Here is a 56306-nt window from a genome sequence, read left to right as displayed (position 1 = left end):
GAGTTCTTGGACATTTCCTTCAAATGGATACAGCTGCAAGGCTTCCCAAACACTTGGATCAATATCAGGTGCCATGTTCAGCTTTTGAAAGAAAGCATTTGTTAACACAGGAATATCTGTTTTTCGTTCGGCTAAAGCTGGAAGGGCCAAATGAAGAACATTCAGACGATAAAACAGCTCGGGTAAAAAGGTAGAAGAAACCCTGAGTGCCTCTATTGATAAAGACGAAGAAGCGATTACTTTTGTTGCAGGTGACGTTTCTAGAAAGTGAATGACCTGGTGCTGCATAGAAATACTTAATGCACCGATTTCATCTAAATAAAGAATTTGATTGTTTTTTTCTGTGAAGGCTTTCTGTAAGGTTTCTTCATTCAAGATGGGACAATACATGTGTGTCAGTGATGCGTGTGGAACAGATACGTTCGCCATTTCTTGGGCGAATAGCGTTTTGCCTGTGCCGATGTCTCCTGTTATCAAGACCGGCTGTTCGTTTTTCGAAAATTGTTTTGCCAGATGAATTGCATGCTTGATATCTTGATGATCTCCATAGATAGACGCGAATGATTGAGTGGCCATTGGGTGATTCCTTTCTTTATGGTTCTAATTGGTTCAATTGTAACACCCAATTAAAACAAATGTACAGGAAAACGAAAAAGTTTATAAAATTTATGATGGATCGATGATCTATTGGTTTATTTTTTGAATATTCATGTTATAATGACAAATTAAATAAGGTTAAAGAGAAAGGATCTTGTACATGAAACCGTTGCTCAAAGAAAATACGCTAATTCAAGTGAAAGACATCTTAAAAGCCCATCAAAATTTGAAGGATGTAGTCATTCATACACCACTTCAAAAAAATGAGCGACTTTCTGAACGATATGAATGCAATGTCTACTTAAAAAGAGAGGATCTTCAAGTAGTTCGTTCCTTTAAATTAAGAGGCGCTTTTAATAAAATGAGCCAGCTTCCAAAAGATAAACTAGAAAATGGCATTGTCTGTGCAAGTGCTGGAAATCACGCGCAGGGTGTTGCCTATTCTTGTAAATATTTAGGCATCCATGGGAAAATCTTTATGCCTGCTACGACGCCAAGGCAAAAAGTATCACAAGTGGAGCTGTTCGGAAAAGAATATGTTGAAATTATCTTAACCGGAGATACGTTTGATGATTCGTATCATGAAGCCGTAAAATGCGGAGATGAAGAGAAGCGCGAATTTATCCATCCGTTTGATGATCTGGATGTGATGGCAGGACAAGGAACGACTGCTGTCGAAATCTTAAATGATATCGAAGTGGAGCCTCACTTTTTATTTGCAAGTGTCGGAGGTGGAGGTCTGTTATCTGGTGTTGGTACATATATCAAAAATATCTCACCAGAAACCGAAATCATTGCAGTCGAACCGCTTGGCGCAGCTTCACTGCATGCCTCACATGAGAAGGGCGAGGTTGTGACACTTGATTCGATTGATAAGTTTGTAGACGGAGCAGCGGTTCAGCGGATTGGCGAAAAGACGTTTACATCGCTTCAGTCTGTTGTCGATAAAATCAGTCTTGTACCAGAAGGGAAAGTATGTACAACGATTTTAGAGCTGTATAATCAATGTGCGATTGTAGCAGAACCGGCTGGCGCATTGCCGATCGCAGCATTAGATGCCCATCGCGAGGAGATCAAAGGGAAAAATGTTGTCTGTATTGTCAGTGGAGGAAATAATGACATCGGCAGAATGCAGGAAATCAAAGAACGCTCGATGATCTATGAAGGGCTTCAACATTACTTTATTGTCAATTTTCCGCAAAGAGCAGGAGCGCTTCGGGAATTTTTAGATGAAGTATTAGGGCCAAATGACGATATCTCACGCTTTGAATATACGAAAAAGAATAACCGAAGCAAAGGTCCTGCGCTAGTCGGCATCGAATTGAAAGAAAGAGATGACTATGCAGCGCTGATTGAGCGGATGGATAAAAAAGGCTTCCACTATGTTGAAGTGAATAAAGATCAAGATTTATTCCACCTATTTATTTAGGCTTAACAGATAATTGGAAAAGAGGATTGATCGTTTGTGCTGCTCAAAACAATATGTTTTAGACGGATGGATGGAGCTCAGATCAAGGTAACAGAAGTCCCTGTTCTAAAGGGAGATGAGACGTATTGTTTCATGCTCACCTTTAGACTTGAAGCTTTCTTGAAAAAAGTCTATGTATCTAAAGGAAAGAGAGCTGTGTACTCTTTCAGAGAGGATGTGAAACGTAACGTCAAGTGGAGCACATATGAACAGATCTATCAGGAGCCTACACTGAAACACAATGCGTAAGCAGGAATCTTTGTCAAAAGGGGTAAGCAGCCATTTTGAAATGGCCGCTGCTCAGTTTGGCAAGGATTTTTTTCGTGACATGAAGAAAATGTGACAATTTCAAAAACGTTAGGTCAGTTGTTTTCAAGTGTGCAGGAAATAAGGTAATATCATAAGTAAAGACTAAGACAGCAAGGATGAGACGATAGTGAAACAAATTAAAATTGTAACAGATTCAACTGTGGACCTTCCGCAAGAAAAAATCAATGATCTTTCCATTCACGTGATTCCGCTCAATATCTCCATTTCTGGAGTTGATTATATTGACCGAGTGAATATACAGCCAGATGAATTTATTGAAAAAATGGAGGCCGCTGAGGAACTGCCGAAAACGTCTCAACCTGCGATCGGTCAATTTGTCGAATTATATGAAAAGCTGACGGCAGATGGAAGCGAAGTGATCAGTATCCATTTAACTGGTGGAATGAGTGGTACTGTTCAAACTGCTGAAAGCGCTTCGAAAATGGTAGATGGAAATATCACGGTGATTGATTCGAATTTTATTTCCTATGGATTAGGATTTCAAGTCATCAAAGCAGCAGAACTAGCCAAAAAGGGTGCAAGCCGTGAAGATATTATCACAGAATTAGATAAAATCCGTCATCAAACAAAGCTATATGTCACGATCGATACATTAGAAAATCTCGTCAAAGGCGGCAGAATTGGAAGAGGAAAGGCGCTGATCGGCTCACTTCTTCACATCAAACCAATTGCCAGCTTAACAGACGGGGTATATACGCCAGAAGCAAATGTGAGAAGCTACTCTGCGCTTGTCCGCCATCTGACAAAACAGTATGTACAGGCGGTGAAGGGAAAAACAGTTCAAGCCATTGGGATAGCACATGCTGATGCATTAGAACTCGCTGAAAAGCTAAAAAAAGCGCTGCTTGATCACACACCTGAAGCACTGATTGACATCGCCTACACAACACCGATTATTTCGTGTCATACTGGAAAGGGCGCAATAGGCTTTACTTTTTATACCGATTGATAGAAAAAGGGGATGGACATATCATGTATAGAAAAAGGGGAGCCTTACTTAGTGCGCTTATGATGATAAGCGTGCTTCTTTTAGTCTCATGTTCAAATGGGCAAATCAAGGATGCTTTAAATTATCAAATAGAGCCGTTTGAGTTTGAAAATCAAGATGGCCAAAAGGTGTCATTGGATGATTTGAAGGGGAAAGTATGGGTAGCTGATTTTATTTTCACAAGCTGTGAAACGATTTGTCCGCCGATGACTGCTCATATGACAGAGCTGCAAAAACGGTTAAAAGAAGAAAAATTGGATGCGCATATTATTTCCTTTAGCGTGGACCCAGAGGTCGATTCACCTAAAAAGCTAAAGGAATTTGCAAAAGCCTATCCATTGTCCTTTAAAAATTGGGATTTTCTCACTGGGTATTCACAGTCAGAAATTGAAAAATTCGCAATGAAAAGTTTTAAAACCATTGTAAAAAAACCTGAAGATGAAGACCAAGTGATTCATCAGTCCCTGTTTTTTCTTGTCAATCAAGATGGGAAAGTGATGAAAAACTATGATGGGGTGCAAAACACACCTTATGATGACATCATCAAGGACATCAAAACGCTGAACCGAAGCTAGCATAAGGATGTTCAAATGGGCGAAAACATGATACACTTTTTTAATCAGAAAAAGGAGGGACATCATCGTTTGAAGGCTCGTTTGATTTTGATTGTGATGTCTCTAGCTTTTGTTCTTTCTGCATGTTCCGCGCAAGAGGCTGGCATAAAGGATAAACTAGAAGACACACCAAAAGTAAAAGAACATATTACCATCGTAGCGGTTGGAGATTCTTTAACAGAAGGAATCGGAGATCAAGATAAAAAAGGCTATGCAGGCATGACCCGTGACAAGATAGAAGCAGTGGAAGGCGTGCAGTCTGTCACATTAAAAAACTATGCCATTAAAGGCAGTAGAACAGTAGATTTATTAAAAAGATTAAAAGAAAAAAAGGTGCAGGACGGACTGAAAGACGCTGACTATATTTTCTTTACGATCGGCGGGAATGATCTCATGCATGTTGTCCGTCAAAATGTGCTTAATTTGACGTTTGCTCCTTTTCAAAAAGAGCAGGGTCCTTTTGAAGAGCGCTTTAAAACCATTCTTGCTCAACTGAGAGAACAGAATGATCATGCGAAAATCATGTATGTCAGCATGTACAATCCTTTTAAATTCAGTTTGTCTGAGCTGCGAGATATTGATGAAGTCGTTCAAGACTGGAATGCCGCTGCCAAAAAGGAACTCAAAAAAGACGGCAATGCGGATATGGTCAATGTAGCAGATTTATTTGAAGAAGGTTCTGATGAAAAATTACTGGCAGAAGATGATTTCCACCCAAACCAAAAGGGGTACTCTCTTATGGCAAATCGTTTATTCTCCGAAGTGAAAAAAGAAGGACTGCCGAAGGAATAGGGTGAAACAGATGAAAAAATGGAAAAGCTTATTTTTTATTTTACTTGCAATCAATCTATTGATTGTGATTGGCTGCGGTATTTTGATGCTGCTGCCAGGCGGTCAATCCGCTTCAACCAAAGAAGTGAAAAGCGAATATGCTTTTAATATATCCAGCTCAAAGGAATCACTCACCAGCTTTGTGAATGATTATTTGAAAAATCAAGGATCAAATGATATGCCAGACTTTCATGTAGCAATCGATCAAGATGTGAAAGTAACAGGCGCAATTAAAGCTTTCTCTTCAACGATTGATGCAAACGTCTCATTTACGCCAACTGTTGAAGATAATGGTGATGTGCTTTTGAAAGTGGATGACTTTTCAATTGGACAATTGAGCATTCCGATTAGTTTTGTTTTAAGCTACATGGGTCAGTTCTATGAGCTGCCAGAGTTCGTTCATGTAAAACCGGATCAAAAAACGGTTGAAGTGCGTCTTTCAGAAATGCCGCTGACGAATGATATGTATGTGAAAGCAAACAAAATTGATCTACAGAACGATGAAATTGAATTTTCATATTATCATCCAAAGCAATAGAACGTGTGAGTCAGGAGTGAAATCATGAAGCGAGTCTATCAATATTTTAGTTTACTGTCGTTTTTATTTGCTGCGTACTTCGGCATAACAGCTGCCAATGCTTTAAAAGCAGAAAATATCGATCAGTTTTACTTAAATATTGCCTACTGTGCATTATTTCTTGGCACGATGATTCTTGCTTTTGATTTTCAAAAGCAAGAAAAAGCTGAAGATGTCTCGTAAGGAGCCTTTTCCATTTTAGGAAAGGCTCTTTTTTATAGTTGGCGAGACAAGACCACCTTTGCCATAAGTTCAGGTTCTCCGTTCGCAAAACCATGAAGCAGAATCAGGTATGCACACTTTGTTTGCAGATGAACTTTTGGGATATCAAGCAGTACACTTTGAGTGCCGGCGGCTTTCAATTCAAAATGATATTTATTTGGGGAGAAATGATGAATGTGGGTGCTGTTTACATAATCAAGCTCCTTCGATATAACCCCTTGGTCTCGTTCATATATATCTATAGAAGGAAGGTCCGGAGACAGCTGTACAAATGTAAGTGCTGAGAGGTCTTCTTGTTTGATCAAAGCAGCCTGCTGCTCAGTCAAGAGTGCAAAGCCTGCACGGGCACCTGTGATACATAATGTGTAGACCTCGCCGCTCTTAAAGCGAATGCGGGAATGAAGAATTCTCTCATTTGTAGCCAGTTTGAACACTTCTATTTCATACATTCCCTCATCCCACTCCATATAAGCGGTCAAATGGCTGTAAGGCATTGGTTTCATTACCTGCTTCCGGTTCACATAAACAGCGAGCTCACTGAGATCTGGTGCAGCGTGAAATAATCGAATAAAGGCTTTTGATGAAGGGCTGCTTTGAAGATGCTCGTAGGTGTCAGCGAATGTCCGATATGGAAAGTCATGATAAAAGAGCTGCTGCATGTCATCAATCCCTTCTTTCTCATGCAATGGTGTTTTTTGTAGCGTATGCATGAAAAAGACGATCTGTATAGGCAAAAGAAGCATAGAAAAAAGCCTGACGTATTCCGTCAGGCCGGCATGTTAAGAAGGAGAAGAATATTGATGATATTCAGCTAGTTTAATGAACGTTTTTTCATCCTCAATTAAACCACAAACGCCGCACTGGACTTTCATTTGAGGACCTTGATAGCTCAAGTGAAAGGGAGACAGCTGTTCTCCTTCGTATCTTTCGACAACTGCTCCTGTTGCTGGATCTAGCTTGACAGGTTCTGAAAGCTGCTCAATGAGATTAAAGCGCGTTCTGTTTGTTTTACAGTTTGGACAAAGGTAAGGGCTTGTCATGGTTCATTCCACCTCTTTTTATCCGTAGCATGTCCTGAGCGCTAAAATCTATGCTTAATCCTTTTGACTTTTATCCAGCTTTTTAAATAATTTGATCATGGTTTTTAGTTCTTCGTCATCAAATGATTCAAATCGCTCCATAAAGTATTCCGTTTTCTTTTTCTCAAAATGCTCAGTAATTTCCTTACCCTTATCGGTTAAGTGGATTTTGATGATGCGGCGGTCCTCTTTTGAGCGGATACGGGTAATCCAGCCTTTTTCTACGAGTGTGTCAGTCACAGCGGTAATATGACTTGCTGACACTCCAAGAATGGAAGCGAATTCCGTTACTTTTTTTGCACCTTGCTCACGGAGCAGATTTAAAATAAGAAATTCATTCCGAGATAATTCGTTTTCGAGCAGGCTGTTAATTTCATAACGGATCTGCTTAAATACGGTTCTCAGTAAAGTGTCCATTTCGTACATCATTTGTTTTCTTTGTTCCAATCATTAAACCCCCATTATATTTTAAAGATACGACGTAATGCTTTCTTTTATTTTGGTATACAAGTCGTATCATTTTCATTATTTTTTATCATGTTATAATATGATGATACCATTTTTTAAATGAAGGGGGCACTAATATGTCTGAAAAACAAGAATTAGCCACATTTGCAGGAGGCTGCTTCTGGTGTATGGTTAAACCTTTTGATGAACAGCCGGGCATTATCAAAGTTGAATCAGGGTATACTGGCGGACATACAGTGAATCCGACCTATGAGGAAGTATGTACAAATACAACGGGACATAGAGAAGCGGTTCAAATCACGTTTGATCCTGACGTGTTTCCATATGAGAAGCTGCTAGAGCTGTATTGGCAGCAAATAGACCCAACAGACGATGGCGGGCAATTTGGTGATAGAGGGGAATCTTACCGTACAGGTATTTATGTTCATCATGACCAGCAGCGAAAGCTTGCAGAAGCATCGAAAGAGCAGCTGAGCCACAGCGGGATTTTCAAAAAGCCAATCGTTACAGAAATTTTAGACGCAGGTCCTTTTTATCCAGCAGAGGAATATCATCAGCATTATTATAAGAAAAACAAAATGCACTACGAACGATATCATGTCGGGTCGGGCAGAGCCGGTTTTATTGAGTCCCATTGGAGTGATAAATAATGGCAAATGAAAAAGAAAAGCGTATAAAAGAATTAAACCGCATGCAGTACGAAGTCACGCAAAATAATGGCACAGAGCCGCCATTTCAAAATGAATTTTGGGATCATAAAGAAGAAGGTATCTATGTGGATATCGTTTCAGGAAAGCCGCTTTTTTCTTCTTTAGATAAGTTTGATGCCCACTGCGGATGGCCAAGTTTTACAAAACCGCTTGAAGAGGAAGAAGTAGCAGAGAAGGTTGATACGAGTCATGGAATGGTGCGGACAGAGGTTCGCAGTAAAACAGCTGATTCTCATCTAGGTCATGTTTTTCCTGATGGACCAGGGCCAAACGGTCTTCGGTATTGTATTAACTCAGCCGCTTTAAAGTTTATCCCAAAGGATGATCTTGAAAAAGAAGGCTACGGAGATTTGAAACATCTATTTGATTGATCCATTTAAAAATCGTCACATGGAAAGCAGCTGCTTCCGTGTGACGATTTTTTATTTTTTATGATGTGTATGATGTAATTGTTCGATGATGTGGAACAGCTTTTCTTTTGTAATGAGCGGTGCTTCTTTTGAGGTGTAATTCGTTAAGTCGACTTTTTGAAAGGCAGGGTGCAAATGTGGTCTCGGTAAAATGGCATAAAATTGTTCGTGTTCAAACAGTGCATCTGCTTCGTGCGGAAATGTGAGCTCCTCGTGAAGCTTTTCGCCAGGTCTTTTTCCCACTACAAGAATATCCGGAGATTTAGCATTGATTTGAGCGGCATATTCATGAAACGCTTTTAGGAGATCGGCAAGCTGTAAGGATTCCATCTTGAGAATGAAGGTTTCGCCGCCTTTCATCATGATTGCTGCTTGAAGTGTGAGGGAAACAGCCTCTTCAATGGACATAAAAAAACGTGTCATATGAGGATCTGTCACGGTCAAAGGTTTTTCATTTAATAGCTGCTGGAGCATGATCGGAATAACGGAACCTCTAGATCCAAGCACATTACCAAAGCGTACAGAGCAAAACCTCGTTTTTTGATTCGGAATACTTTCGTTTGCTTGGAAAAATAGTTTTTCTGAAATCAATTTTGTTGCACCCATGGCATTCGTTGGAGAAACCGCTTTGTCAGTTGAAATGTTGACGACATGACTCACTTCATGTTCGAGAGCGGCTTCAATGACGTGCTGCCCGCCGATGATATTCGTTTGAACGGCTTCGAACGGATTATCTTCACAAGTGGGTACTTGTTTTAAGGCCGCTGCATGGAAAATGATATCCACACCCTTGACGAGCTGTCTCACGCGGCTTGCATCCCGGACATCTCCTAAAGCGAATACGACCTCTGGATGATCTGCGTACTCATTTTTCATCATGTATTGTTTGCTGTCATCTTTACTGAAGACGATTATCTTCTTTGGAGAGCAACTTGTTAATTTATTCACGATTTGCCGGCCGATTGACCCCGTACCGCCTGTAACCAATATCGTTTTGTCACGAAAAAAGGTCTTCAAAGTCGTTTCTATCTGTTTGGACATATCTAATCCCCCAACTCTCATTTCTCTACTTTGCATCATATGTGAAAGAGCGGCATTCGTTTGAGGAAAAGAACCACTTCATGTATAAATTAGGTGAACAAATTATAACCATCTGCTTGTCGTCTTAATAGAATATGGAGAGATAAGAGATCAACTAGAAAAACGAGAGACCTGAATACTTCAGTACTGCGGTCAGCTCGGGCAGAGAAGAAAATTGTAGGGAGCTGTGCGCGAGGGGAGAAGAGAAGACATGTATAGGGGAAATCGTATTTTAGCCATGATACCTGCATTTAGAAGTCACGACGGCCAGCACGATGAACACATACGCATATTGGCAGAGAGGCCGCTTATCTATTGGACCATTCAGTCGTTATTGCAAATGATTGAATTAGATGAAGTCATCGTCTCCTCAGAGGATGTCAATACGCAAATCATTTCATCTCACTACGGAGCAAATGTGATTGAACTGCCAAGCACACATGTAACAGAACAAACGCCGTCACTGTTAGCTGTGAAGCATGCGCTTGCTTATTTAGAGCGGGAGGGGAAAACCTTTGATATTGTGCTGTATCTGCATCCATCGTCTCCTCTAAGACAGCCGGCAGATATCGAGAAGTGCTTGCAGCTTTTAGTGGAAGGGGGATATGACTGCACCGCATCTTTTACAGAGGCGTTAGAAAACCCAAATGAAACTTGGACACTGCATGAAAACAATGAAGCTACTTTATATAAGGACAATCATTACTTTTTCATGCCAAAGCATGAGCAGCCATATACGTATGGCCGGCTAAATGGTGCGATATATGCTTTTCATGCTGATTATGCCAAAGAATGCATTCATTCCTTTTTAGAAGGATCTCTCGGAGCATATATGATGGATCACACGCGGTCGCTTGTGGTGAAACAGGAGGCAAATCGGAAAGAGGCAGAGAAAATCTTATTAGCTCGCCGAGATGCGGAAGATCATGCATAAGCTGGCATTCAACGAGAAAAAGCGCCCAGTTATAGGGCGCTTTTTACAATGTCATAAAGCCTTTGCGGCATCGTATCAAATGTATTCCAGCGAACGGTTTGCTCATAGTTGTTCAGTGCGGCCGCCTTTCTTTCACATGCATTTGATCCATAGTATTCCACCTGTTTTATCAAATCATCCTCATCTTTGTAAAAAGCAAAGCTTGAAAAAGCAGGCGGCGGAGGTAGATCCGTCAATTGAAAACTTCCAGTTGCAGCAATGTCAAATGCTCTGTTATTGAGGCTCATATTTTGAATCATGGCTTTGTTTTTGTTATACGCAAATTGAGCCGGCCTATGCGGATTCAGGACAATTGCTGTCTGCTGATAGATGTCCGCCATTTGCTGAGGACTCAGCCAATTCGTTATCAGTGTGAAATCACGATAATGTCTCCGTGATTTATTTAAGTGACGGTGCCATTCCTTACCTGCAACAAGAATACGCCATTTGTTTTGCTGCAAGAGTGTATCGATGGCTTTGATGCGGTTGGGATAAGGGTAGCCAATGAGTGCAATGTCATACGTGCACATCTCTTCTGGCGATTCATTTTTCTGAAAGACACGTGTATTTGCCGGAATGGGAAAGTAGTGCGTATGATCAGCGCCTAATTGTTTATAAAATGGCAAAACCCCTTCATCAATCGTCAATATAAGCTGAGCTTCATGTACGCAAGCAGCTGACACATCTGTATAAAAGGGATCTTCTGTCATCCAAAGAACAATCGGGATTTTTTCTTGTTTGAATTGATGAAGCACATCTTTCGGAACATGATCACCGATCATCATCAAAACAAAATCCGGAGAAAATGTCCGGATTTTGTGCATGTTAGTGGGTAGAGATTCTCTATCAATCTTTACACATGAAAAGGGGGAATCAATGAAGCTTTCTTCTACCCATTGATCAAACATGTGATAGATTCCGCCGTAGCCAGAACTGATATAAAGAAGCTTCATGATGATCCTCTCACATTAAGATGTGAATGTAACACTTTCAACTTTATCTACATCTAATAGAGTCGTTGCTGAGCCTGTAGGTGTGACAGAGCTTTCTTGTGTAACAAATACAACACCTGTTGAAGCATCGAATGATACAAATTGAACTGGGCCAATTAAATCTCCTGAGTCAGTGACAATGCTAATGACTGTTCCTGGTGCAAGTCTTGCAAAGATCCATCTTGCTGGCTGAGATACATCGAGTGTTGTAGCAGAATCTGAAGGTGATGCCTCAGCTGCCACTTCACTTAATAAATCGTTCAATTTTTCTTCCATTTGAACTCCTCCTTCTTCGAGATTAGCTGTTAATGCATGAGTAATTGGTTTGAAAAACACTTTCAATAGTTCCTTTTTTAATTCAGCACGCTTTTCGCTCATTTTTTCCCCATCCTTTCTTCATCAATTCAAACTCACCCCTATGTATATGCCGTTTATTTTTTTTGGCATAAGCAGAACGCTGATTCCTGATCTTTTTTTCATTTAATCACTTCACACATTTTTAAAAATGTTTTCAAATGCTGAGGCTAAATGAAGTGACGCTCATACTCTAGTAAAGATTAAATGTGAAGAGAGAGGGATTATGAATGGAATTTGAACAATTATTAGATGGTTGGAACGAAGAATTACTAGAGTCGGAAGGAGTGCTTGAAGTTATCTTGATTTTACTTCTTCTTCGTCTTTTAGAAGAAAGTGGGGAAGAGAATGTGTCAGACATCAAAGAATTACTTCGTCCATGGCTTGAGCTTGGCATTCCAGTGCCACGTGTTCATTTAGTCAATGGAGATGTACTTCAAAACGTGGTTGTCGTGCAATTGTTTGATACGGTTGCAGTCTTTAAAAACGCGACAAATCAGCTAAGAGTGAGTGTTCCTTATGTGAACATTGTCAGCTGGGGGGCTTTTTAATCTAATCAAAAAGGATAATGATCATGAAAGTATCGGTGATTTTAACAAGCTACAATAAACCAGATTTCATTGATCGTGTGCTAAAGAGTATGGTAGATCAAACGTATCCGCATTGGGAGCTTTTGATTATGGATGATGGCTCAGAAGAGGGCACCATTCAAAAGATCCAGCCCTATTTAAGTGATGAACGCATTCAGCTGTATTCGCACACAGTTCATCCGGCAAAACGGCTGTTAACCGCACGATATGCGACGCTTATTAATGAAGCATTAACCCGTATAACAGGTGAGCTCATTTGTTATTTAACCGATGATACTGTGTACCATCAAGATCGTTTGCTTAAAATGGTGGATGTTTTTCGGTCGAAGCCTCACATAGATATTTTGTATTCCTCGCAGCGGGTCGTGCATGTTGATCAGCATTTAGTGGAAACGATGAGTTTTATTCGAGAAGCAGATCAAATCTTAGAGCATGCGTCCTTTCAAGTGGACCATTGTTCGGTCATGCACAGAAGCTGCTTGCTTCCACTGATCCATGAAAAATACGGACAATATTGGGATGATGAGCCAAAGCACTGGCATCATGCAGATTCTGTATTTTGGATGAGGCTGAATCATTTCGCTGCGTTTTTTCCATTAAAAGATGTACTGGATACAACGTATAAAACGCCTCATTCCTTTCATCATCTGTTTTCGAGTATGCCGTATGATTTAATTGACGGAACGGTCATTGAAAAAGAAGGAGATTATTATCAAATCGCAGACGGGAAACTTCATGGAATTGAAAAACGCTGGATCAATGAAAAGAACAGGCGTGCGATCCGTGTTCCGCTGTTATGTGAGATGAAATATGAAATGAAAGAGAAGCTGGCAGTACCCAATTATACAGTTGTCACCGCAGATAATGGGAAAACGTTCTTTTATATTGAAGATCAGAAAAAAAGACGGTTTGCTTCAAAACGTGACGTGCAATATTTTCAGTTTCATCCAAAGGAGATCTATACGATTTCAAATGATCAGCTCCAGGCATTTGAGGATGGCAGCATCATTCAAGCTTCTCCGGTTTTCAGTCCGCCAAACAGGCGCCTGTTTAAATGGAAACAAGATGTTTATTTACTTGTGCATCATACCTTTTGCCGAATTGATCCTGAGATCGTGAAGCGATTTGCTTTTTATCATCAGCCGATTAAGCTGTACCCATCCCAATTTACGTTTTTTCAGGAAGGAAAGCCGATTGTGCCGCTGTATAGGGAATCGCTGCAAGAATTCGATATGTCTCTTTATCAAACATCCGGACGAAAGCACTCCTCATAAGAGGGGTGCTTTTTTCGCAATGATTGCAGGAAGTAGAAAGGAAAAAGCGAAACATGAAAAGGACAGGAACCTTTTAGAAATGATCAAGCCGCTGAAAACTCGGCAATTGATGCCGGTTTTTTGGCACTGAAAGTGAGGGGGAAAGAATGGGGAAGGTTGTCGAAAGAGCAGATTGGTTTGAATTGATTTTAGAAGCCATTGATGAAGCCATTCACGTTGTAGATGATCGAGGGATGACGATTTTTTACAATCATAATGCCGCTAAGTTTGACTGTTTACAAAAAGAAGAGGTGATTGGCAAGTACATCCTTGATGTGTATCCCTCTTTAACTGAAAAAACAAGTACGCTCATGCATGTGTTGCGAACAGGAAAGCCCATTTATCATTCACTGCAAACCTATTTGAATAAAAATGGAGAAAAAATTGAAACCGTGAACACGACATTGCCTATTATCGAAGATAACAAGTTAATAGGCGCGGTCGAAGTTGCAAAAGATGTATCAAAGCTGTCGGCTCTTTCCAATCGGTTAGGGCAAAAAAAGCGAACACAGGACGCGGCTGAGGCCGTACAAATGCATGATTTTGCTTCATTTTTAACAAATGATCCGCTTTTAAAAGAAATGCTTGAAAGGGCAAAAAAAGCAGCTGCTTATCCATCATCAGTTGTTGTCTACGGGGAAACAGGGACAGGAAAAGAAGTGCTCGTTCAAGCCATTGTCCATGAATCTGACCGGAAAAATCAAGTGTTCATTCCGCAAAACTGCGCAGCACTCCCAGAATCATTACTTGAAAGTTTATTGTTCGGATCTGTCAAAGGGAGCTATACTGGTGCACTTGATCGCAAGGGACTTTTCGAATTAGCTGATGGGGGCACACTTTTTCTTGATGAGCTGCAAGCGATGCCGCTCACGCTGCAGACGAAATTATTACGGGTGTTAGAGGATGGCGTTGTCCGCCGGATCGGTGACGCAAAGTCCATTCAAGTGGATGTTCGGCTCATTACTGCGCTCAATATGGACCCATTCGAAGCAGTGAAAAAGCAAATTTTAAGAGAAGATTTATTTTATAGACTGCATGTATCATCTTTTCATATCCCGCCGCTTCGTGAAAGAAAGCAAGATATCACGCTGCTATCCCGCCACTTTATTCAAACCTATCATCAGCAGTTTTCAAAAAACGTCACACGCCTTTCTGAAGAAACGGAACGATTGTTTATGGTGCACCACTGGCCTGGGAATGTCAGAGAATTAAAACATACGATAGAGCATGCCGTGTTGATGATGCCAAAGGAAGCGGAAGAGATCATCCCTCTATACCTTCCGGCTCATTTACGTGAGCAAAAGCTGGAAAAAGATACATCTGAATCCTCCTTAAAAAATCAAGTGTCTTCATTTGAACAAACATTGATTCAAGAAGCTTTACATCAGCATCATGGAAATATTAAAAAAACCGCCGCTGCTTTAAAAATCCCTCGACAAACGCTGCAATATAAATTAAAGAAATATGCAGATGCCGAAATATAGGCACAACATCCAATTGAATATGACGGGTAAAAGCTCCTTTTGTAAAGAATAGGGGCATTTTCCCATGTTGGCACATAACTTGCATAGTATAAAGTGAATGCTGATAGGGGGAATGGATATGAATCAGAAATTGTATGAACCGGCACGTCACTGGAAGGACATTGAGCTTTGGAAGGATGTACCTGAGGAAAAGTGGAACGACTGGATTTGGCAGCTGACGCATACCGTGAAAACGCTTGAGGATTTAGAAAAAATCGTAAACTTAACAGAAGAGGAACGAGAAGGGGTGAAGATTTCCACCAAAACCATTCCACTCAACATTACACCCTACTATGCCTCACTGATGAATCCAGACGATCCAAGATGTCCAATACGTATGCAATCTGTGCCAATTGCAGAAGAGCTTCATAAAACAAAATATGATCTGGAAGACCCGCTGCATGAAGATGAGGACTCACCTGTCCCGGGGCTTACGCACCGATATCCAGATCGTGTGCTGTTTCTTGTGACAAATCAGTGCTCCATGTACTGCCGTTATTGTACGAGAAGACGTTTTTCCGGCCAGATTGGTATGGGTGTGCCGAAAAAGCAGTTAGATGCTGCAATTGGATATATTAGAGAAACACCTGAGGTGCGGGACGTGTTAATTTCTGGCGGAGATGGGCTGTTAATCAATGATCAAGTGCTTGAATACATTTTGAAAAACTTACGAGATATTCCACACGTTGAGATCATTCGGATTGGAACCCGCGCGCCGGTTGTCTTTCCGCAACGTATTACAGATGAGCTGTGCGAGATTTTGAAAAAATATCACCCAGTTTGGCTGAACACCCATTTCAATACAAGTATTGAAATCACAAAAGAAGCAAAAGAAGCGTGCGAACGTCTTGTGAATGCCGGCGTTCCTGTAGGGAATCAGGCTGTCATCCTTGCAGGTATTAACGACAGTGTGCCGATTATGAAGAAGCTGATGCACGATCTTGTGAAGATTCGGGTCAGACCATATTATATTTATCAATGTGATTTATCTGAGGGCATTGGCCACTTTAGAACGCCGGTATCAAAAGGGCTTGAAATCATTGAAGGCTTAAGAGGGCATACGAGCGGTTATGCAGTACCAAGCTTTGTTGTCGATGCGCCAGGAGGCGGAGGGAAAATTGCCTTACAGCCAAATTATTTATTATCGCAAAGCCCTGACAAAGTCGTCCTTCGCAACTTTGAAGGTGTCATCACCTCTTATCCAGAACCAGAGCATTACGTCGCAGGCCAGGCAGATGCGTATTTTAATGAAATTTATGAAGAGAAACAAGAATCGGCAATTGGTATTACCGCACTATTTGAGGATGAAGCGAGATCGTTTACGCCTGAGAATTTAAGCCGAATGAAACGTAGAGAAGCATATGAGACAAATCCTGAGCATGACACACTTAAAAACAAACGTGAAAAACGAGACGAATTAAAAGAGAAGAAATATCAAGCGCAGCTCAAAAAAGAACAAACCGTAAAGGAGGAGAAATAGCCTTGCTGACATGTGATTGGTGTGAGGAAAACAAAGCAAATGCGGAGCAGACAACAGTCTATTGGGAACTGATCACGGGCACACAATCAATTGAAATCATCGAAACGCCGTCCATTTCCTGCACGCACTGCGGGATGATCTATCAAAAGGATGAGACGGTCAAAGAGATTGAAGATCAATTAATTTTAGTGGATCAGACAAAACTTCCAGAAAAAATCTCCTACGAGGAATTAATGAGCATGGAGCGGTTATTAAAGCGAAATTACTTTGACTTTTCATCATAAGTTGTACCTCCGCCTATACAAGTCATCAAATTGCTGTATAATATAACAACAAAATAGTGTGTCGCGGAGGGAAAAACAGGTGAAGTCGTTTTACCATTATTTAATGAAGTTCAGACATCCAAAACCGAAAGATGAAATCAGCCATTTTGCAAATGCTGCGTATGAGGATCACAGCTTTCCTAAAGCTTCCACAGATTATCATGAGCTGTGCGCTTATTTAGAATTAAATGGTGATTATTTAAGCTCAATGACAACATTTGACGAAGCGTTTGAGCAATACGAAGTAGAAGTCAAAAAAAAATAACACACAACCGCTTATCCGAATGGAGAAGCGGTTTTTTCATGAGAAATAAAATGGCGTTTTGCATGGTGTGGTTGCCCATGCAGAATTCCTTGCGCCGGCATACGATACGTTAAGACCAAAAGTCGGGCAAGGGGGAGACAGAATGAAGGCGAAAGCACCAAAATATCAAGTAGGGGATATTGTCGTCGTTGTCATGTACGGCACAGTCGGAACGATTACAAAAGTCCATCAAATTGACCAGCACTATTTATATGAGGTCAATCATAATGAGGTGCTTTATTTTGAAACATCACTTCAGCTTTACGATGAGTATAGTGGAGTGATTGTCGATACAGAAAAGCTGGACATTGAATATGAGTTCCTCATTGGCGATGTTGTATATGTAAAAGATTACGGAAAAGAGCTATTTAAAATCATCGGTCATCGGACTGAAATTTGGCGTTACCTTGAAGATGGCTGGGAAGATGTCATTTACGAACTCACGAGGCTGAAAGACGGAGAGTGGCTGGAAACAGAAGAGGAAGATCTAACGCTTGTCCTAAGAAAATATGAGATGGACCAGTTTGTTCATCAGCTTCTTTTTGTGCATTACGTCGGAGAAACCTCAAAAGAGTTAGAAGAAGATATGGTCCAAACGGCTTTATTGCAGCTAGAAGAGAAACAAGAAAGCGAATCTTCACTTGAATTTCTGGCTGTATCTATAGTGGATGAGCTTCTTGATATTTATAACGATTATAAAATTCTCTATGAATTTTTCAAAGATCCAGAATATAAGGATATGATGGATTTTATTTTGGAAAGTTTACACGAACATTTTGGTTAAAGAAAGACTTGTCCTAATACGAATAAAAAATAAGGCACACAGAAAAATGCAATCACATAAAACCATCCCCTCAAGATACGGCCCATCACCTGATCAAAAGTTTCTCCATCTAATATGCTTAACCACTTCATTCTTTCAAGCCCCTTTTCTTTTTGTTTACTGCATTTATATGTATGGAATGAGCCATTATGACAAACTGTAATAAAAAACAGCCGGCGTTCATACATCATAAAAAAGGAGGCGGAATGCAATGAAGGAAGCAGATTTGGTGATTGATACAGAGGAAATTGCGGAGTTCTTCTACGTGGAGCTGATCAAAAGAGGGTACATACCTGCTGAGCTTGAAACATTTGAGCTGGCTGACATTACATTTGAATATATGCTGAAAAAAGCAATGATAGTTGAAGAAGAGGCGTGGTAGGCACTATACTTTGAAGAGATTCTGAAGAGAGAGGGAGGGGAATCCTTCACGTGTACATCCTATTTCTTTTCATTTTATTTGGCGCCATTGCTGCGCTCATGGCATCTGGGGCTTTTCAAGATTTGGACAACCAGATTATCTTATGGTTTGAAAGCATCAGACTCCCTTTTTTAAATGATGTCATGCTGGCTTTGACGGACTTTGGCATCAGCGCGCTGCTCGTTCCAATCATGCTCATTTTTAGTGTGGTCTTGTTTATGTATAAGCGCTACTACTCTATCATGATGCTTTTTCTACTATATCTCACAGAAAAAACAATCAATCATGAATTAAAGGGGCTGTTTGCTAGAGAGCGTCCGGCCTTTGATCACCTTGTAGGTGAAACGTATTATAGCTTTCCGAGCGGACATTCGATGAATGCAGCCACAATCTACCCTTTTATTGCTTATCTATTAGTTGAAATGATCCCATGGCTGAAAGAAAGACAAAAAATCGTCTATTTGATCACAGGGCTTTGCGTTCTGGCCATCGGCATCAGCCGGATGTATATCGGGGTGCATTATTTGACAGATGTTGCAGGAGGCTTTGCGATAGGACTCGCTTTATTTCTCATTTGTAAAAAGATTGACGAAAGATTGCCTGTCATTCGACAAAAATAGAAGAAGGAAATTGACAGATCCCAGCCAATTTTATATAAAAGGGGAGGGATTTGAATGCAATTGACGTTGAGATTTTTTCAAAAGAAACCTTCAGCATTTCACTTAACCATTTATCAGACACCTGAATATGGCGCTGCAAGCGGGCATCAGCCTGTGTACCGGACAAAGATTGGCGGCAGAACACACCTTGATGTACTGGAAAAAGCATTCTCGACATTTAATGTACATGATACAGTCCCTAATGATTACAATGCGCGGTTTATCACAACAGGTGATATTGTTGTGATTGATGATAAGAAAAAGGGGAAGTGCTATTATCAGCTCTCTCCGGCAGGGTGGAAACGCAGTGAACGACTAATGACGATAGGTTAAATAGATAATGAATGATGCCAGCTTGAGATCCAGCTGGTATTTTCTTTTTTAAGCTCGATCGTTTATAATAAATAGGATAAAATACATAGTAAACGTAAGTGGAGGCTAAAAAATGAGTGTACATATTGGAGCAGAAAAAGGACAAATTGCAGAAACGGTATTGCTGCCAGGCGATCCGCTTCGTGCGAAATATATTGCAGATACATATTTAGAAGATGTTGAGTGCTATAACGAAGTGCGCGGAATGTATGGCTATACTGGAACCTATAAAGGAAAACGTGTTTCTGTACAGGGCACTGGAATGGGCGTACCGTCTATTTCAATTTATGTGAATGAACTCATTCAAAGCTATGATGTTCAAAACTTAATTCGCGTTGGATCTTGTGGAGCCATCAAAAGAGATGTCAATGTACGTGACGTCATTTTAGCCCAGACATCATCAACAGATTCACAAATGAATCGTGTCGCTTTTGGACCGATTGATTATGCGCCATGCGCTGATTTTGGCCTGCTCAAGAAAGCCTACGACACGGCTCAAGAAAAAAATGTCGCTGTACGTGTCGGAAATGTATTTACAGCAGACCAATTTTATAATGAAAAACCACTTGAGCTCATGGCTCAATATGGTATCCTAGCGATCGAAATGGAGACAACCGCTCTTTATTCTCTTGCAGCAAAATTTGATCGAAAAGCGTTATCAATTTTGACTGTGAGTGATCACGTTCTAACAGGAGAAGAAACAACGGCTGAAGAGCGTCAAACAACGTTTGATGAAATGATCTTAATTGCGCTAGACTCCGTTTTATAATAGTATAAAGGGTGTGCTACAATGTAGCGCATCTTTATTTTTTTAGAAGAGCAAAAGGAAGGTATGTCATGAAGAAAAGCTACAAAATACTCTCAATCGCATCGATTCTTGGTTTGACAGCCGTGCTATCAGGCTGCCAGTTGCTGGATCAAAAAAGCGGTACATCTGAATCAAACAAAACAAACGAACAAAAAAACGCAGCAAGTTCATCTCCCCAGCACAACTCAAACGATAAGGCAGATTCATCGAATCAAGAGCTGACGTTAAAGAGTGAATATTTCAATGACATCAAGGTTGTGAGCGGTCTGAAAACCATTCAAAATCCTGAAAATGTGCTAGCACTTGTCAACAAAGAATATGCATTACCAGGAACCTATAAACCTTCTGATCTCGTTGTACCAAAAGTAGAATTCTCTTTTTCGGAAGATATTGAAAAGCGATATATCCGCAAAGAAGCAGCGGAAGCGCTTGAGAAGTTATTCAAAGGTGCAAAAAAGGAAAACTTCGAGCTTGCTGCAGTATCTGGCTATCGCTCCTATGACCGTCAAAAGGTCATTTTTGATAGTGAGGTCAAATTAAAAGGCAAAGAAAAAGCACAAGAAGCAGTCGCTTTACCAGGCGAAAGTGAACATCAAACAGGTTTAGCCATGGACATTTCCTCAAAAAGTGCCGGTTTTGAGATATCTGAAAAGTTTGGTGAAACACCAGATGGCAAATGGGTGGCTAAAAACGCCTATAAATATGGCTTTATCATCCGTTATCCAAAAGGAAAAGAAGACATTACGAAATACGAATATGAGCCGTGGCATCTGCGCTATGTGGGAAAAGAAGCCGCAAAAGCGATGCATGATCATGATTTAACATTTGAAGAATACATGAACAAAGTAAAGAAAATCTAAACAAGTTAAAGGCCTCCCAGCTATTCGGGAGGCCTTCTCTTATTCTTCTTTTAAAAAAAGAACAATCCTGCTAATGCGAAGCCGGTAATGAAACCGAGGCCGATGCCATACGCTGCACCCCAGCCATAATATCCGCCCCAATAGCCAAAGCCAAAGCCTCCGCGAGACCCGCCGACTGGACGAATATAAACTTTGCGGTTTGTCACACGCTCAATGCGTCCGACGTGTACTCTGCCATTACGGTCAGTAATTCTAGCGACTTTCCCCATGTGCTGCTGACAAAGCTTGTAGTAGCGCTCCATGTTTTTCCTCCTTATGACAAACTCTTTTCACTCTTATCCTATGCGAGAGACTTCATAGAGTTTGGACAAAACATATAGGAGATTCGCTCATTTTATACGGTACATTCAAATAGAATGTGGCTTAGCTGCTTTCGGTGTGCTTGAATGAGATCGTAGTGTGTTTGCAGCGTCTCGTAAAGAGAAGGGGGTATGTGTTCAGATAATTCCATCTCTGTCGGCTCCTCCTGCACCATATGTTCATCGAATGAGAGAATCTGAATGTCACGGAAGCCTGCTTCGGTTAACTGCTCCTTCCATTCTTCAAGCGACAAGAGCGAGTGAAAGCCGTAAAAATTTCGAACAGCTGCCAGCTCTTCAGGCGTAAGAGGGGCTTTTAACACAGCTTCATTTGCAATCAATTGACTGCCAGGAGCAAGCACACGTTTGATTTCAGCTAGTGCATCAGGCAGCTTGGTAAAGCTTAAAACAGATTCACTGATGAGTAGAGAGAACGCTTGATCTGGAAAGGGCAGCTGCTCAATGGATGCCTCTAAAGCACGGATCGGCAGTTCCTCCCGTTTGAATCGCAGGTTCGCCTTTTCAATCATCAATGGATGCGTATCAATCGCCTCCACCTGATAACCTATATTTCCTAAATAGGCGGCGGTCTGTCCTGTACCACATCCAGCGTCCAGTATTCGTGCATGAGGCGGCAGTTTTATATGCTCAATCATCGTTTTTGTTAACTCAATTCCGCCAGGATGGGCACCTGATACGCCAAAATAAGCAAGCATTTCTACATAATCACTCATATAATCCCTTCTTTCCTTATCCTGTTCCTCTCTAAAGATTATGCAATAGAGGGGCAAATGGCTTATCTTTTCAAATAGAAGTTGATCCTTTGGTTGACGGATGAAGCATCGTCCTTGATAATAATGAAAGGAGATAAAGGTGGTGTTTTTTTGAAAAAACAAATGAAGTTCGTGGTAGCCATTCTGGTGACTGCTGCACTGTCCTCAGCGATTACATTTGTGATCACAAAACAAGGTGCTGTCAGCGTCTCAGGAGACGAGAAGTTTAGTAAACTCATGGCTGCGTATACGAAGGTAAAGGATGAGTATTACGAAAAAACGGATGATCAAAAACTAGTAGATGGTGCGATCCAAGGAATGATTGCATCACTTGATGATCCATACTCTACATATATGGATCAGGAGGAAGCCGAAGGATTTAACAATACCATTTCTTCTTCATTTGAAGGGATTGGTGCACAAGTAGAAGAGAAGGATGGACAAATTTTAATTGTCGCGCCGATTAAAGGCTCTCCTGCTGAAAAAGCTGGTTTGAAACCTCATGATCATATTTTAAAAGTAGATGGAAAAAGCACCAAAGGAATGTCGGTCAATAAAGCAGTCTCTCTCATTAGAGGGAAAAAAGGAACGGATGTTAAGCTGCATCTCAACCGTCAAGGAGTCGGCAATGTAGATGTGACCATCACAAGAGACACGATTCCGCTTGAAACGGTGTATGCAAAACTCACAAAAGACAAAATAGGAGAAATCCAAATTACGTCCTTTGCTGAAACCACATCGAAAGAGCTGGATAAAGCAATTGATGACCTCGAGAAAAAAGGGGCGAAAGGTTTTGTCATTGACCTAAGAGATAATCCAGGCGGCATCATGACAGAAGCCATTGAAATGAGCAATGACTTTATTGATAAAGGGAAAGTCATCATGCAGGTTGAAGAAAAAGGGAAGAAACAAGTGTACAAGGCTGAAAAAGAACGCAAAGTCCATCAGCCGGCAGTTGTCCTTGTAAATGGCGGTTCAGCCAGCGCTGCTGAAATCATGGCGGCGGCTCTGCACCAATCTTCAGGCATTCAAATTGTGGGTGAAAAGACGTTTGGCAAAGGAACTGTTCAAAATGCGCAAAACTATAATGATGGTTCTAGTGTCAAGTTAACCATTGCAAAATGGCTGACACCAGACGGTTCTTGGATTCACAAAAAAGGTATCGAACCACAGGTGAAAGCAGCTCTCCCAAGTTATGCAAAGCTGCCGTACTTAAGCCCGAAAAAATCATATGAGCTAAATGACAATGGAGATGAAGTCAAAGCAGCTCAAAAAATGTTCCAAGCGCTTGGCTACAAAGCAAAAGCAAACGGTGAGTACGATGAAGCATTCCAGTCTATCGTCAAAAGCTTCCAAACAGACAACGATCTCAAGGCAGACGGTATTCTGACAGGAGATACAACGACCGTTCTGATGACAAAGATCCAAGATAAGCTAAAGAACAACGATACACAAATGAAAAAAGCCATTGAAGTCTTGAAAAAAGAAATGAAATAAAAAAAAGCAGTCCTCATCAGGGGGACTGCTTTAAGATTGTAGAAAAACCCCACCTTTATTTTGAGTGAAGTGGGTTTTTTTGATAAAAACATATAGAGTTTTATGCTGAACACGGTTCTTTCCATGTCTAGTTTGCTTGCTTTTAAAATTCATGGCAGTAAAAGTAAGCATACTTTCTTTTTGATCCATGTAACGCTGTTAGGTGTTAATATTTGTATGGGAAAAGACGGTTTTAAACTTGACAAAAAAATGTAATTATGCTATAATTTACTTTCTTGTTTTTAGAATATATAATAGGATTCTCCTGGCCAGGAGAATCCTATTTTTTTGTTCTAAAATAAAGGAGTGTGTTTGTATGAAGAAAGGTGAGTCCAGTGTCACTTCTTTAATATCGGCATTTGCTAGATCTTATCATAGTCAATTTGATACTCCTAAGATCTTTAATGATGATATAGCTAAAGAATTAATTTCTGAAAAAGAATTCAATGACATCAAAGAAAATATGGTTCAAGGCAAACATTTCTTCAACAAAGATATCGCTCAAAAATTCGAAGGAAATACAGAAGAAATATTAAAATGGATTACACAAGTCCAGCTTTCTCCAATTACCTTATCACGTGCAGCGTATTGCGAAAAAGTATTGCTTCATGAGGTAGCGTTAGGATTAAAACAATATGTCATACTTGGTGCTGGATTAGATACTTTTAGTTTCCGACATCCAGAATTGGAAAACAGCTTAGAAATATTCGAAATTGATCATCCCACTACACAGGAATTTAAAAAGCAAAGGTTGGACGAGGCTAAATTAAAAATCCCAAGTAATCTTCATTTTGTTTCTATGGACTTCACCAAAAATTTGTCCTACCAAAACCTAATAGGTCAAGGGTTTGGTAACAAAAAGACTTTCTTTAGTCTTCTAGGGGTTTCTTACTATTTAACGAAAGAGGAAGTGTCAAGTTTAATAGATTATTTATTCACCAAGGTTCCATCAGGGAGTTCAATCGTTTTTGATTATGCAGATGAAAAACTATTCGAAGAAAAAGGAACCTCTAATAGAGTTGAAAATATGGTGAAAATGGCTTCAATAAGCGGGGAACCAATGAAATCGTGTTTTTCGTACTTTGAAATCGAAAAGGTATTAGAGAAAGCAGATTTACTCATTTATGAACATTTATCACCTGATAAAATTAATGAACTGTATTTTAACAATAGAGAAGATTACCTATCAGCTTTTGAGACCATTCATTACATTCATGCCGTAAAAAAATAAAACTCGAGCATGTACATTGGAATTGTGTTATACAAAAAATCTTGTAGACTTTGTCTACAAGATGAAAGCAGTCCTCATCAGGGGACTGCTTTTTCTTATCCTTACACTTCGTTTGTGATCACTTCTGTTTTTTCATCATCCTTTTCAAATAGATCATTCATGACAGAATTGGATGTGACCTTCTTTTGGAAGAATGGATTCAAGATCAAGATAACGACGACGTTTGCTAGTAAACCAAGAAAACCTTCATAAAGGCCGAACGTGACTTGTGAGATATTGGCTGTAAAGGTAACGATGATTCCAATGACTAACCCGGCAATCGTTGCTTCTCTCGATTGTTTTTTCCAGAACAAGCTGATGGCAATAGCTGGGAAGATTTGAACCATTCCTGAAACACCAATGAGCTGAAGCGTGACAAGTGCAGTTGGGAACAGCATCCCGAATAAAAGAGCGAGTCCGATGACGATAAACACCATCGAACGTGTAATGATGGTCAATCTTTTAGGTGACACATTCGGATGAATTAAGTCACGGTATAAATTATTGGCAAATAAATTTGATGCGCCAATGGCCATGATGGAGCATGGAATGAGGGAAGCCAGTGCAATCGTTGAATAAGCGAGCCCCTGCATCACGCCGCCATATGATGTTTGAATTAAATGAAGAAGAGCAAATCTTGGATTTGTATCTTCTGGTAAGACTAAAAAAGCAATAAATCCAAGGAAGATGACCAAAATCAATACAATATTATAAAGAGGCAAAAACATGCTGTTTTTACGGATGGCATCTGCGCTTTTGGCTGTAAAAACCCCAGTTGCTGCGTGTGCCCACATAAACAAAGCTAGAGCAGAAACGCCTGAAGCAGTAATGAACCATAAAATGCCCTTAGGACCGCCTTCAGGGATCGTTAGAAGCTGAGGGGCTTCTTTGGCTAACGTGTTCATCATCGGTGTCCAGCCGTTAAAATGAATAATTGGCAGTGAAACGACCATAAACAGCATGATCACCCAAACGAGAATATCCTTAATAATGGCTGTATATGTAGGACCTTTAATACCACTAAAAAATGTATAAAGTGCGACTAAAATAAATGAAATAATAACTACTGCATTCACATTAATATAATTAGTTCCAGCGACAGTTAACGTATCTTGAATTCCGCTCAGCTGAAGACAAATATAAGGAATCAGCATAAGTACTCCAACAATCGCAATCAAACTGGATAACAGCTTGCTGTCAAACCGCTCACGTGCATAATCGGCAAGTGTTGTAAGGTTGTGATTTTTCGCAACCGTCCATAGTTTCGGTAAAAAGAAATAAGCAATAAAATAAGCTAGGACTGAATAAGGAATAGCGAAAAAAGCAACGCTTCCAGCTGTATAAGCTGTACTTGTAAGCCCTAAAAAGGTATAAGCTGTATATAAGTCTGCGCCAACGAGAAACCAGACGAGCAGTCCGCCAAATTTTCTTCCGCCGACAGACCATTCTTCTACTGACTGTCTTGATGATTTGTCACGACCAGCGGCAAATCCGATGACCACGACGATGAAAATAATACTTGCAGTAATCAATAAAGCTGTTAAATTTCCTTGCATTAGTCAGTTCCTCCATTTGAATGTTGCATCTTATAAATGATAAATGTGCAAATTGGTGTGAGTACAATCCATAGCAAGAGCCAGAAGTGGAAAAAGGGCAGGCCGATGACAAATGGATGAATGCGATTCGCAAAAGGCAGCAATGCGAGCTGTCCGATGAATGGAATCGCGATTAGTAGTGCCAGCATCAATTTTTTGTTCATGATTTCCTCCTGAATATTTTGTAATTTCATAATAATAGCAGTTGTCAGATTAGATCACAAGACCATTTTCAGAAAAAACAATCATTTTGGTGAATACCATACTAATATAACGCTTTCATTCTTGAAAAAGGAGAAAGAGTAAAGTTGTAAAGAGGGGAAAGGGGAAAGAAAGTATGTAGAAATAATATTTGAAGCAAATAAAAAAGCCCCAGCATAAAGGCTGAGGCCTTGCCAATTTTTAAAGGAAATCAGATACTTCTTCGATGTCAAAACGGTTGCTTTTATGAGCTTCTTTCGCTGCTTTACCAACTGAAATCAGCATAACCGGCTCGTAGCGGCCGCTTACATTGAATTCTTTGATGTACGCGTCTTTACTGAAACCACCCATTGCACATGTATCATAGCCCATTGCTTTTGCCGCAATCATTAATTGCATAGCAGCTAATGAAGCATTTGAATACGCTGCTTCGCGTGCATATTGCTCGCTTTGGTATGCGCCATTGATTTGAGTCATCAATGTTTCTTTAATGTCTTCTGTAATGAAGCCTTGTTCTGCCAGCTCACTGTAGATTTTTTCGCCATTTTGGTTAGCTTCAAGGTCACCTAGAACTGCAATAACAGCTGATGCCTGTGATACTTGCTTTTGGTTGTAAGCGATTGGAAGTAATTTTGCTTTTGCTTCAGCACTATGGAAAACAGTGAAATGCCAATGCTGAAGGTTCCAAGCAGATGGTGCTTTTGTTGTGATTTCAAGAAGCTCTGTTAACTCTTCTTTTGTCATTTCATGAGAAGTATCATACTCTTTTACTGAAGCTCTTTGTTTTAAGATGTCAATTGTTTTTTGATCGGTCGCCATATGGATATTTCCTCCCGTTTTTGCAAATAATATGGTACAATAACTAAAAAGTGAGAAACTTACTTATTGTAACTAGAGTTATTTTAAATTGTACACCGTTAGTTTGTCAAACAATCATGAAAAGAAAGGCTGAAATTTATGGAATTCCAATTATGTCCACACATTCAGCAAGCTTTTTTACTCCTAGGCAAAAGGTGGAACGGTCTCATTATACATGTATTGCTTGATGGACCAAAGCGTTTTAAAGACCTCTCAGACACGATCCCGTCGATCAGTCAAAAAATGCTCGCAGAGCGTTTAAAAGAGCTCGAGCAAGAAGGGATTATAGAGCGGACCGTCCTGCCTGAGACGCCTGTCAAAGTCATTTACAGTTTAACTGAAAAAGGGAATGCGTTACATGATGTGTTTCATGAGGTATCTCGGTGGGCAGGGGAGTATACAGACTCACACGGGAAAAAGGAGCAAGCCTAGTTTCAGGATTGCCCAAACATTTTGACTCCTGATGAATATGCTGATGTTAGGCACATGACAAAGGAGGAGAAATGCATGTACCCTCATACTCCGTATTTTCGAGGCGGCGCCCCTGGCATTCCGCCATATGAATCCAGAGTCCCTTTGTTTTTTGGTTTTGGCGCTCCTTTAGTCGGCGGACTGCTTGGCGGATTTCTAGGAAGTGCGATTTTTAATTATCCCCGTCCATATTACCCGCCGCCACCACCGCCTGCTCCACCACCTTATGGCGGCGGATATCCACCATATTATTAAGAAAAAAGAGTAAGCCTGCTTCCGTTCTTAAAGCAGGCTTTTTATAATGGAATATCAATTTCAGAAATTCCTGGATCATCATGCTTTAAAAACATAATTTCCAATATACCATCTTGATACGACGCCTTCGTTCCTTTTCGTTTCACAGCAGCAGGGAGGACGACTTTCTTCTGCGTCCCTTCTTCAGGAAAATGATCAATAAACAGCAGATTGGCTGTATGTTTGATTTTGACTTTTTCTGTGTTCGGACGAGCAAGTTCAATTTTGACAAACACATGATCAGTCGTCTCGAACACTTCGACTTCTGGCTCTTTTTCTTTTTCGACATCAGTTTCTCTCGTTTTTTGATTTTGAGAAAGGGGGTCCTGAAATGGGAACTGAGCAGGATAATTGGAGCCGAATACACTTTCCATGACTTGATTGACATACTGCTCAACGTCTTTAGGATCTGAATTCTTTAAGGCTTCTTTTGAGAACTGCTTTTGAAAAGGGAATAATCGGTTCCAGTCGAACATGCGAATCATCCTTTCTAAATGCCCTGAATTAGTATATGCCCATTCGCTTGCGTGCGTGCTATAATATACGTTAGATTTAGAAAGGGATGGTTACATTGAACGAACAGCAATCAAAAGGTGTTCTCTACACGGCAGCATCTTTTACTCTCTGGGGTTTATTCCCGTTATATTGGAAGCTGATGGAGCATATTTCGTCAGGCGAAATTTTAGCGCACAGAATTTTATGGTCATTTGTGTTTATGTGCGGTATTCTTTTGTATTTAAAACAAGTCCGCCCAGCAATGCAGACAGTGAAGGGACTCATACTGGATGGTAAAGCATTTTTTTCATTACTTTTATCTGCTATTTTAATTTCGGTCAACTGGTATGTTTACATTTGGGCAGTCAATCATGGTCTTATGCTAGAAGCAAGTTTAGGGTACTATATTAATCCGCTTGTATCCGTTCTATTAGGCATTATTTTCTTAAAAGAACGACTAAATAAATGGCAAACCATTGCCATCCTCATTGCCGCATTTGGGGTGATCCTTTCAACAGTTCAATACGGGTCATTTCCTGTCGTTGCTTTCTTATTAGCCCTTAGCTTCGGCTTTTATGGTTTGATCAAAAAAAGGATGAGCTTCACGAGCGCGATTGGTTTGACGATTGAAACGCTGCTTCTCGCACCGGCTGCACTTGTGTACTTATTATTTTTCTTAAAAGAACCTGTTGTGACTATGAATCCTAACAGCTTCGGGTCGCTCGGTCTCTTATTTTTTGCAGGCGTTTTTACAGCCGTGCCGCTTCTTTTATTCTCAGAAGGCGCAAAAAGAATTCCACTTTATCAAGTGGGCATTTTGCAATACATTGCACCGACAATTACGCTGTTTTTAGGGCTGTTTGTCTATCACGAACACTTATCCGCAGCTAAAATTGTGACGTTCCTTTGTATTTGGGTGGCGATTTTACTGTTTACCACCTCTCAATTACGCATGAAAAAAACAGCGAATTCTCATTAAGCCAATCGAGCAGTTTGCTTTTTTTTGCAGGCGGATCATGTCATAATAAGTTGTTACCAAAACTGTAGAGGTGATCATATGTCGTCAGCTCATGAGCTTGCAGCCGCCTATCAATCTTTATGGAAAAATCGTCAGCTTGATGTTGATGATATGTCTTCTTTACACGAGGCCATATGTGATGACTTACTTGATGCACGAACACATCCGCGGGCAAGGAAATCATTACACCAAAAGTATGTGCTTGCTGTGGAGAGAATTTTAGAAAGTGAGCTTAAACATGATCATCAGCTGCAGCTGATCAGCTTACATACGAAAAAGCTGCGAGAATTAATTCAAAATGAAGGAAGGAACCACTCATGAAACCAATTCAAACGGAAGATGTCACAGCACATCTTGAATCGTTTTTAAATCGTCCAGTCTTCGTTCATCTTGAAACGACAACTGGTTCTTATTCAGCTCATGTAAATGAACAAAATATGACGGTTGTTGCGTATATCCGCAACGCGAAAGTCGTCTATTCACAGGCGAAAATAAAAGGACAAGGTCCATACCGTGTTGGAATGAAAACAGAAGATGGCTGGATTTACGCAGAAGGATTAACCGATTATGTGTTTGATGACCAAGGCCGCCTGCTATTAGCTGGACACTTGCCAGACGGCAAACTAGCGATCTCATTACAAATTAGTGAAACACCATTTCAGGTGTAGAAGAAAGGGTGACAAGTCATGAACGAACATGTACTAGTGATGCTGCCTCACCCCGATGATGAATCTTTTGGGGTTGCTGGTCTCATTGCACAAAGCAGAAAACGCGGAATTCCCGTCACATATGCATGCGGGACACTTGGGGAGATGGGCAGAAATATGGGAAGCCCAACATATGCTAACCGTGAAACACTTCCTGAATTAAGAAAACAGGAATTAATCAATGCCTGCAAAGAAATGGATATCACAGACTTACGTATGCTTGGCCTGCGTGATAAAACATTGGAATTTGAAGACGACGAGTATTTGGCAGATGTGATGGAAACCATCATTGATGAAGTCAAACCGACACTCATTGTGACGTTTTATCCAGGACACGGTGTACATCCTGATCATGATGCGACAGGTGAAGCTGTGATTCGTGCTCTATACCGCAAGAAAAAAGAAGACCGTCCTGTCACATACTGCATGGCCATTACGAAGAATAGAGAAGAAGTGCTTGGACATGCGGATATTGTGATTGATATTACAGATGTTGCAGATATCAAATTAAATGCACTGAGAGCGCATAGAACGCAAACAGAGGGCATGCTGAGAGAGCTTGAACAAAAGCTCAAAAACAAAGAACCAGTTGTCCAAAAATGGTTTGATGAAGAAATTTTCTGGACGTATCAATGGAATGATTAAACAAAAAAGCAGCTGATCTATGTCAGCTGCTTTTTTGTGTTGTATTTAGTGATTCGATACATGCCTGAGTTGACGTTTTTGAATCAATCTGAGACGGATAAAGAGGACGATGGCGCCTGCGGCAAGCCCGGCAATCAGTCCGATCCAATAACCAAACGCCCCAAAGGAGGTATATGTGCCAATGAGATAACCGGCAGGAAGACCGATGACCCAGTAAGAGACAAAAGCAGCAATGAGCGTATAATTCACATCTTTATAGCCGCGCAGAGCCCCTTGAATGGGTGCAGCAATCGCATCTGACAGCTGGAAAAAGATCGCGTAAATCAAAAAGTGCTGTGTCATTTGTAAAACAGCTGATTCAGCTGTATATAAACCAGCGATCTCTGGTCTGAATAGCAAGATGAGGGCGGCCGTACATAATGAGAATAATACCGCCGTTCCAATGCCGATATAGCTGTAGCTTTGCGCGTCTTTATACCTCTTAGCCCCCGCTTCAAACCCAACAACGATCGTTAACGCCATTGAGATGCTAAGCGGTAAAATATAAAGAATAGAAGCAAAGTTCATCGCTGCTTGGTGACTGGCGATTGTAATGGTATCAAAGTGACCCATTAATAGCGTCACTGCTGCAAAAATACTCGTTTCAAAAAAGATCGCAAACCCGATAGGAAGGCCAATTTTCAGTATTTGCCCTATACGGGAGATATTCATTCGAGGCAGTTTTTGAAACAAACGAAATGAGGCAAATGGTTCTGCTTTAATGACAATACAAATACTCATGATGAAAATCGCCCAATACGTCATTGCAGATGCAAGACCGGCACCCGCACCGCCAAGCTTTGGAAAGCCAAAATTCCCAAAAATAAATACGTAATTTAAAACAAAGTTAATAGGAAGTGCTGTGAGCGTGATGAACATCGTCACACGTGTTTTCCCTAATGCATCAATAAATGACCGTAGCACCGAATAACCAAACAGCGGGAGGATGCCAAAAGCAAGAAAGCTGAGAAAATGCCGGGCAATATCCTCTACAGAGTGATCGAGTCCAAGTCCTCCTAGTATGTAAGGAACGCTGATCGTACCAATGACAATCACAGTGATACTTAAAAGAAAGGATAAATAAATCGCCTGAAAGACAGCCCGGGGAACATCTTCTTTATGCCCAGCGCCCATCAGCTGAGCCACAATCGGAGTAACGGCCATCAAAATCCCGGCAAGTCCCGTATAAACAGGTGTCCAAATACTAGAACCGATCGCAACACCCGCAAGGTCTTCTGCACTCACTTTTCCAGACATCACCGTATCTAAAAAGGTAATAAGCGAAAGACCTGCTTGGGTAATTAAAATCGGAATCAAAATGGTTAAAAATAGTGTCAGCCTTGCTCGAATGCTATTCGTTTCTCTCATCATAAGTTCCTCTCTGAACAGAAATAACGAGAGGAATTATATCATGCTATGTAAAAAAATCAATTCTCCGTCGGATTATTTTTCTTAGATGGCTTCGTTTTTTTAAACATTTGGGCATAAATAAAAGAAAGACTGACAACACCTAAAATGCTGCAAGCATATTGGATGATTTTCTGAATGGTCATATTAAGCTCACCTCCATACAAATAGAATGTGCACAATTTGCTATTTTATAACAACAAGCGAAAGAAGGAGGGAAAAGATCGGATGATCCATCGGACAAACGAAGAAGTGATATTTAAAGCCGGGATGAGAACACATTTGATGAACATTATGAAGGATGCAAGTGACATCATTGATTCTCTTGATGAAACAGAGCAGTGTTTACTTTGTGATCTCGAAGCATTGCATGATCAGTTTAATGAAATGCATGCGGAGGCCTCGTCGTTTTATTTACAAGCGTATATGGAAGAATTCACACCAGGATTTGCTCAATTTTCTTTAGCCATTGAGAATTTATCAAAACAAAAGCATGGAGCACTCATTGTGATCCAAAGACGCGATGAGGTTGAGGATTTTATTCAAAAAGGGACAAACCTTCATGCGAAAATTAGCGCTTCCTTAATAGAAAGCATTTTCTACCCGGGAAATCCACTGCATGACGGTGCTCTTTTAGTCAAAGAAAATACACTTGTCTCTGCTGCAAATGTGCTGCCGCTTACATCGAAAAAAGTGAGTCCTTCGCTTGGCACAAGACACAGGGCAGCGATCGGACTCTCTGGTATGACAGATGCACTTGTTCTTGTCGTATCAGAAGAAACGGGAAAAATGTCGTTTGCGAAAGAAGGCGTGCTCTACCCGCTTACCGTAAAAGATCCGGAAATAAGAAAATAAAAACGAACGCTGCATTCTTCATTCGGAAGGATGCTTTTTTATTTGCGGAGAAAAATCAGCCAATTAAGTAAAAAGTCATTTGATACAGAAAAATTTGTCATGTAGAATAGAACTATGAAACTAGCACCGTGCTTGTTTTGACAAATTTCTAAACGTCAACTTAAAAATTCCTTAAAAAATGTTTATAAATACAACAAACAGCCGATAGAAACGATATGGCTTTGTTTTAGCATTTTGAGTTGGCTGCTTTAGCCTATTTGTTATTGCCCAACGTCTTCATGTCGAGTAATATAATAGAAATACAGATAAAATAGTGCAAGAGAAGCAGAACCATTAAATGCTAAACTCAAAACTAGTACATAAGTCTTATTAAACAAAATCACGAAAGGCGGAGATTCCTCTATGAAGAAAAAAGTAGTAACCGGCCTCACAGTTTCAGCGATCGCTGGCTCAGCTGTGTTTGCTGCACCGGCAGAAGCACAGACGATCAAGGTGAAAAGCGGTGACTCACTTTGGAAGATTGCCGAACAGTACAATACAACTATTTCGGAGCTTCAATCTCTTAATCAATTAAAAACGACAATGATTTTTGCAGGGCAAAGCTTAAAAATTCCTGGTGAAAAAAGCAAGAAATCCAGTTCATCAACAGGGTCAAAAGCAAAGAAATCAAGTGCTTCAACGACTTCCAGCTATACTGTAAAGCTTGGCGATTCTTTATGGCTGATTGCAAAAAATCATAAAATGTCAGTTGCAAGCTTAAAAAGCCTAAACAGCTTAAACAGCGACCTGATTCGTCCTGGTCAAAAGCTAAAGGTCTCTGGCAGCACGAAGACGAGCGGAAGCCAGTCATCAAATTCAAACTCATCTTCAAATTCCAGCTCAAGCAATAAGACAACGAATTCAAATAGTTCATCATCTTCAAGTACATACAAGGTTAAATTAGGGGATTCACTTTGGAAAATTGCGAATTCGCTAAATATGTCGATTGGTGAAATCAAAACATTGAACGGATTAAAATCTGATATGATTTATCCGAATCAAGTATTGAAAGTAAAAGGAACGGCTGCATCAAAACCAAGTCAGCCCAAACCTACTAAACCAAGCAATTCAAACAGTAACCAGTCTTCTAGCGGGAAAACAACATCTTATACTGTAAAATCAGGCGATTCGTTATGGAAAATTGCGAATCAATTCAAAGTACAGGTTCAATCAATCCGCACAGCCAACAGCTTGAAAAGTGATGTGCTTAGAATTGGACAAGTATTAAAAATTAATGGTGCAGCTTCCGGCTCAACTGGATCGAATGGTTCTACGTCTAACGGTTCAACAACTCCGGTCGACAATAACAAAAACAATGTACCAATGAATGCAAAGATCACGACAATGATCCAAGAGGGGAAAAAGCTGACAGGCGTTCCTTACAGATGGGGCGGTAATACACCAGCAGGATTTGACTGCAGCGGCTTTGTTTACTATCTCATTAACAAAGTTTCATCTGTATCCAGATTAAGCACAGCTGGCTACTGGAATATGATGACTCCTGTAAGCACACCACAAGTTGGAGATTTTGTTTATTTTACAACGTACAAAGCAGGCCCTTCTCATATGGGACTATACCTTGGCGGGGGAGATTTCCTTCATGCAAGTGACAATGGAGTAGGAATCTCGAACTTAAGCAATCCATATTGGAAAAAAGCCTACTTAGGTGCAAAACGTTTCTTCTAAAAAAAGCCGATTTTCGGCTTTTTTTGTTTGCCCGCTGCTGTGATTGTCCATACTGATAACAAAAGGGGGCAGTCATAAATGAAAAAGTCAGTGTGGATGATCATGATATGTTTGATCTTTACCGCATCAGCATGTCATGCACCGCCAAAAAAAGAAACGACAGAAGAAACAAGCGAAGTTGCAGCACCTAAACAAGCACCAGTCACGACGTCACTCATAAACGAAAGCGGGCAAAAAATAGGAAGCATTGAAATAAGAGAGTCCTCAGAAAATGGCCTGGATCTGCATGTAAAAGCGAAAGGGCTGCCGCCAGGTCCTCACGGTTTTCATATTCATGAAACAGGAATATGTGAAACACCAGATTTTGAAACGGCAGGAGCTCACTTTAACCCAACCCATAGAGAGCATGGTTTTGACAATCCAAAGGGGCACCATGCTGGAGATATGCCTAATTTAGAGGTAGGAGCAGATGGACAAATTGATGTTGTTGTGAACGTACCAGATGTGACGTTAAAGGGAGGCTCGAATCAATTAATCGATCAAAATGGGCGAAGCTTTATCATTCATGCAGAAGCAGATGATTACTTAAGTAACCCTTCTGGTAACTCAGGGAAACGAATCGCTTGCGGATCGATCACAAAAGAAATGGTAAAATAACAGAAGTCTAACCTTTATGTATTGAGTGCATAAAGGTTTTTTTAGTATACTTGGTGAGGAAAATGATCGAAGAGAGGAATTAATCATACATGTTTAACGAACAATCACTCCCAGAAGAAATTCAAGCAATGATTAAAGCAAAAGCAAAAGTGCTGGAAGAAGAATTTCGTCCACTTATTGGAACAGGCGGCTATGAATCACAGGATACTTCTATCATTCAAGATGCCATGATTGCATTAGCACTTGGAAAAAACGTTCTTTTAAAGGGACCGACCGGCTCAGGTAAAACAAAACTCGCAGAAACATTATCCGCTTTCTTTCAGCAGCCGATGCACAGTGTGAACTGCTCGGTTGATCTTGATGCCGAAAGCTTGATTGGCTATAAAACCATCCACAATGATGGTCAGGTGGCTTCGATTGAATTCATTGAAGGACCTGTGACAAAAGCAATGAAAAAAGGCCATCTTTTATATATTGATGAAATCAACATGGCGAAGCCAGAAACACTGCCTATTTTAAATGGTGTACTCGACTACAGAAAAATGATGACAAACCCATTTACAGGTGAGGTTGTTCGAGCAGAAGAAGGCTTTGGGGTCATTGCGGCAATCAATGAAGGATATGTCGGCACAGTGCCTCTAAATGAAGCGTTAAAAAACCGTTTTGTGGTCATTGACGTTCCATATATCGGGGGCGGAATTCTGAAAGATGTACTGCAATCTCAATCTGTTTTAAAGGATGAGCGGTTAATTGATCAATTCGTTCAGCTCTCATCAGACCTCATTACACAAGCTCATAACGGACAGGTGAGTGAAGAAGCAGCATCCATCCGCGCGCTCCTAGATACTTGTGATCTTGCGCAATACATTCCGCCGCTTCGTGCCGTTGAACGAGGCATTGTTGAAAAGCTGGAAGATGACCGGGAAAAAGCAGCGGTAAGAAATATCGCCCAAACATTATTCGAGTGAGGTTCTGACTTTTGAAATTCATCAAATTTAATGACAGCAGAATCGATTCATTTTTATTTATGGAATTAACGGATTTAGCCAAAACGTTAGCAAAAAGTGATGATGTCGAGCTTGAATACGGTGTACAGTCCTACTATGAACCGTTTGAAAAGAAAATTTTCATCAGTCATTTTTGGGATGACCGTAAACAAGAAGATATGCTAGCAGGGCTGAAAAGTGATGTGTTCCTTCGTGCAGTAGGCACGGTTTATAGTGATCTTACGGTATTTCAGGAGATCATTCGCTTTGCTCATACATTATCCATTCCTGATGTATGTAAACAATTGTTTATGCTGTTTGAAGATATCCGGATTGAAGAGCGGATTAAACATGACCGCCCAGGAACAAAAAAGGTATTTAAACGAAGAAGAGAGCTGTACCGGCGTCACTTTAAGACACAATTAACGATTAACCAAGAACGAAGTATTTTAACAGATGCACTTTTTTGTGCGATTTATGTGAAGCTGACAGCTGATTCTCCGCTCGAAGAGATTCCGCCTCTTCATGAGCAGATCAACCCGATGATTCCGTTTATTGAGTCAAGTCTTGAACGTGTGTATGATGCGGGTTCAACAGCAGACATCGCAGCTATTGTCAAAGAATTGATGGAAGGGTTCGATGAACTGCTTGAAAAGGATATGCTGAATACGTACTTTTTCTTCCCTGAATTGGACTATGAACAAGCGGCAAAAGAACCGCTGTTCCATGACTTAAAAAGAAAACCTACATTAAGTGAGGACATCAAAGTCGACCGAGAAAAAGAAGGCGATGAAGACATTCACCAAGAGTATATGGAAGTGTGGCATCGAGAAACCGAAGCGCCATCCAAAAGCTTCCTTCAATTTGATTTAGAGCACGGCGGTAAAAGTGATCTTGGTAAGGATGCGGCAAGAGAAGGTGATGACGGAGATCAGGCACTCGGAACTGTCCAAGGCTCTGCAAAGCAAACACACCGAAAAGATTATTCAAAGCTTGAAGCGCTGGAAGAGGCTGAAGGTGAAGAAAGCGGAGCAGATGGCCATGAGAATGGAAAAGAAAACAAATATGCGTTTCCAGTCATGATTTCACCAGATCCTCCTAAGCCAGAACAAATCGATGCATACAAGCAGCATGCCAAGGAAATTGAGCCTTATCAGAAACGCTTAAAACAAATGATCCAAAAAACACTTGAACATAAAAAATCATGGCCTAAAACAGACCTTCATGCAGGACGTCTCAGTAAAAAGCTGATTCGCTACTTTACAGAGTCTAACCCGCGTCTTTTCTATAAAAAACAGGCACCGTCTTCTCAGATTGATGCTGTTTTCACCTTATTAGTAGACTGTTCAGCGAGCATGTTTGACAAGATGGATGAGACGAAAAAAGGCATTGTTCTCTTTCATGAAGCGTTAAAATCCGTGCAAGTCCCACATCAAATTGTTGGGTTTTGGGAAGATACAAACGACGCAACAGAAACAAGTCAGCCAAACTACTTCAACACAGTCGTGTCGTTCAAAGATTCTCTATTTGATGCAGGGCCTTCTATTATGTCTCTTGAGCCAGAAGAGGATAACCGGGATGGCTATGCGATCCGTCAAATGACAAAGATGATTTTAAAGCGAAGAGAAGAGCAAAAGTTTCTGATTGTCTTTTCAGACGGAGAGCCAGCTGCTTTCAGCTACGAACAAAACGGGATTGTCGATACGCATGAAGCAGTTCTTGAAGCGAGGAAAAAGGGCATTGAGGTGATCAATGTTTTTTTATCCAATTCACCGATAGAAGAAGCACAGATGAAAACCATTCAAGATATGTATGGCAAGTTCAGCATTTTTGTACCAGATGTCGATACATTGCCAGATGTTTTATATCCATTACTGAAGAAACTGCTGCATAAAAGCATTGGGGCATAAGGTTTTGCCCCTTTCTTCAAATTATTTTTCGGAATGATTTAAATTTTTTGTTTTTCTGTGAATTTTTTATCTTTAATTGAACAAAGAATGTAGAAAGTAATCCAAAACAGTGGTAGAATATTATTGGAAGCGTTTTATTACATAAATTTGGTCATTGTGTTCTGGAAGTTATATCGAGATAGTGTTCAATCACTTGATGATCAAAGTTGGGGGTAGTGTTCAAAATGTTTCAAAATGATGTGAAACAACCGTTGAGTTGGGAAGAATTTCATGGTCCGAACCTCGGCTATGTGCTCGAGCTCTACGATCAGTATGTCCAAGATCCTACTAGTGTTGATGAAGATCTAAGAGGCATATTTGATGAACTTGGTGCACCACCGAGTGAAATGAAGGAGGAAATTGGGAAAAAAGAAAATAGCGTAGTTACTTCTGAACAAATCCAAAAGATAGCATCAGTCGTTAAACTGGCAGAAGACATCAGAACGTATGGCCATTTAAATGCTTCCGTCAATCCTCTTCGCAAAGAAAAGGAATTACAAGAGCTGTTTCCTTTAAAGGAGTACGGTTTAACAGAAGAAGATGTCAAGAATATTCCGATATCTATTATTAGTCCGGATGCACCAAAACACATTTCAAACGGCATAGAAGCCATTAACCATTTGAGAAATACGTATAAACGTACCATTTCATTTGAGTTTGATCACGTGCATGACTTCGAAGAGCGAAACTGGCTCTCAAAATCAATCGAATCTGGTGAACTATTTAAGAAAAAACCAGCAGACAAACTAGTTTCTGTATTCAAGAGATTAACAGAAGTTGAGCAGTTCGAGCAGTTTCTTCATAAAACATTTGTTGGGCAAAAGCGCTTCTCTATAGAAGGTTTAGACGCACTTGTCCCAGTACTTGATGAAATTATTTCAGAGTCTGTTACACAAGGGACTTCAAATATTAACATTGGAATGGCACACAGAGGCCGTTTAAATGTATTAGCACATGTGTTAGGAAAGCCATATGAGATCATTTTCTCAGAATTCCAGCATGCGCCAAATAAAGAGCTCGTTCCATCAGAGGGCTCTATTGGCATCAGCTACGGATGGACAGGGGATGTTAAGTACCATCTTGGAGCTGACCGTCAAATTAAAGACGAAGATACAAAGAGTGCGAGAGTTACGCTTGCTAATAACCCAAGTCACTTGGAGTTCATTGATCCAATCATTGAAGGAAGCACGCGTGCCGCTCAGGAATCACGTACTCAAAAAGGCTATCCAGTACAAGACGTTGAAAAAGCGTTAGCCATCTTAATTCATGGGGATGCAGCATTCCCTGGAGAAGGAATTGTGGCAGAAACATTAAATTTAAGCCAACTTGTAGGCTATCAAGTGGGCGGAACCATCCATATTATTGCCAACAATATGATCGGGTTTACAACAGAAAGCAATGAATCTCGCTCGACGAAATATGCGAGTGACCTTGCAAAAGGATTTGAGATTCCTATTGTTCATGTCAATGCAGATGATCCAGAAGCGTGTTTAGCGGCTGTTCAGCTAGCAGTAGAATACCGCAAACGCTTCAAGAAGGATTTCCTTATTGACTTGATCGGTTACCGCAGATACGGTCATAACGAAATGGATGAGCCTTCTACAACTCAGCCAATGCTGTACGATGCGGTTAGAAAGCACAAAACGGTCAAGAATATCTTTGCAGATAAACTTGTCTCAGAAGGTCTTTTGACAAAAGAGCAGCGTGAAGAAATCGAGCAGGCTGTGACAGCAAAAATAGAAGAAGCTTATAAAAAGGTGCCTTCAAAGAAAGAGCATACGATTCAAGAAATCGAACTGCCAGAACCTGTATCAAACGGCTTCCCAGCAGTGGATACATCAGTAGAATTTGATGTATTGCGAAAGCTGAATGAAGAATTGATCAGCTGGCCGAAAGATTTCCAAGTATTTGGTAAGCTGAAGCGGATCCTTGAAAAACGTGCAAAAGTGTTTACAGATGACCGTAAAGTAGAATGGTCACTTGGGGAAGCACTCGCATTTGCATCTATATTAAAAGACGGTACGCCAATTCGAATGACCGGACAGGATTCAGAGCGTGGTACTTTCGCTCAAAGAAACCTTGTTCTTCACGACAGTCAAACGGGAGATGAATTTATTGCTCTTCATGAACTAAGTGATGCAAATGCATCGTTTACAGTTCATAACAGTCCACTGTCAGAAGGCTCAGTCATCGGGTTTGAATATGGTTATAATGTCTATTCTCCTGAAACGTTAGTGATTTGGGAAGCTCAATTCGGAGACTTCGCAAATGCGGCTCAAGTGTATTTCGATCAATTTATCTCAGCTGGCCGTGCAAAATGGGGACAAAAATCAGGTTTAGTCATGCTGTTGCCGCATGGATATGAAGGACAAGGTCCTGAGCATTCAAGTGGAAGAACAGAGCGCTTCCTGCAATCAGCTGCTGAGAATAACTGGACAGTTGCGAACCTGACAAGTGCAGCGCAATATTTCCATATTCTTAGAAGACAGGCGAAAATGCTGCTTCGTGAAGAGATTCGTCCGCTTGTCATTATGACACCGAAGAGTCTGCTTCGTAACCCGAACACATTGTCTGAAGTCCAAGAATTAACAGATGGACAGTTCCGTCCAGTTCTTGAACAGCCAGGTCTTGTACATGATCACGAAAAAGTATCGCGTCTCGTGCTATCTAGCGGGAAGGTATCCATTGATATTAGTGATCGTTTTACTCAAATGGAAGAGCCAAAAGATTGGCTTCACGTTGCAAGAGTGGAACAGCTATATCCGTTCCCAGCCAAAGATATTAAAGGAATTTTAACAAAGCTGACAAACTTAGAAGAAATCGTATGGGTGCAAGAAGAACCGCAAAATATGGGAGCTTGGGGATACATTGAGCCATATTTACGTGAAATTGCGCCTGAAAAAGTAAAAGTACGTTACATCGGCCGAAGAAGACGTTCAAGTACGGCTGAGGGTGATCCAACTGTGCATAAAAAAGAACAAGAACGAATTGTATCTGATAGCTTGACTCGCAAAAACTAAGGGGGAAATGAAAAATGGCGGAAATTAAAGTACCTGAATTAGCGGAATCAATCTCGGAAGGAACGATTGCTCAATGGCTAAAGCAGCCGGGCGATTATGTGGAGCAGGGGGAGTACCTGCTAGAACTTGAAACAGATAAAGTCAATGTCGAACTGACTGCTGAAGAATCTGGTGTATTAAAAGAAGTGCTGAAAGATTCTGGTGACACTGTACAAGTTGGAGAGGTCATCGGAACGATTGCAGCAGGTGAAGCTGGCGGAAGCGAGTCCGCAGCTCCAGCACCTGAGCAAGCTTCTGCACCAGCATCGAAAGAAGAACCGGCAGCTGCTCAAAAAGAAGAAGCAGTGAAAGAAGAGCCGAAAGCTGGTAATGGCAGAACCATCGCTTCTCCTGCAGCTAGAAAATTAGCGAGAGAGAAGGGGTTAGACTTATCTGAGATTCCAACCGTAGATCCGCTGGGCAGGGTACGAAAGCAGGATGTCGCTTCTTATCAAAAGAATGAAGCACCTGCAAGTGCACCGAAAGCCGCGCCAAAAGCAAATGCTGCGGTGCAAACTGAACAACCAGGAAAGCCTATTGAACGTGAAAGAATGTCACGCCGCAGACAAACAATTGCAAAACGTTTAGTTGAAGTTCAACAAACAGCTGCGATGCTGACGACATTTAATGAAGTCGATATGACAGCGGTGATGGATTTAAGAAAGCGTCGTAAAGATGCCTTCCTAGAACAAAATGATGTCAAACTTGGCTTCATGTCCTTCTTTACAAAAGCAGTTGTAGCAGCACTGAAGAAATATCCGCTGCTTAACGCAGAAATTCAAGGTGATGAGCTTGTCTTGAAGAAATTCTATGACATCGGCATCGCTGTTGCTGCAAACGAAGGACTTGTCGTACCGGTTGTCCGTGATGCAGACAGATTGTCATTTGCGGGGATTGAAAAAGAAATTGGTCATCTTGCGAAAAAAGCAAGAGATAACAAATTGTCTCTTAATGAGTTACAAGGTGGATCATTCACGATCACAAACGGCGGAACATTTGGTTCTCTGCTATCAACTCCGATTTTAAACAGCCCGCAAGTTGGAATTTTAGGGATGCATAAAATTCAGCTTCGTCCTGTGGCGATTGATGAAGAACGTTTTGAGAACCGTCCGATGATGTATTTAGCTCTTTCTTATGACCACCGCATTGTCGATGGTAAAGAAGCAGTTGGATTCCTTGTTACGATTAAAAATCTGCTTGAAGATCCTGAGCAGCTATTACTTGAAGGATAATCTTCAATTATAAAAAGCTAGCACCTGTTAAGGTGCTAGCTTTTTTTCTTTTCACTGTCATGTTGTCCTCGTTTTGACCAATACGTCGAAAGCCAGGAACCAGATAAATTATGCCACACACTAAAAATCGCACTTGGTACGGCTGCGAGCGGTGAGAAGTGTGCTGTTGCTAGCGCTGCACCGAGCCCGGAGTTTTGCATGCCTACTTCGATCGAGATCGCTCTACGAGAAGGGATATCCATTCTGCACCACTTTGCGATCAAGTAGCCAAAAAAGAGACCAAGTCCATTATGTAATATAACTACGGCAAATATCAGCAATCCAGATTGAAGAATCTGCTCTTTATTTGCACTGACAACCGCTGCAATGATCAACACAATTCCAGCAACAGATACAAGCGGCAATGCTTGAACCGCATAGTTTACTTGTTTTTTCAAAAATAGCTTAACGATAACACCTAAGATAATAGGAATTAGCACAACTTGGACAATCGACAAAAATAATGCCTCCGGTGATACAGGTAACCATGATCTTGCAAAAATATAGATAAAGAGAGGCGTTAAAAAGGGAGCAAGAAGGGTCGATATAGTTGTGACCGCTACGGATAATGCCATATTGCCTTTTGCCAAGAAAGTCATGACATTGGATGCTGTACCGCCCGGGCAGCAGCCCACAAGAATAACGCCTACTGCAATTTCAGACGGCAGCCGTAATCCGTAAGCTAATAGAAAGGCGATCAGCGGCATGAGTGTGTACTGCGCCAAAACCCCGATTAACACATAGAGAGGTTTACGAAAAAGCTCCTTAAAATCTTCACCAGATAACGTAAGCCCCATCCCAAACATAATGACACCTAGTAAAAAAGGGATATACGGTCCAATCTGAGAAAATACGTCAGGAAAAGCAAATCCAAGACATGCAAAGATAATGACCCAGATTGCAAAGGTTCTTCCTGCAAATTGACTAATGGTTAAAAGAATGTTCATTCATTGCTTCATCTCACTTTCCTCACATATCTTTCTTATTTTAAACGAATTTTCTGAAAAAACAACCTATTCTTTATAAAGGTGTTAATAATAAAATTATGTAAACTAAAAATACCCCATATAAGCATTAGCCTATATGGAGCATCGTTTTAAAAAGGGGTCCATCTCACTTGCTGTGCTTGCTTAAGCCTAGCTTCTGGCTCACGCCAGTCGACTACATTCCACCAACGATCTACGTATTTCGCTTTTTCATTCAGATATTGAAGGTAGTAGGCGTGCTCCCATACATCAAGGGCTAGAAGGGGGATCACGTCCCATTGTGACAAAAATTGATGGCGTTCTGCTTGTAAAATCTCTAATCGCTGAGATCTGGGCGCCCATACGAGAATAGCCCAGCCTACACCTTCTACTTGTTTGGCCGCTGCTGAAAATTGAGATTTAAATGCATCATAGCTCTCAAACGATTGTTCAATGAGACGAAGCATTTGTCCAGTGGGCTTTCGTTTTCCTGAAGGACTCATGGAAAACCAAAAAATACAATGTAAATAGTGCCCCGCACCATTGAAGGCAAGCTCCCGTTCCCAATGCTTGATCATTTTAAAATCATTGGTTCTTCTTGCATTTTTTAATGCAAGCTCAGCTTGGTTCAAACCATCAACATATGATTGATGATGCTTCTGGTGATGCAAATACATAATTTCTTTTGAAATAAACGGTTCTAGTGCATCATACCGGTAAGGGAGAGGAGGTAACTTGTGACTTCCAGCTGCTACCTCTCGCAAGTCTTCTTGTGGGTTCATGTCCTCAGCAATACGTTCTGCCAGTTCGTACCACTCTTGTTCACTGGAATGTTCATCATCCATTGAGAACCATAAATGGTCTACTTTCTGACGGATGTTGTCATCTTGAATCGCGGGTTGAATGGAGCTAAGCCACTCTTTGAGCTGCATTCGATACTCTTCCTTATTCATTCTTACGCCTCATTTCTTCTAAAAATGTGGAACAAGCCATCATCGGAAAGACAAATGGGTAGCTATGATAAGTGATGTAAAATTGCTTTGGCAGGCCAATGCCCACTGGATAGTGCAAGGCTTCATTCGTGTGCTGATGATGGATCAAAAATGAGATGGCTTTTAAAATCGTCTTGTCTTCTGGCTTCTCATATTGTAAAAGTGCCTCTGCTGCCCAAGCCGTCTGAACCACTGTGCCAAACGGAAGGGGGACATACGTTTTTACCTCTGCACTTTTACATGATTCTCCGAAGCTGCCATCTTCTCGTTGAATCTGCTTTAAAAATCGGCATGCTTTTTGAACAGCAGGATGGGTGGAGGGGATGCCGGCAGCTTTTAGACCTGTTAATGCTGCCCACGTTCCATAAATATAGCAAACCCCCCATCTGCCAAACCATGATCCATTTTTCTCTTGATGATTTAGGAGCCATTTGACACATTGATCTTTTTGCCTCTGAATAGGCGGTGACATGTTTTTCTCTTCAAGACCAATGAGATGAAGCACGCGGCCTGTAATATCGGGAGTCGTTGGATCAATTGCTGCATCCTCCGCAGATTCAAGCGGCAGATGTCGAAGCAGGAAGTGATCTTGATTTTTTTCAAAGGCAGAGAATCCGCCGTCACGGTTTTGCATGGAAAGAAGCCAATGAAACCCTCGCTTCCACTGAACTGGTGCGTATATTTTCGGAATGGCTTTTAATACAATTTGCGTATCATCACAATCAGGGTTATTCGTATTGATATCTGAAAAACCAAAGCCTCCCGGAGCAGCATGCCGGTTATGAATCGCCCAATCTGCTTTCTTCATTTGCTGCCGGTTCAGTAAGTATGAGAAAGATTTTGTGATGACTGGGTCTTCTTGTTTTTTGCCAGCTTTTTGAGAAGCATAACTGACAAGCGCTGTATCCCAAACTGTGGATGTGGAATTTTCTGCATACATTCTGCCCTGACAGTCAGTGACTAGCTTTTTCATGCCTTTGACTGCTTTTAAAATGAGGTGATGTCCTGGGGAGTACCCAAGACTCATAAGTGCATAGACCATAAAAATACTTGCGCTTAAATAGCTGTACAGTGTGCCATCTTTTTCGAGGCGGTCAAACATATATCGCTTTGCTGCTTCATATCCGAAAAAGTCCAGCCGGCTGTCAAGTGCTGTATACGATCGCATGTAAGTCAGAAAGTGATGAGTGGAACGTTCTTCTCTTGCCATAAACCAGTCAAATGGATTTTTAGTCATGTTTGCATCAAGGTGTGCTAGGCTTGGAAATTTCTCATGAGAAGTATATCGTTTGTTGAGTGCAATCATCATTGGCACAAAGTGAATTCTTGCATATGCACTAAGATGATAGAAGTGAAGCGGAAAGTATGTAGGGATGAGTAAAAAGGAAAGTGGTGCATAGAAGTACGGCCAAGGGTGCATGCCGTTGACGGCGAGCATCCACTTTGTCATAAAGTGAACGTTCTTTAATCCGCCCTTTGATCGAATATATTGCGCTGCTTTTTCCATATGAGGCTCATCTTGTTGAAACCTGCCTGAAACGAGCATTCCGCAATAGCCCTGCACAGTGGCTGTTACATGTCCCGTTTGATCATGATACAAAGAAAAAGACCCATCCTCATTTTGTTTTTCGCGTATCGCTTCTGCTAATTGATGAACCAAAGCCTGATCCGAATCGCCGACAGCCTTTAACAGCATAATCAAAAAAGCATTTGTCATCATTGGACCTTCAAAACAGAAAACAAAGGCGCCATCTTCTCGTTGTCTTCGCTGCATTTCTATGTGCAATTCTTCAATAAATTCGTTTACTTTCAATTTAAAATCTTGCATATGCGGCCATGCTCCTTTCCTTTCATACTATATTCAGGAGCCGGCCTGTCACATGCAAACACAAAAAAGCCGATGACACGGTCACCGGCTTTCTTGACGTCATTAGTCTTGTAGATTAATCCATACACTTTTGACTTCTGTATAGTTGTTAAGGGCATATGATCCCATTTCTCTGCCAAGACCTGATTGCTTATATCCTCCAAACGGGGAGGCGGCATCAAAGACATTATAGCAGTTGACCCAAATCGTTCCTGCTTCAAGACGTGCAGCGATATCATGGGCATGCTTTAAGTTTTCTGTCCAAAGTCCTGCTGCTAATCCATATTCAGACTGGTTAGCTCGTTCAACCACTTCATCAATGGAATCGTAAGGAATGGCAGATAAGACAGGTCCAAAGATTTCTTCTTTGGCAATGGTCATTTCATCTTCTACATCTTTAAAAATAGTAGGGGAGACGAAATAGCCAGCCTCATAAGGGCAATCGCCCCCGACAACGGCTGTTGCCCCTTCGGATTTACCTTTTTCAATATAGCCTAACACGCGTTCGTGCTGTTCTTTACTTACAAGAGGTCCAATTTGCGTATCTTGATGAAGACCAGCGCCTTGCTTGAGGGATCCTGCATATTTGGCCATTTGATCGACCACTTCATCGTATTGGCTCCGATGAACAAAGACTCTGGACCCTGCGCAGCATACTTGGCCTTGGTTAAACATAACGCCATTTAAAGCACCTGGAATGGCTTTCTTTAAATCGGCATCAGGTAAAATAATATTCGGTGATTTTCCACCAAGCTCTAATGTGACCCTCTTAATGGTTTTAGCCGCTTTCTCCATAATTAATTTCCCAACACTTGTTGACCCTGTGAAGGCCAGCTTGTTCACGTCAGGATGATCAGTTAAGGCTTCTCCGGCTGTTTCGCCAAATCCAGGAACGATGTTAATCACGCCTTCTGGGAAGCCGGCTTTGTCCACTAATTCTGCTAAGTAAAGAGCAGAGAGTGGAGTTTGTTCGGCTGGCTTTAAAACGATGGTGCACCCTGTTGCAAGTGCGGCGCCCATTTTCCACATAGCCATGAGCAGCGGGAAGTTCCATGGGATGATTTGTCCTACAACCCCAACCGGCTCATGGCGGGTATAATTAAAATATCCTTGACTGACAGGAATGGTTTGTCCATTCATTTTTGTCGTCCAGCCCGCATAATAGCGCATGTGCTCTATAGCGAGGGGGATATCTGCATTTGTTGTTTCATTAATTGGTTTTCCGTTATCTAAAGTTTCTAGCTGTGCAAGTTCTTCCTGATTTTCTTCCATTAAATCAGCAAGCTTGAACATGAGGCGGGCGCGTTCAGCGGCTGACATGGAGCGCCAAGGACCATGAAAGGCTTTTTTTGCAGCTTTTACGGCCTCATCAATATCTTTTGCACCTGCTTCATAAACATCAATAAGGGTTTCGCCTGTGGCTGGGTTAGGAGTAGCAAAGGTTTTGTTATCGTGACTTGTGACAAACTGACCATTAATGTAGAGTTTTTTCGTCCCTTGGAGAAAAGATTCGAGTTTTGAACTAATTTGAAGTGTTGTAGAGCTCATAAATAAACAAACCTCCTTAAAGATATGGATTGTTTTCTGCGAGTTCTAGGTGGGAAAAGCGGACATGCAACGAAATTGTATACGCACAAAGATGTAAACGTATACAATTATCATATTACACGACATGTTTGAAAGCAATCCATAACACTCATTGCATTTCGCGAAAATTTGGCTACAATAAATGTATAGATGAAAAAAGGAGTTTTTAAATCATGATCCATCAAAACTGGCAAACGGCTCAAACGTTAAAACAAGTAAAATGTGTACATACAAATGCGAAAAAATATATGGTCGACCGGGCATTAACGGTTGGAAGCACATATGAAGTGAAAAATGAAACAGAAGAATTCCTGTTTGTCGTAGACAATACGGGTAAAGTAGGCGGGTATTACAAGGAGTATTTCGAAGATATTTCAGCTGAATGATTTTGAGGGTCATCACTCATACTAAGAAAAACAGTAAAGGGTGATGATGATGAAAAAGCAGCAAAATGACGAGCAGAAAAATCAAAATGCATGGCATGAACACGAGGACGCTGATATGGCGATTACGCTTGAACAGATTTCCGATGTGTATGCCGAGGGAACGATTGATACACCAAAAGACGAATAGTCATTTAAAAACAGTGATTTGGCATAATCACTGTTTTTTTATTGGAAATGATTCATCATTTTTCTCGAAAAGAACTGAAACTTTTTTCCTGCTTTAACAGTCTAAATAAGTAGAGGAAAGAGCATCGGATCAAAAAGAAAAAGTTAAATGAAATTTAATCTATTCGTAATGGAATAACAACCATTTATAGCGTATTCTATAAGTGAGAATAAAACGTACCCACAGAGCCGTGTGGCCGTTTTGTCATAAAGGAATTTGATGCAGGAAGAGGGGGTTTACGTGGGTATTTTTTCTGTCAGTAAACAAAATGATAAGAAATTCGAATCCTTATTGATTGAAGGGGAAAGAATTGAGGCTGTTTACAGACTGCGTCACGACCAAATTTGCTTTACCAATAAACGACTGATCTTTGGCGATAACCGCGTATTTTCTAAGAAGAAAGTCAGGGTCTCCTTGCCGTATCGATCAATTGAAAGTTTTGCCATACAAGAAGCTGGCGTGTTTGATCAGGACACAGGTATGCTGCTTGTCACAAGCTCAAAAGTATTTGAACTCGACTTTTCTAAAGAGACGGATTTGAGTGATGTGCAAGCCATTTTGACAAAACATCTTTGCTGATCAATCTTGCGATTACATAGATCATATGCACTTTTCTCATTCTTCGTTCTTATTTTTATAGATCGCACATTGCTAAGCCCTTCCCATCTGATGAGAAGGGCTTTTTTCTGCTTAAGTGTTTGAATGATAGCAAAAAAGGATAAAGATGAAACAGATACAGAAAGGAGAATGAACAATGAAAGTGTTAGTTGCAGGAGCAAATGGACATACAGGCAGACTCGTCGTTCGTTATTTAAAAGAAAAAGGACATGAGCCGCTTGCTCTCATTCGAGATGAAAAACAAGCTGATGCACTAAAAGAACTTGGTGCAGCACCTGTCATCGGTGATCTTGAAAAAGATGTGACAGATGCTGTGAAACAAGCAGACGCTGTCATCTTTGCAGCTGGTTCAGGCTCAAAAACAAGTGCAGATAAGACCATTGCGGTCGATCAAGAAGGTGCAAAACGCCTCGTTGATACAGCGAAAAAAGAAAACATCCAGCATTTTGTTATGCTTAGTGCCTATAATGCAGATGATCCGAATCAAGGAAAAGGGCAAGGAAGTATGGAAACTTATTATGAAGCAAAAAGAAAAGCCGATGAGCACTTAAAACAGTCAGGTCTTTCCTATACGATTGTCCGCCCAGGTGCCCTGCTGCATGAGGAGAAGACAGGAAAGATTGAAGCTGCCGAACATATTCCAGATGATCAAAACATCGAGATTTCAAGAGAGGACGTAGCCATTGTTCTTGTGGAGAGCTTAACAGAATCCAATGTGAAAAATAAGTCCTTTGACTTGATGAAAGGCGAAAAATCAGTAGAAGAAGCACTTCGCCATCTGTAAGAAAAGAAAGCTGCTGCCAAAGAGCGGCGGCTTTTTTGATGTTTTCTTTTCCCTTTCAGCGGGAAGGTAATGAGAAAGGAGTGATTGACCGTGGGCTTAACGAAAGAACAACAAGCTGATTTATACGAAAGATTGATTCAATTAAAAGAAGATGTGAAGGGATCAAAAAAGAAAGAAGAATCGATGCTCGTTGAATCGAGTGAGATTTCAAATGGTGTTGGAAATCATATCGCTGATCATGGGAGCATCTATTTAGACCGCATGACAGAACAAACGCTGGATCAAGTCGATGATCAGCTTGAAGGTGAAATCGATGCAGCACTGAAACGAATGGAAGACGGAACATATGGGATATGTGAGAAAACGGGGAAAGAGATCCCATACGAGCGTTTAAAAGCAGTTCCATATACACGTTATTCAATAGATGCAAAGAAAAATGAAGAAACCACTCAAGATCCAAACGCATTTGACCGTTCATTCTCCGATCAAATGCGCGATTTAACAAATAGAGAAACAATGGATCAGATGCATTCAGATACGTATGAAAGATTAGAGGAAGAGCAGGATGTTGATGTAGATGAGGAAAAATAGGATCATAAGCGAAGGTTAAGTTTTTTCAGAATAATTTTTTCTTATGTACACATGAACAAATAACTTGTATACATGAGTATTTCATAGAAAAAAGATCTCTTGAAATTTAATAAACTTTCGTGTAATATAGTTTAAAGGCTGCGATGCGCGTAATGTTAATTAAGTTTTAACCTTTAAGCTGTAATAGGGAGTTTTATATTGAAGCCGGAATGTCATGCCTCCTTAGCGAGGAAGACAGGAACGTTTCTGCAAACACCCACTTTGAGGAGTGGTGGTTTAAAACTTTCTTACTTAGATTACGGCATCCGCAGCTTTTCCTAGGATGATTCAAGCCATTTTCCATTGCGGAAAATGGCTTTTTATTTTATGAAAAAACGAAATTGCACAGTCGGTCGGAAGAGGCATGAATGTATGTTAAAATAGACAAAACAAAAGACGGAGAGGGAATTGGATGTTAGAACAAGCAGAAGCACTCCTGAAACAATACTTTGGCTTTGACGCCTTTAGGCAGGGACAGAAACAAGCCATTGAATCGATTGTAAACAAACAGAAGGATACCGTCTGTATTATGCCGACAGGCGGGGGGAAATCGGTTTGCTACCAGATTCCTGCCCTGATGATGGAAGGAACAACGATCGTTGTATCCCCGCTAATTTCTTTAATGAAAGATCAAGTCGATGCGCTAAATGAGATGGGCATACGTTCGTCCTTTTTAAACAGTACACTTTCCGCAGCTGAAATGAATAAAAGGCTGAAAAAATGTGAAGATGGGGAATATCAGCTGCTTTATATCACACCTGAACGTTTACAAAATGAGCGTTTTTTTCAGCTGCTTGATCGGTTAACGATCCCTCTAATTGCAATTGATGAAGCGCACTGTATATCTGAGTGGGGGCATGATTTTAGGCCAAGCTACCGCTTTATTCAAGAATGCTTAAATCGGCTGACAAAAAGGCCAGTGATTGTCGCATTAACTGCTACAGCCACGAAAAAGGTTCACCGAGATATATGTGAACAGCTTGGCATGAACGAAGAAGAAACCATTTTTACTGGGTTTGCTAGAGAAAATTTATCTTTTCAGGTGGTCAAAGGAGAAAATAGTGACCGCTTTATCACACATTATATGAAGAAAAATAAGCTTGAGTCCGGCATTATCTATACTGCTACTAGAAAAGAAGCCGAAAATATTTACAATCGGCTAAAGAAACAAAAGATCAAAGCGGGCATTTATCATGGCGGGTTAGATGACGATATGAGAGAAGAGCAGCAAAACCTGTTTTTAAACGATGACATCCAGGTTATGGTCGCTACATCTGCATTTGGCATGGGAATTAATAAGTCAAATGTCCGTTTTGTGATACATCATCAAATTCCAAGGGATATTGAAAGCTACTATCAAGAGGCTGGACGCGCCGGCAGAGACGGGCTCCAAAGTGAATGCATTTTACTGTTTTCGCCGCAGGGCGTACGAATGCAGCGATTCCTCATTGAACAGTCAACAGAAGATGAAGTGCGCTTTCAGCATGAGCTGCTTAAACTTAGACAAATGGTCGATTACTGTCACACTGAGCAATGTCTGCAGCAATTTGTGATGGACTACTTTGATCAATCAGCAAGTGCCCCTTGCCAAAAATGCAGTAATTGCCTTGATGAAAGAGAGCGTGAAGAGGTCACTCGAGAAGCGCAAATGGTTTTATCGTGTACGGTTAGAATGAACGAGCGCTTTGGAAAAATGATGATTGCTCAAGTACTGGCAGGCTCTAAAAATAAAAAAGTGCTTGACCTCGGTTTCGACCGTCTTCCTACATACGCTTTAATGAAGCAGCAATCAGCCCAGCAAATCAGTGATTTCATCGAATTTTTAATTACAGAAGAGTATTTGCACATGTCTGAAGGAGCTTATCCAACATTAAAAGTGACACATAAAGGAAAGAAAGTGTTAGTCGGGCAAGAGGCTGTGTATAAAAAGCAGGCAGTGAAAAGAGAGGCGATTCAAGAAAACGATGCATTATTTGAGCAGCTGAGAGCGGTGAGAATGAAGCTGGCGAGAGAGCAGGGCGTTCCGCCATTTGTTGTATTTTCTGATCAAACCTTGAAGGAAATGTCAGCCGTTCAGCCTAAAACAGAAGAAGAACTTCTCCATATTAAGGGAATAGGTGCTCAAAAAAGAGAGAAATACGGGGATGTTTTTTTAGAAGAAATCCGTTTATTTATAGAAAAAGAGAAAAATAAAAAGGTTGAAGAAGAAAAATAAATTTTTTTCGCTGCGTTTGGACACGTTTTCAACAGGAGGTTTCTGATCCTTTCAAAACCTTGATATGGCGGGTAATCGAGCTGTTTTGTGGTCTGATTTACCAATGGAGAGAGATGTTTCATGTAAAGGAACTGTAATCTAAAACATATCGTTTTGTTATTGAATTGACATTTACATATGTTACGATAGCACTCGTTAGCCGCCATAAAAAGCTAACAAGGGAGGATTTACTTTATGAAGAAGACTATTATGTCCTTGGTTGCTGTTGCAGCAATCTCTACAACAGCATTTGGAGCACAGCAAGCTTCTGCAAAGGAAATCACTGTGAAGAAAGGTGATACACTTTGGGGAATCTCTCAAAAAAATGATGTGTCTCTAAAGGACCTAAAGGGTTGGAACAATTTATCTACAGACATGATTTATGTAGGTGATAAATTGACAATCTCTTCAAAAGAGAAAACTCAGGAGCAGTATAAAGTCCAGAAGGGGGACAGCCTCTGGAAAATCGCTCAAAAATTCAATGTGTCAATTAGCGATATTAAGTCTTGGAATAACTTAAACTCAGATATAATTATGATTGGTTCAACACTAAGTGTTGCTGGTCAAAGCTCAGCTCCGGTAAGCTCAGAGCCTGTACAAAAACAGGAGCCTGTCCAAAAAGAGCAAACAACACAAAAAGCTGCTCCTAAACAGGAAGCACCGAAAAAAGCTGCTCCTAAACAGGAAACAGCTAAAGCAGAATCATCTTCTGCTAGTCAAAGTGTACAAAAAGAAATGACTGTAACGGCTACGGCTTATACAGCAAATGATGGTGGCATCTCAGGTATTACTGCAACAGGGGTAAACTTAAACAAAAACCCAAATGCGAAAGTGATTGCAGTAGATCCTAATGTCATTCCATTAGGAAGTAAGGTTTATGTTGAAGGCTACGGTGAAGCCATCGCAGCAGATACTGGCGGCGCAATTAAAGGTAACAAAATTGATGTTCATGTACCAAGCAAATCCCAAGCAAAAAATTGGGGCGTAAAATCAGTCAAAGTGAAAGTACTTAACTAGTAACTTATTGTTTTTTGGAAGAAAGCATCAGGTGGCGGCCTGATGCTTTTATTGTACCCTTTTTTTGGTCAAAAAAACACACATTTTTCAGAAAAATTTGCATTTTCGACAAAAAACAGCGTATATTCCATCATACACGCTGTTTTTTTGTCGTTAGCTGTCCACCCAATAAATTTCTCCGCTTTGTTCTTTCCAATTGATTTGGACATCAAATTGGTGCTTTTCATAAAAGTGAATCAATCGGTCCACGTGATTCCAATCTCTTTTGACGAGGTCACCTGTGATGACTGGGATATTCTGCTCTCTTGCGATTTCTTTTAAATGCTTCATACAGATTGAGCCGTATCCATTATCGGGAGGGCCTTTTATATCAGCAATATGAATCTTTCCTTCTTCAGGATATTCAGCAATTAAGGAAAAATCAGATTGTCCGCGAAAAGCTTTTTCACAATCGGTCAGCATGATTTTACATGTATCAGCATTTTCAATAGCAGAAACAATCATCCATTCATCTTCTTTCGCCTGATCAATGCCAATGATCTTTGCCTTTTTCGAAATATCTTTCATATTTTCTTGCATTCGATACATTTGGAACTGCAATTGCTGTAATTCTTGCTCTAACGCCTTCACATCTTTGGGTGTTTCCTGTAAGATTGACAAGTCCATTACTCCTTTCATATAAGAAATGATAAAAATCACATAAATTCCAATTTTAAAGGAAGTGGATGGATCTTTCAAGCCGTTAGAATGCCGATTATCGGCAAGTTTGTCTAAAATTCGACGAAGACAGCGAATTCATTGACTTTATAGAGAAAGTTAAATAACATACTCTTAGTCGGAACTAATAAAGAGAGGTTTTCAAACATGAACGAACAGAATCAAAAACCGAAAAAATTCACCGGCATTGTTGTCATTTTAACAATTGCCATAAACGGATTAATCGCTTTATTATTTTTAATGCCAAAATCAGATAAATTTAGTCATCTGGATATTACATTTCTGCCTTTACTGAATGCCGTGATGAACAGCTTTACGTTTATCTTCTTACTTTCAGCACTCATTATGATTAAACAAAAGAACATTAAAGCACATAGACGATTTATTTTTGCTGCATTTTCAACAACACTTGTCTTTTTAATTTCCTATGTAACATATCATTCAATGGCAGCTGATACACACTTCGGAGGAGAAGGGATCATCCGTCCGATTTATTTCTTTATTTTGATTACACATATTGTGCTCTCAGCTATTATTGTACCGCTTGCACTGATTACACTTTTTAGAGGCGCACAGATGCAGGTCGAGCGTCACCGTAAAATTGCCCGCTGGACGATGCCGCTTTGGCTCTATGTTAGTCTCACTGGCGTCATTGTCTATATCATGATTTCTCCATATTACAGCTAACGTATGTCCAACTGGACATACGTTCTTTTATTTACAAGATGAAGTGCTTTGGATAGAATGGAAATTGGATATCCGACTAGCACGGTATCTTCCCATCTATAGATTCACATCATTTCTGGCCGTTTGCTCGTTTGGAGATCAACAATTGGACGAAACGGGGGTTATATGATGACTGAACAATTGCAGTATAAACCGGGGCTTGAAGACATTGTGGCAAGCGAAACGTCCATATCATAC

66 protein-coding genes and 1 other RNA gene (2 of these 67 cut by a window edge) are annotated in these 56306 nt (G+C 40.7%); 47 read left to right on the top strand and 20 right to left on the bottom strand.

What is annotated here, in order from left to right; translation table 11 throughout:
- Positions 1–576, bottom strand: the 5' portion of a protein-coding gene (locus tag BAE31_RS18495; RefSeq protein WP_076841083.1) for a sigma 54-interacting transcriptional regulator. 393 nt of this gene lie to the left of the window's left edge; only the first 576 of its 969 coding nucleotides appear in the window; the start codon lies at positions 574–576; its stop codon lies off the left edge, out of view.
- 181 nt (positions 577–757) lie between these two features.
- Here BAE31_RS18495 and ilvA point away from each other — a divergent pair, with 181 nt between their 5' ends.
- From ilvA to ypmT, 7 genes are all read left to right on the top strand, one after another.
- Positions 758–2026: a threonine ammonia-lyase IlvA gene (gene ilvA, locus BAE31_RS18490; protein WP_025093104.1), complete on the top strand. Its 1269-nt coding sequence runs from the start codon at positions 758–760 to the stop codon at positions 2024–2026.
- 36 nt (positions 2027–2062) lie between these two features.
- Positions 2063–2314 carry a YpmP family protein gene (locus tag BAE31_RS18485; RefSeq protein WP_076841082.1) on the top strand — a complete coding sequence of 84 codons (252 nt, stop codon included), beginning with the start codon at positions 2063–2065 and terminating at the stop codon, positions 2312–2314.
- 187 nt (positions 2315–2501) lie between these two features.
- Complete coding sequence (locus BAE31_RS18480; RefSeq protein WP_024422727.1) at positions 2502–3344, top strand: DegV family protein; 843 nt, start codon at positions 2502–2504, stop codon at positions 3342–3344.
- A gap of 23 nt (positions 3345–3367) precedes the next feature.
- The gene (locus BAE31_RS18475) at positions 3368–3958 is read left to right on the top strand and encodes an SCO family protein (protein WP_041109536.1); all 591 of its coding nucleotides are present in this window, start codon (positions 3368–3370) and stop codon (positions 3956–3958) included.
- A 69-nt stretch (positions 3959–4027) separates the two neighbouring features.
- A complete protein-coding gene (locus BAE31_RS18470; protein ID WP_076841099.1) occupies positions 4028–4789 on the top strand; it encodes an SGNH/GDSL hydrolase family protein in 762 nt (253 codons plus the stop codon).
- Between the two features lie 10 nt (positions 4790–4799).
- On the top strand, positions 4800–5366 hold the full coding sequence (locus tag BAE31_RS18465; protein ID WP_024422724.1) for a YpmS family protein: 567 nt from the start codon (positions 4800–4802) through the stop codon (positions 5364–5366).
- A 24-nt stretch (positions 5367–5390) separates the two neighbouring features.
- A complete protein-coding gene (gene ypmT / locus BAE31_RS18460; protein WP_024422723.1) occupies positions 5391–5588 on the top strand; it encodes a protein YpmT in 198 nt (65 codons plus the stop codon).
- A 32-nt stretch (positions 5589–5620) separates the two neighbouring features.
- On the opposite strand, the gene BAE31_RS18455 is transcribed toward ypmT, so the two are convergent.
- The 3 genes from BAE31_RS18455 to BAE31_RS18445 all read right to left on the bottom strand — a co-directional run bounded on the left by BAE31_RS18455 (position 5621) and on the right by BAE31_RS18445 (position 7153).
- Entirely contained in the window at positions 5621–6286 is a 666-nt protein-coding gene (locus BAE31_RS18455; protein ID WP_076841098.1) for a DUF4397 domain-containing protein, read from the bottom strand.
- Positions 6287–6406: 120 nt separating this feature from the next.
- Positions 6407–6667, bottom strand: a complete 261-nt coding sequence (locus BAE31_RS18450; protein ID WP_024422721.1) for a hypothetical protein — start codon at positions 6665–6667, stop codon at positions 6407–6409.
- Positions 6668–6721: 54 nt separating this feature from the next.
- The gene (locus BAE31_RS18445) at positions 6722–7153 is read right to left on the bottom strand and encodes a MarR family transcriptional regulator (RefSeq protein WP_007500780.1); all 432 of its coding nucleotides are present in this window, start codon (positions 7151–7153) and stop codon (positions 6722–6724) included.
- A 137-nt stretch (positions 7154–7290) separates the two neighbouring features.
- On the opposite strand from BAE31_RS18445, the gene msrA reads away from it, so the two are divergent.
- Both msrA and msrB read left to right on the top strand, forming a co-directional pair.
- Positions 7291–7824: a peptide-methionine (S)-S-oxide reductase MsrA gene (gene msrA, locus BAE31_RS18440; RefSeq protein ID WP_076841081.1), complete on the top strand. Its 534-nt coding sequence runs from the start codon at positions 7291–7293 to the stop codon at positions 7822–7824.
- Entirely contained in the window at positions 7824–8255 is a 432-nt protein-coding gene (gene msrB, locus BAE31_RS18435; protein ID WP_041109531.1) for a peptide-methionine (R)-S-oxide reductase MsrB, read from the top strand. The genes msrA and msrB overlap by 1 nt, the downstream gene beginning before the upstream one ends.
- Positions 8256–8306: 51 nt before the next feature.
- Here the strand turns inward: msrB and BAE31_RS18430 are convergent, their stop codons facing one another.
- A complete protein-coding gene (locus BAE31_RS18430; RefSeq protein ID WP_041109529.1) occupies positions 8307–9335 on the bottom strand; it encodes an SDR family NAD(P)-dependent oxidoreductase in 1029 nt (342 codons plus the stop codon).
- A 250-nt stretch (positions 9336–9585) separates the two neighbouring features.
- Between BAE31_RS18430 and BAE31_RS18425 the strand changes: the two genes are divergently transcribed.
- Positions 9586–10308: an acylneuraminate cytidylyltransferase family protein gene (locus BAE31_RS18425; protein ID WP_076841080.1), complete on the top strand. Its 723-nt coding sequence runs from the start codon at positions 9586–9588 to the stop codon at positions 10306–10308.
- Between the two features lie 29 nt (positions 10309–10337).
- On the opposite strand, the gene BAE31_RS18420 is transcribed toward BAE31_RS18425, so the two are convergent.
- Together BAE31_RS18420 and BAE31_RS18415 are read right to left on the bottom strand one after the other, a co-directional pair.
- Positions 10338–11300 (bottom strand): CgeB family protein, encoded by a 963-nt coding sequence (locus tag BAE31_RS18420; protein ID WP_076841079.1) that lies wholly within the window; start codon positions 11298–11300, stop codon positions 10338–10340.
- Positions 11301–11315: 15 nt separating this feature from the next.
- On the bottom strand, positions 11316–11717 hold the full coding sequence (locus BAE31_RS18415; protein WP_024422714.1) for a hypothetical protein: 402 nt from the start codon (positions 11715–11717) through the stop codon (positions 11316–11318).
- A gap of 206 nt (positions 11718–11923) precedes the next feature.
- On the opposite strand from BAE31_RS18415, the gene cgeC reads away from it, so the two are divergent.
- The 12 genes from cgeC to BAE31_RS18355 all read left to right on the top strand — a co-directional run bounded on the left by cgeC (position 11924) and on the right by BAE31_RS18355 (position 21169).
- Positions 11924–12244, top strand: coding sequence for a spore maturation protein CgeC (gene cgeC / locus BAE31_RS18410; RefSeq protein WP_024422713.1), 321 nt, complete (start codon positions 11924–11926; stop codon positions 12242–12244).
- Positions 12245–12261: 17 nt separating this feature from the next.
- Positions 12262–13557 carry a glycosyltransferase family 2 protein gene (locus tag BAE31_RS18405; protein WP_076841078.1) on the top strand — a complete coding sequence of 432 codons (1296 nt, stop codon included), beginning with the start codon at positions 12262–12264 and terminating at the stop codon, positions 13555–13557.
- A gap of 146 nt (positions 13558–13703) precedes the next feature.
- Entirely contained in the window at positions 13704–15080 is a 1377-nt protein-coding gene (locus BAE31_RS18400) for a sigma-54 interaction domain-containing protein (protein ID WP_076841077.1), read from the top strand.
- 118 nt (positions 15081–15198) lie between these two features.
- Complete coding sequence (kamA, locus tag BAE31_RS18395) at positions 15199–16599, top strand: lysine 2,3-aminomutase (protein WP_041109515.1); 1401 nt, start codon at positions 15199–15201, stop codon at positions 16597–16599.
- A 2-nt stretch (positions 16600–16601) separates the two neighbouring features.
- The gene (locus BAE31_RS18390; protein ID WP_024422710.1) at positions 16602–16883 is read left to right on the top strand and encodes a YokU family protein; all 282 of its coding nucleotides are present in this window, start codon (positions 16602–16604) and stop codon (positions 16881–16883) included.
- A 79-nt stretch (positions 16884–16962) separates the two neighbouring features.
- Complete coding sequence (locus tag BAE31_RS18385; RefSeq protein WP_024422709.1) at positions 16963–17187, top strand: YozE family protein; 225 nt, start codon at positions 16963–16965, stop codon at positions 17185–17187.
- 142 nt (positions 17188–17329) lie between these two features.
- The gene (locus tag BAE31_RS18380) at positions 17330–18010 is read left to right on the top strand and encodes a hypothetical protein (protein WP_024422708.1); all 681 of its coding nucleotides are present in this window, start codon (positions 17330–17332) and stop codon (positions 18008–18010) included.
- A 250-nt stretch (positions 18011–18260) separates the two neighbouring features.
- The gene (locus BAE31_RS18375) at positions 18261–18431 is read left to right on the top strand and encodes a YozD family protein (RefSeq protein ID WP_065214722.1); all 171 of its coding nucleotides are present in this window, start codon (positions 18261–18263) and stop codon (positions 18429–18431) included.
- A 50-nt stretch (positions 18432–18481) separates the two neighbouring features.
- On the top strand, positions 18482–19090 hold the full coding sequence (locus BAE31_RS18370) for a phosphatase PAP2 family protein (protein ID WP_041109514.1): 609 nt from the start codon (positions 18482–18484) through the stop codon (positions 19088–19090).
- A gap of 54 nt (positions 19091–19144) precedes the next feature.
- Positions 19145–19462: a hypothetical protein gene (locus BAE31_RS18365; protein WP_024422706.1), complete on the top strand. Its 318-nt coding sequence runs from the start codon at positions 19145–19147 to the stop codon at positions 19460–19462.
- A gap of 112 nt (positions 19463–19574) precedes the next feature.
- Positions 19575–20270 (top strand): purine-nucleoside phosphorylase, encoded by a 696-nt coding sequence (gene deoD / locus BAE31_RS18360; RefSeq protein WP_041109512.1) that lies wholly within the window; start codon positions 19575–19577, stop codon positions 20268–20270.
- 68 nt (positions 20271–20338) lie between these two features.
- On the top strand, positions 20339–21169 hold the full coding sequence (locus BAE31_RS18355; RefSeq protein WP_076841076.1) for a M15 family metallopeptidase: 831 nt from the start codon (positions 20339–20341) through the stop codon (positions 21167–21169).
- A 50-nt stretch (positions 21170–21219) separates the two neighbouring features.
- On the opposite strand, the gene BAE31_RS18350 is transcribed toward BAE31_RS18355, so the two are convergent.
- The gene (locus BAE31_RS18350; RefSeq protein WP_024422704.1) at positions 21220–21471 is read right to left on the bottom strand and encodes a hypothetical protein; all 252 of its coding nucleotides are present in this window, start codon (positions 21469–21471) and stop codon (positions 21220–21222) included.
- A gap of 92 nt (positions 21472–21563) precedes the next feature.
- Positions 21564–22262, bottom strand: a complete 699-nt coding sequence (locus BAE31_RS18345; protein WP_041109510.1) for a class I SAM-dependent methyltransferase — start codon at positions 22260–22262, stop codon at positions 21564–21566.
- 150 nt (positions 22263–22412) lie between these two features.
- On the opposite strand from BAE31_RS18345, the gene BAE31_RS18340 reads away from it, so the two are divergent.
- Both BAE31_RS18340 and BAE31_RS18335 read left to right on the top strand, forming a co-directional pair.
- Positions 22413–23798 carry a S41 family peptidase gene (locus tag BAE31_RS18340; RefSeq protein WP_076841075.1) on the top strand — a complete coding sequence of 462 codons (1386 nt, stop codon included), beginning with the start codon at positions 22413–22415 and terminating at the stop codon, positions 23796–23798.
- Positions 23799–24153: 355 nt separating this feature from the next.
- The gene (locus BAE31_RS18335; RefSeq protein WP_076841074.1) at positions 24154–25068 is read left to right on the top strand and encodes a class I SAM-dependent methyltransferase; all 915 of its coding nucleotides are present in this window, start codon (positions 24154–24156) and stop codon (positions 25066–25068) included.
- A 101-nt stretch (positions 25069–25169) separates the two neighbouring features.
- On the opposite strand, the gene BAE31_RS18330 is transcribed toward BAE31_RS18335, so the two are convergent.
- From BAE31_RS18330 to BAE31_RS18320, 3 genes are all read right to left on the bottom strand, one after another.
- Positions 25170–26663, bottom strand: coding sequence for a sodium:solute symporter family protein (locus tag BAE31_RS18330; protein ID WP_076841073.1), 1494 nt, complete (start codon positions 26661–26663; stop codon positions 25170–25172).
- On the bottom strand, positions 26663–26866 hold the full coding sequence (locus BAE31_RS18325) for a DUF3311 domain-containing protein (RefSeq protein WP_024422700.1): 204 nt from the start codon (positions 26864–26866) through the stop codon (positions 26663–26665). The genes BAE31_RS18330 and BAE31_RS18325 overlap by 1 nt, the downstream gene beginning before the upstream one ends.
- Positions 26867–27104: 238 nt before the next feature.
- Positions 27105–27722, bottom strand: a complete 618-nt coding sequence (locus tag BAE31_RS18320; protein WP_024428323.1) for a nitroreductase family protein — start codon at positions 27720–27722, stop codon at positions 27105–27107.
- 138 nt (positions 27723–27860) lie between these two features.
- On the opposite strand from BAE31_RS18320, the gene BAE31_RS18315 reads away from it, so the two are divergent.
- Both BAE31_RS18315 and BAE31_RS18310 read left to right on the top strand, forming a co-directional pair.
- Positions 27861–28193: a winged helix-turn-helix transcriptional regulator gene (locus BAE31_RS18315; RefSeq protein WP_041109504.1), complete on the top strand. Its 333-nt coding sequence runs from the start codon at positions 27861–27863 to the stop codon at positions 28191–28193.
- 75 nt (positions 28194–28268) lie between these two features.
- Positions 28269–28487: a hypothetical protein gene (locus BAE31_RS18310; protein WP_024422697.1), complete on the top strand. Its 219-nt coding sequence runs from the start codon at positions 28269–28271 to the stop codon at positions 28485–28487.
- Positions 28488–28528: 41 nt separating this feature from the next.
- Here BAE31_RS18310 and BAE31_RS18305 read toward each other — a convergent pair whose 3' ends face one another.
- Positions 28529–29002, bottom strand: a complete 474-nt coding sequence (locus tag BAE31_RS18305; protein WP_076841072.1) for an Hsp20/alpha crystallin family protein — start codon at positions 29000–29002, stop codon at positions 28529–28531.
- An 86-nt stretch (positions 29003–29088) separates the two neighbouring features.
- On the opposite strand from BAE31_RS18305, the gene rarD reads away from it, so the two are divergent.
- The 4 genes from rarD to bshB2 all read left to right on the top strand — a co-directional run bounded on the left by rarD (position 29089) and on the right by bshB2 (position 31391).
- Positions 29089–30000, top strand: a complete 912-nt coding sequence (gene rarD, locus BAE31_RS18300; protein WP_029705997.1) for an EamA family transporter RarD — start codon at positions 29089–29091, stop codon at positions 29998–30000.
- Positions 30001–30078: 78 nt separating this feature from the next.
- Complete coding sequence (locus BAE31_RS18295; protein ID WP_024428326.1) at positions 30079–30360, top strand: hypothetical protein; 282 nt, start codon at positions 30079–30081, stop codon at positions 30358–30360.
- Positions 30357–30707, top strand: a complete 351-nt coding sequence (locus tag BAE31_RS18290; RefSeq protein WP_008359999.1) for a YojF family protein — start codon at positions 30357–30359, stop codon at positions 30705–30707. Before BAE31_RS18295 ends, BAE31_RS18290 begins: the two co-directional genes overlap by 4 nt.
- An 18-nt stretch (positions 30708–30725) precedes the next feature.
- Positions 30726–31391: a bacillithiol biosynthesis deacetylase BshB2 gene (bshB2, locus tag BAE31_RS18285; RefSeq protein ID WP_024422693.1), complete on the top strand. Its 666-nt coding sequence runs from the start codon at positions 30726–30728 to the stop codon at positions 31389–31391.
- A gap of 45 nt (positions 31392–31436) precedes the next feature.
- Here bshB2 and BAE31_RS18280 read toward each other — a convergent pair whose 3' ends face one another.
- Together BAE31_RS18280 and BAE31_RS20065 are read right to left on the bottom strand one after the other, a co-directional pair.
- Positions 31437–32798, bottom strand: coding sequence for an MATE family efflux transporter (locus BAE31_RS18280; protein ID WP_076841071.1), 1362 nt, complete (start codon positions 32796–32798; stop codon positions 31437–31439).
- Positions 32799–32857: 59 nt separating this feature from the next.
- Positions 32858–32983, bottom strand: coding sequence for a hypothetical protein (locus BAE31_RS20065; protein ID WP_008359993.1), 126 nt, complete (start codon positions 32981–32983; stop codon positions 32858–32860).
- An 82-nt stretch (positions 32984–33065) separates the two neighbouring features.
- Between BAE31_RS20065 and cdaS the strand changes: the two genes are divergently transcribed.
- The 7 genes from cdaS to odhB all read left to right on the top strand — a co-directional run bounded on the left by cdaS (position 33066) and on the right by odhB (position 43300).
- The gene (cdaS, locus tag BAE31_RS18275; protein WP_024422691.1) at positions 33066–33692 is read left to right on the top strand and encodes a sporulation-specific diadenylate cyclase CdaS; all 627 of its coding nucleotides are present in this window, start codon (positions 33066–33068) and stop codon (positions 33690–33692) included.
- A gap of 402 nt (positions 33693–34094) precedes the next feature.
- Complete coding sequence (locus BAE31_RS18270) at positions 34095–35417, top strand: C40 family peptidase (RefSeq protein ID WP_076841070.1); 1323 nt, start codon at positions 34095–34097, stop codon at positions 35415–35417.
- A 78-nt stretch (positions 35418–35495) separates the two neighbouring features.
- Positions 35496–36074: a superoxide dismutase family protein gene (locus tag BAE31_RS18265; protein ID WP_041109490.1), complete on the top strand. Its 579-nt coding sequence runs from the start codon at positions 35496–35498 to the stop codon at positions 36072–36074.
- A gap of 89 nt (positions 36075–36163) precedes the next feature.
- Positions 36164–37042 carry an ATP-binding protein gene (locus BAE31_RS18260; protein ID WP_041109487.1) on the top strand — a complete coding sequence of 293 codons (879 nt, stop codon included), beginning with the start codon at positions 36164–36166 and terminating at the stop codon, positions 37040–37042.
- 11 nt (positions 37043–37053) lie between these two features.
- Positions 37054–38970 carry a vWA domain-containing protein gene (locus BAE31_RS18255; RefSeq protein ID WP_041109486.1) on the top strand — a complete coding sequence of 639 codons (1917 nt, stop codon included), beginning with the start codon at positions 37054–37056 and terminating at the stop codon, positions 38968–38970.
- A gap of 224 nt (positions 38971–39194) precedes the next feature.
- Complete coding sequence (sucA, locus tag BAE31_RS18250; RefSeq protein WP_041109484.1) at positions 39195–42029, top strand: 2-oxoglutarate dehydrogenase E1 component; 2835 nt, start codon at positions 39195–39197, stop codon at positions 42027–42029.
- 14 nt (positions 42030–42043) lie between these two features.
- The gene (gene odhB, locus BAE31_RS18245; RefSeq protein WP_024422686.1) at positions 42044–43300 is read left to right on the top strand and encodes a 2-oxoglutarate dehydrogenase complex dihydrolipoyllysine-residue succinyltransferase; all 1257 of its coding nucleotides are present in this window, start codon (positions 42044–42046) and stop codon (positions 43298–43300) included.
- A gap of 35 nt (positions 43301–43335) precedes the next feature.
- Here odhB and BAE31_RS18240 read toward each other — a convergent pair whose 3' ends face one another.
- The 4 genes from BAE31_RS18240 to BAE31_RS18225 form a co-directional block, all read right to left on the bottom strand.
- A complete protein-coding gene (locus tag BAE31_RS18240) occupies positions 43336–44286 on the bottom strand; it encodes a bile acid:sodium symporter family protein (RefSeq protein WP_041109482.1) in 951 nt (316 codons plus the stop codon).
- Positions 44287–44435: 149 nt separating this feature from the next.
- Complete coding sequence (locus tag BAE31_RS18235) at positions 44436–45257, bottom strand: superoxide dismutase (protein WP_041109480.1); 822 nt, start codon at positions 45255–45257, stop codon at positions 44436–44438.
- A complete protein-coding gene (locus BAE31_RS18230) occupies positions 45250–47124 on the bottom strand; it encodes a terpene cyclase/mutase family protein (RefSeq protein ID WP_041109478.1) in 1875 nt (624 codons plus the stop codon). Before BAE31_RS18230 ends, BAE31_RS18235 begins: the two co-directional genes overlap by 8 nt.
- 102 nt (positions 47125–47226) lie before the next feature.
- Complete coding sequence (locus BAE31_RS18225; protein ID WP_024422684.1) at positions 47227–48711, bottom strand: aldehyde dehydrogenase family protein; 1485 nt, start codon at positions 48709–48711, stop codon at positions 47227–47229.
- A gap of 212 nt (positions 48712–48923) precedes the next feature.
- Between BAE31_RS18225 and BAE31_RS18220 the strand changes: the two genes are divergently transcribed.
- The 8 genes from BAE31_RS18220 to BAE31_RS18180 all read left to right on the top strand — a co-directional run bounded on the left by BAE31_RS18220 (position 48924) and on the right by BAE31_RS18180 (position 54665).
- Positions 48924–49136: a DUF6501 family protein gene (locus tag BAE31_RS18220; RefSeq protein WP_024422683.1), complete on the top strand. Its 213-nt coding sequence runs from the start codon at positions 48924–48926 to the stop codon at positions 49134–49136.
- Positions 49137–49185: 49 nt separating this feature from the next.
- The gene (locus BAE31_RS18215) at positions 49186–49323 is read left to right on the top strand and encodes a DUF4025 domain-containing protein (RefSeq protein WP_075611524.1); all 138 of its coding nucleotides are present in this window, start codon (positions 49186–49188) and stop codon (positions 49321–49323) included.
- Between the two features lie 279 nt (positions 49324–49602).
- The gene (locus tag BAE31_RS18210; protein WP_024422682.1) at positions 49603–49941 is read left to right on the top strand and encodes a PH domain-containing protein; all 339 of its coding nucleotides are present in this window, start codon (positions 49603–49605) and stop codon (positions 49939–49941) included.
- A 175-nt stretch (positions 49942–50116) separates the two neighbouring features.
- The gene (locus tag BAE31_RS18205) at positions 50117–50764 is read left to right on the top strand and encodes an SDR family oxidoreductase (protein WP_076841069.1); all 648 of its coding nucleotides are present in this window, start codon (positions 50117–50119) and stop codon (positions 50762–50764) included.
- 90 nt (positions 50765–50854) lie between these two features.
- Positions 50855–51355, top strand: a complete 501-nt coding sequence (locus BAE31_RS18200; protein ID WP_041109474.1) for a TraR/DksA family transcriptional regulator — start codon at positions 50855–50857, stop codon at positions 51353–51355.
- Between the two features lie 132 nt (positions 51356–51487).
- Positions 51488–51673: non-coding RNA, 6S RNA (ssrS, locus tag BAE31_RS18195), on the top strand.
- A 133-nt stretch (positions 51674–51806) separates the two neighbouring features.
- Complete coding sequence (gene recQ, locus BAE31_RS18190; protein ID WP_041109472.1) at positions 51807–53609, top strand: DNA helicase RecQ; 1803 nt, start codon at positions 51807–51809, stop codon at positions 53607–53609.
- A 234-nt stretch (positions 53610–53843) separates the two neighbouring features.
- Positions 53844–54665, top strand: a complete 822-nt coding sequence (locus tag BAE31_RS18180; protein WP_024422678.1) for a LysM peptidoglycan-binding and 3D domain-containing protein — start codon at positions 53844–53846, stop codon at positions 54663–54665.
- Positions 54666–54818: 153 nt separating this feature from the next.
- On the opposite strand, the gene BAE31_RS18175 is transcribed toward BAE31_RS18180, so the two are convergent.
- A complete protein-coding gene (locus BAE31_RS18175) occupies positions 54819–55331 on the bottom strand; it encodes a GNAT family protein (RefSeq protein WP_029708157.1) in 513 nt (170 codons plus the stop codon).
- 198 nt (positions 55332–55529) lie between these two features.
- Between BAE31_RS18175 and BAE31_RS18170 the strand changes: the two genes are divergently transcribed.
- Complete coding sequence (locus tag BAE31_RS18170; RefSeq protein WP_076841068.1) at positions 55530–56069, top strand: DUF420 domain-containing protein; 540 nt, start codon at positions 55530–55532, stop codon at positions 56067–56069.
- Between the two features lie 168 nt (positions 56070–56237).
- Positions 56238–56306, top strand: partial view of a citrate synthase gene (gene mmgD, locus BAE31_RS18165; protein ID WP_041109466.1) — the 5' portion only. Its footprint extends 1074 nt past the window's final position; only the first 69 of its 1143 coding nucleotides appear in the window; its start codon is at positions 56238–56240; the stop codon falls past the right edge of the window.

Source organism: Bacillus sp. I-2, from assembly GCF_001974945.1.
Taxonomy (GTDB): Bacteria; Bacillota; Bacilli; order Bacillales; family Bacillaceae; genus Bacillus; species Bacillus safensis.
The sequence above is the reverse complement of the archived record's forward strand: the minus strand, read 5'-3'. Positions and strand labels throughout refer to the sequence as shown.

Excerpts from the sequence above, each read along its gene's own strand:
- ilvA (WP_025093104.1), top strand. The coding sequence starts at position 758 with ATGAAACCGTTGCTCAAAGAAAATACGCTAATTCAAGTGAAAGACATC.
- BAE31_RS18475 (WP_041109536.1), top strand. The coding sequence starts at position 3,368 with ATGTATAGAAAAAGGGGAGCCTTACTTAGTGCGCTTATGATGATAAGC.
- BAE31_RS18465 (WP_024422724.1), top strand. The coding sequence starts at position 4,800 with ATGAAAAAATGGAAAAGCTTATTTTTTATTTTACTTGCAATCAATCTA.
- ypmT (WP_024422723.1), top strand. The coding sequence starts at position 5,391 with ATGAAGCGAGTCTATCAATATTTTAGTTTACTGTCGTTTTTATTTGCT.
- BAE31_RS18455 (WP_076841098.1), bottom strand. The coding sequence starts at position 6,286 with ATGCAGCAGCTCTTTTATCATGACTTTCCATATCGGACATTCGCTGAC.
- BAE31_RS18450 (WP_024422721.1), bottom strand. The coding sequence starts at position 6,667 with ATGACAAGCCCTTACCTTTGTCCAAACTGTAAAACAAACAGAACGCGC.
- msrA (WP_076841081.1), top strand. The coding sequence starts at position 7,291 with ATGTCTGAAAAACAAGAATTAGCCACATTTGCAGGAGGCTGCTTCTGG.
- msrB (WP_041109531.1), top strand. The coding sequence starts at position 7,824 with ATGGCAAATGAAAAAGAAAAGCGTATAAAAGAATTAAACCGCATGCAG.
- BAE31_RS18430 (WP_041109529.1), bottom strand. The coding sequence starts at position 9,335 with ATGTCCAAACAGATAGAAACGACTTTGAAGACCTTTTTTCGTGACAAA.
- BAE31_RS18425 (WP_076841080.1), top strand. The coding sequence starts at position 9,586 with ATGTATAGGGGAAATCGTATTTTAGCCATGATACCTGCATTTAGAAGT.
- BAE31_RS18420 (WP_076841079.1), bottom strand. The coding sequence starts at position 11,300 with ATGAAGCTTCTTTATATCAGTTCTGGCTACGGCGGAATCTATCACATG.
- BAE31_RS18415 (WP_024422714.1), bottom strand. The coding sequence starts at position 11,717 with ATGAGCGAAAAGCGTGCTGAATTAAAAAAGGAACTATTGAAAGTGTTT.
- cgeC (WP_024422713.1), top strand. The coding sequence starts at position 11,924 with ATGGAATTTGAACAATTATTAGATGGTTGGAACGAAGAATTACTAGAG.
- BAE31_RS18405 (WP_076841078.1), top strand. The coding sequence starts at position 12,262 with ATGATCATGAAAGTATCGGTGATTTTAACAAGCTACAATAAACCAGAT.
- BAE31_RS18400 (WP_076841077.1), top strand. The coding sequence starts at position 13,704 with ATGGGGAAGGTTGTCGAAAGAGCAGATTGGTTTGAATTGATTTTAGAA.
- kamA (WP_041109515.1), top strand. The coding sequence starts at position 15,199 with ATGAATCAGAAATTGTATGAACCGGCACGTCACTGGAAGGACATTGAG.
- BAE31_RS18380 (WP_024422708.1), top strand. The coding sequence starts at position 17,330 with ATGAAGGCGAAAGCACCAAAATATCAAGTAGGGGATATTGTCGTCGTT.
- BAE31_RS18375 (WP_065214722.1), top strand. The coding sequence starts at position 18,261 with ATGAAGGAAGCAGATTTGGTGATTGATACAGAGGAAATTGCGGAGTTC.
- BAE31_RS18365 (WP_024422706.1), top strand. The coding sequence starts at position 19,145 with ATGCAATTGACGTTGAGATTTTTTCAAAAGAAACCTTCAGCATTTCAC.
- deoD (WP_041109512.1), top strand. The coding sequence starts at position 19,575 with ATGAGTGTACATATTGGAGCAGAAAAAGGACAAATTGCAGAAACGGTA.
- BAE31_RS18355 (WP_076841076.1), top strand. The coding sequence starts at position 20,339 with ATGAAGAAAAGCTACAAAATACTCTCAATCGCATCGATTCTTGGTTTG.
- BAE31_RS18350 (WP_024422704.1), bottom strand. The coding sequence starts at position 21,471 with ATGGAGCGCTACTACAAGCTTTGTCAGCAGCACATGGGGAAAGTCGCT.
- BAE31_RS18345 (WP_041109510.1), bottom strand. The coding sequence starts at position 22,262 with ATGAGTGATTATGTAGAAATGCTTGCTTATTTTGGCGTATCAGGTGCC.
- BAE31_RS18335 (WP_076841074.1), top strand. The coding sequence starts at position 24,154 with ATGAAGAAAGGTGAGTCCAGTGTCACTTCTTTAATATCGGCATTTGCT.
- BAE31_RS18330 (WP_076841073.1), bottom strand. The coding sequence starts at position 26,663 with ATGCAAGGAAATTTAACAGCTTTATTGATTACTGCAAGTATTATTTTC.
- BAE31_RS18325 (WP_024422700.1), bottom strand. The coding sequence starts at position 26,866 with ATGAACAAAAAATTGATGCTGGCACTACTAATCGCGATTCCATTCATC.
- BAE31_RS18320 (WP_024428323.1), bottom strand. The coding sequence starts at position 27,722 with ATGGCGACCGATCAAAAAACAATTGACATCTTAAAACAAAGAGCTTCA.
- BAE31_RS18315 (WP_041109504.1), top strand. The coding sequence starts at position 27,861 with ATGGAATTCCAATTATGTCCACACATTCAGCAAGCTTTTTTACTCCTA.
- BAE31_RS18310 (WP_024422697.1), top strand. The coding sequence starts at position 28,269 with ATGTACCCTCATACTCCGTATTTTCGAGGCGGCGCCCCTGGCATTCCG.
- BAE31_RS18305 (WP_076841072.1), bottom strand. The coding sequence starts at position 29,002 with ATGTTCGACTGGAACCGATTATTCCCTTTTCAAAAGCAGTTCTCAAAA.
- rarD (WP_029705997.1), top strand. The coding sequence starts at position 29,089 with ATGGTTACATTGAACGAACAGCAATCAAAAGGTGTTCTCTACACGGCA.
- BAE31_RS18295 (WP_024428326.1), top strand. The coding sequence starts at position 30,079 with ATGTCGTCAGCTCATGAGCTTGCAGCCGCCTATCAATCTTTATGGAAA.
- BAE31_RS18290 (WP_008359999.1), top strand. The coding sequence starts at position 30,357 with ATGAAACCAATTCAAACGGAAGATGTCACAGCACATCTTGAATCGTTT.
- bshB2 (WP_024422693.1), top strand. The coding sequence starts at position 30,726 with ATGAACGAACATGTACTAGTGATGCTGCCTCACCCCGATGATGAATCT.
- BAE31_RS18280 (WP_076841071.1), bottom strand. The coding sequence starts at position 32,798 with ATGAGAGAAACGAATAGCATTCGAGCAAGGCTGACACTATTTTTAACC.
- BAE31_RS20065 (WP_008359993.1), bottom strand. The coding sequence starts at position 32,983 with ATGACCATTCAGAAAATCATCCAATATGCTTGCAGCATTTTAGGTGTT.
- cdaS (WP_024422691.1), top strand. The coding sequence starts at position 33,066 with ATGATCCATCGGACAAACGAAGAAGTGATATTTAAAGCCGGGATGAGA.
- BAE31_RS18270 (WP_076841070.1), top strand. The coding sequence starts at position 34,095 with ATGAAGAAAAAAGTAGTAACCGGCCTCACAGTTTCAGCGATCGCTGGC.
- BAE31_RS18265 (WP_041109490.1), top strand. The coding sequence starts at position 35,496 with ATGAAAAAGTCAGTGTGGATGATCATGATATGTTTGATCTTTACCGCA.
- BAE31_RS18260 (WP_041109487.1), top strand. The coding sequence starts at position 36,164 with ATGTTTAACGAACAATCACTCCCAGAAGAAATTCAAGCAATGATTAAA.
- sucA (WP_041109484.1), top strand. The coding sequence starts at position 39,195 with ATGTTTCAAAATGATGTGAAACAACCGTTGAGTTGGGAAGAATTTCAT.
- odhB (WP_024422686.1), top strand. The coding sequence starts at position 42,044 with ATGGCGGAAATTAAAGTACCTGAATTAGCGGAATCAATCTCGGAAGGA.
- BAE31_RS18240 (WP_041109482.1), bottom strand. The coding sequence starts at position 44,286 with ATGAACATTCTTTTAACCATTAGTCAATTTGCAGGAAGAACCTTTGCA.
- BAE31_RS18235 (WP_041109480.1), bottom strand. The coding sequence starts at position 45,257 with ATGAATAAGGAAGAGTATCGAATGCAGCTCAAAGAGTGGCTTAGCTCC.
- BAE31_RS18230 (WP_041109478.1), bottom strand. The coding sequence starts at position 47,124 with ATGCAAGATTTTAAATTGAAAGTAAACGAATTTATTGAAGAATTGCAC.
- BAE31_RS18225 (WP_024422684.1), bottom strand. The coding sequence starts at position 48,711 with ATGAGCTCTACAACACTTCAAATTAGTTCAAAACTCGAATCTTTTCTC.
- BAE31_RS18220 (WP_024422683.1), top strand. The coding sequence starts at position 48,924 with ATGATCCATCAAAACTGGCAAACGGCTCAAACGTTAAAACAAGTAAAA.
- BAE31_RS18215 (WP_075611524.1), top strand. The coding sequence starts at position 49,186 with ATGAAAAAGCAGCAAAATGACGAGCAGAAAAATCAAAATGCATGGCAT.
- BAE31_RS18205 (WP_076841069.1), top strand. The coding sequence starts at position 50,117 with ATGAAAGTGTTAGTTGCAGGAGCAAATGGACATACAGGCAGACTCGTC.
- recQ (WP_041109472.1), top strand. The coding sequence starts at position 51,807 with ATGTTAGAACAAGCAGAAGCACTCCTGAAACAATACTTTGGCTTTGAC.
- BAE31_RS18180 (WP_024422678.1), top strand. The coding sequence starts at position 53,844 with ATGAAGAAGACTATTATGTCCTTGGTTGCTGTTGCAGCAATCTCTACA.
- BAE31_RS18175 (WP_029708157.1), bottom strand. The coding sequence starts at position 55,331 with ATGGACTTGTCAATCTTACAGGAAACACCCAAAGATGTGAAGGCGTTA.
- BAE31_RS18170 (WP_076841068.1), top strand. The coding sequence starts at position 55,530 with ATGAACGAACAGAATCAAAAACCGAAAAAATTCACCGGCATTGTTGTC.